The following is a 54,964-nucleotide window of genomic DNA, read 5'->3' on the forward strand; positions in this document are numbered from 1 at the left end:
GCGGTGCGGCGGCGCGCAGCGCCGCCGCCTTGATCCCTATAAGCGCAATCCAGCAAGTCGTCCGCCACGCGTAGGGATCCCTGGATAGCCGGGCAACCCACCACACAGATTCAGGCGATTACGTCGGAATTTATACTAGACACAATATCATCACCTAGATATCTGACAGCTATCCCCGCTTCGGCGAATGGTTCGTAATCGAAGCTGCTCACCGGACAATTGAGAGTTAGTTGCCTTAAACTAGGGATGCGGGCGAGAGGACGATAGTCTTTTATTTGTGGACACGAAAGGACAACTTCTTTCAGGCAGCCGAATCCTGAAATGTCGCCGACGTCAGTCAGCTTCTGCGATGTCACATCGAGAAACTCTAGTTTATCCAATTCCCCGAGAGGGGCCAGTGTCTTCAGCCAATTATCTTGCCAGATGTAAAGACGGGCAATTCGTTCCATGGCGGGGACCAGTTCAGTGAGCTGCGCTGTAACTGGCGCTCGCACGAGGTGTAGGCTTCTCAACAGAGGGAGAGTGTGGATAGCCTGCATCAGATCAGGTCGATGCAAATCTCCCAATCGTAGGACTTCAAGGTTGCTAAGGTCAGCGAGAGGCCGGAGACTCGCAACATTCTCCAACTCGTAGAGCCACAACTCCTGCAACTTACTGAGCCTGCTCACAAAGTCAATATTTTGGAACCTCCCTCCGCTGCCAATCGCGAGCGCTCTCAGCCTGGACAGGCGGCTTATTGCTTCGACGGAGCCGGAAGACAGATTTATATCAGTCCAGAGAGTTATTTCCCGCAGCGTTCCAGCGAGACGATTAAGCGCGGTTAGATCGGAGAACCTACCTTCCATCCACAACTCGCTAATTCGCTTAAAATTACCTAAGTCGGCTGCCACATCGACTACATCATGAAGCTGCAATCGTCTGATGGTGACTTTCTCCTGCGCTTTCCTGCTCATAGCTTGCAGTGCGCGGAGTTCTGCACGGCCGTCGATGAAGAGGCGAGCTTGGGAAAGGGGAGCATTCTCTAGAACTCTCTCGCCGTACTCTTGCGAGTCAAAGTACTTAGATTGACCCACAAGATGCTCGCCAACCACTCGTCTGTTATCTCGCGAGTAGAGGGACAGCTTTTGTAGTGCCTCAGGACCCCCGATTAGTGCCGCCGTTGCGATTGTGGCACGTGCCGCTTCTGGAGAGAGGCCTGCGATGCTGTTTGGAAGATACCTGAGCATTGCCACGCCCGCCGAGACAAGCGATTGTACTTCGTCCATTTTTCGAGGCGGGAGAAGGGCATGGACATATCTGTCTACAGTCGAACGCAGCTCCTGATCAATAGGGCCAGCCGTCTCCAGGCACGATGCCGCCAAGAGCCTCAAGCGACGAGCATGCCGGTTCTCTCGATCAGCCCGATCTAAGATACCTTTCAGTAGGGCGGTTCGAGTCGGCAGATTACCATGGCCCACTGCCATCACAACGGTCTCTCGCCAGGTATCGAGATGCGCTTTCCCAAGCAGGAGACCTACATCACCTTGTTCTGCGGCCTCACGTGCGGTCAAATATTCCTGAAAAGTTCTATGAACGAAACTAATCCTACCAGGTACGACTTCACGTATAACGCTACTCCGGTTGAGCAGGTAGTTTAGGACTCCTTCGCTATTTTTATCTGTAATCGACAGCATGGCAAGACGCTCAGAGATTTGCCTTACCGCTTGACGGTAATCCAACTCTGTCCGCCCATTCAGCGACGAACGCCACGCCAGATACTGGAGCATTTCAAGCTTAGTACGGATATCGAGGAACGGAACTGTGTCAACCTGTACTCCCCGTTCCACATCGCGGCGCTCTAACAGCATTTCAAGTGCCGCCCTATAGATCCCCATCCTATCCGGAGGCAGGGCGCTGTGACGATCCAGATTTAGGGCACACAGCATCGCACATAGAAGTGGATTAGTTGCAAGAGCCTGAAGATGCGGGGCAGAGTCTAAGGAAGATATCAATTTGCGTTCATGAATCGCGAGGCCGGCCCCATCACAAGGCGAGTTTCCGGAAGCTAGGATTGCTTCATGCCAGTGCGCAATAAGAGCTCGTACCTCAGACGGCCCCATTCGGTCTAGGACCGCTGATCCGAATCCGAGATATGCAAGCCACTGATGCTTTGCTGCCGATGGCCGCGCAGTTACGACTACTTTGATGTTCGGAAATTGGGTCAGCAGCCCCTTCAACCAATTACGTACGCTTGCTCGCTCTCCTGCTGGAATTTCATCTACTCCATCGACCAGAAGCAACGCTTTGCTTGCGGAAAGAACGCGATGGGCCCAGCCGGGCGGCATGAGCTCAACCATCGGTCCCGCAACCTCATGGATGAACATTTCTGGACGCGGCAGCGGCTTACCGACAAAACTGCGGAGTTTAATGATGAATGGAACTGAACCATTCCACTCTTGCAATGCTGTGCCGAACGATGACCTTGCAGCGTTTATAGAGAGCCAAGAAATGAGTGTAGTCTTGCCAGAACCCGCTTCTCCTCGAATTAGCGTGCGTCGACTCTCGCGTAATGCATGCTCTATTCTCAAAGAGGAGGATTCAGTATCTACCTCCCCTGATTGAAGCTCGCCTCGAGTCCAACCAACAGATGTCTCGTAGTCCGATGCCGGATCTGACGTAACACGTAGGGGAATATAGGCAACGCTGAGGCTCGTGTTGAGGCGGTAGCGATGAACATCGACACCGAACAGTTCCAGGTCGTCAAGCATCGTACTTATGTGCGTTAGATATCGACTGGTAAATTCGGCATCATGGGAGGTACCAGCTGGGGCATCCAAAGTTGGCGCAGGTATCCGTTCGAGGACAAGGTCCACCTGACGACTTAGCGAGGTTGACCGCGAAAGCAATTCAGCGATAGCTCTAGCACTGAAAGGTGCAATGTGAATGAGGAGCTGCACATAGAGAATACAGCACTCATCCAATAATCTCTGGAAAAGTGCATTGGCCGGTTCTCCGAGATTCTGCACTGCAGTCTTGAGCGCTTGTTTCTTTAAGCGACGTGCCAGGTAGTCCGGGTTCACATCGTCAGCAAACAGTGCCGCATCGGATAGGTCGGCAGACTCGAATGCGCGGATAACTTCGAACAGCGCCGCGTCTTTATCACTGCCCGACAACCCGGGCCATTCTCGTTCCAACAGCGGCTTTATTCTCTGAGCCACCAGGTCTACAGCCGCCTCAACCTCCCGCTTGAGTGCCCGCTTTTTGAAGTCGTCCGTAATACGCACATTGATGAGCTCGGCCAATGGGAGCGACTGTGACCGCTTTTTATCGCGATCGGCAAGAATCATACGCACTATGGGCAGGATCACGGCCCTGGCAACGGCGAGCGTGCTAGACATCTCAGCCATGTTAGGGCAAGACTGCGATCAAATCAGGATGCATAACTGTCGGACATCCTTATATAAGGATGTGTCCCCGCCGAAATTATCGCTAGCGCCTTGGGCTGCTGGTGGTGCCCGCTTCGGGCTGCACTGCATGGTGGTAGAAACAGCCATGTGATTGATCGGCGAGATCGACTGCGTGAGCTGGGTGAACTGCTGCGACGGCTGCGCAGGGATGCGGGGCTGACCGGCAAGGAGTTGGCGCAGCGCGCTGGGGTGGCGCAGCCGACGATTTCGCGGATGGAGACGGGGCGGCTGTTGCCGACTCCGGAGACGGTTGAGCGGGTGTCAGCTGCTCTCCAGCTAGCTGACGACACTCGCTCAGAGTTGGACGCGCTGCTCTTGCGTCTGCGTGATGAGGTGTCCCGACTGAAGGGCGGGCTTGCCGGCCGGGAGGCGGCGAACGCAGCCCGTGTGCGATCGTCGAAGTGGATGGCAGTCTTCTCGTCCGCGGTGATCCCAGCCCTGTTGCAAACGGCCGAGTATGCGCGGCTAGCGTTGGCGATCGGCCGGGATGTGGATGAGGACGATGCGGCCAAGGCCGCCGCCGTACGGGTCGATGCGCAAGCGGTGCTGTTCGAGGAGGGCCGGCGGTTCGCCTTCGTGCTGACTGAGGGCGCCGTCCGTACCTGGCCGGGGTCGCCGTCGTTGATGCTGGCTCAGCTCGATCGGTTGGCCCAGGTGTCCACGTTGCCACATGTTCGGCTCGGCGTCGTGCCGTGGAAGACAGAGGCACCAGCCCTCCCGCTGCATGGGTTCACCATCTTCGACGGATCCGTGAGTGTGGTGGAGAGCCTGACCGGTGACCTCACGCTGACGGAGGCGGCCGAGATCGGTGCTCATGAAGAGGCGTTCGAGGCGTTCGCGGGCGCGGCCGTGTACGGGGATGAGCTGCGGGCGCTGCTGGGCGAGATCGCAGCGGACTTCCGGGAGCTGGCGAAGCAGCTCGATGACTGACGCATTTATGCGTCGTATTCCTTGAGAACCTTCTAGCGTTGGTCATACGCTCCAGCCAAAGGCATGTCTAGCCCCCTATACGACGGAGCGTGTCCCATGCCCCCATGGCGCCTGTCCCGGCACTTCCTCGGCCGTCCCGCCTCGGTCACCGAAGCTCGGCGCTTCATCACCGCAACCCTCGGCGCCTGGCCGGTCGTCGAATCGGTCGAGCTGATCGTGAGCGAACTGGCGACCAACGCCGTCCGGCATACCGCCTCGGCCCGGTTCGGCGGCAAGTTCATCGTCAACATCCAGGCCGAACCCGATCAGGTCTGGGTCGGCGTCGCCGACGAGGGCGGCCCCGGCGTCCCCCGGCTGGTGCGGCCCAGCGACGACGAGGGCGGCCGCGGCCTGTTTCTGGTCGCCTCCCTGGCCGACAACTGGGGCGTGTACGGCGGCCAGGCCGGCCGTACCGCCTGGGCACTACTTAAGGTCGACCCCATCGCCGCCGCCGCACAGGCCACGTCCCGGTCATGAGCTGCGTAAGCCCGCACGTCCCCGATCGCCGGCAGCCCGGGGGCACGAAACTGGACTGGTTCGAGCCCTCGGACGGAGCGCGAGTGCGCGTGCTCGCCTGGACCTGCGACTGCCTGGCCATGGTCTACGAGTTGTGCCAGGCGGGTGGGCAGGGGTTCATCCGGCGCACCCTCCAAAACGAGGACGCTCCCGAGATCCGCGAGACCCACCGCTGGCCCCTCGCTGAGGCGCGCGATGTCTGGGCGGCGCTGCTCACGGGGATGGTGCGGTGAGCCCGCGCGGTGTCCCCAACCGGCGCTCAGCGATCCGGGCTGTGGACCCAACCACCGGCAAACCCGCCAAAACCGTACTGTCAAGAGGGATAGACGGCATTTCGTCTAGGGGCCTAGACTCGTGTGCGCACCATCGAGGAGGAACCGTGCCACCGAGCGACCTGGACAAAATCGCCGCCATCGACGATCCCTACCTGCTGCTCCGGGTCGCCACCGAACGGCTTAACACCGCCCAGCAAGAAGTCACCGAACTGGCCCGCCTGCGCCGCCGCGTCATCCAAGAACTCCACGCCCAAGGCATGTCGTACGCCCAGATCGCCGAGAAAGCCGGCCTGTCCCGCGGGCGTATCCACCAGATCCGCCACACCGGCCCCGCCCCCGAAGGCGCCTTCCTCGGCGTCGGAACCGTCACCGTCGTGACCCCTCTGCGGCACGATGTCGCGACGGGCCGCTCCATGGTCGCCCTGGACGACATGCGCGCCGGCAAGCGCCTGGAAGACCTCGCCCGCACCTTCGGCCTGACCGTCGCCACCGACAACGTCACCGTGGGCGGGCAGATCGACCTCAACCGCCCAGGGCTGCTCGTCATCTGCGGCCCCCGCATGTCCGACGCCATGCGGGCCGCCTACGACGCCGACCCGGTCATCCGCTGGGACCGCGACGACACCGGCTGGAAGCTCGTCGACACTCGCACCGGCCGCGAATACCGCTCCGGCTCCCAGCTCGACCCCGCCCAGCCGACCGACTCGGCCTTCCTCGGCCGCCTGCCCCGCCCGGACGGCAACGGGTCGTTCCTGGCCATCGCCGGTATCCACCCCAACGGCTCCCTCGGCGTCATCCACCTACTCGCCAGCGAGATCGCCACACTGTGGGGGCAGGTCGGCGACCGCCGCTTCTCCTGCGTGGTCGGCGTCGAATACGACCCCCAAACCGGGGAACCAGTGCGGGCGGAACTGGCCAGCCCGCTCTACCGGCACGAGGACACCTGATGCGCGTCGCCTTCGCCAGCCAACCCGCCTACCCCGACCGGCCCAACGAAGACTTCATCGGCGCCACCGCCGACGCCGTCGTCCTCCTCGACGGCGCCAGCATCCCACCAGGTGTCACCTCGACCTGCTCGCACAGCGTGCGGTGGTACTCCCACACCCTCGGCTCCACCCTGCTCGCCGAGATAACCCAAAGCGCCGGCCCCCTGCCCGAACTCCTCGCCCAGGGCATCAAGCACGTCACCTCACTGCACGACTTCACCTGCGACCTGACCCACGGCGGCTCCCCCTCCGCAACCGTCATCATGCTCCGCCAAACCGCCGACCACCTCGACTGGCTCGTCCTCGGCGACTCCACCCTCATCCTCGACACCGGCACCACCGAGCCGGAAGTGATCTGCGACGACCGGCTAGAACAGGTCGCCGCACCCCACCGCGCACGGCTCGACAGCCTGCGCGGCGGCACACCCGAGCACGCTGAAGCCCGCCGCGAGTACGTCGAAACCCTCGGCACCTACCGCAACCGCGACGGTGGCTTCTGGGTCGCCTCCACCGACCCCCTCGCCGCCGACCAAGCCCTCACCGGCACCATCCACACCGACCAGGTACGCGCCGCAGCCCTGCTAACCGACGGGACTGCCGACGCCGTCAGCCGCTATGGCCTAATGACCTGGCGACAGCTCCTCGACACCCTGGCGCAGGACGGATCAGCCGAACTGATTCGCCGAGTCCGCGAGGCTGAGCAGTCAGACCCGCACGGGGAGCGCTGGCCGCGTAGCAAGCCCCACGACGACGCAACGGCGGCCTACTGTCACATCACTTGACCTACTCCACCCACCACCAGCCGTTGCCAAGGTCGCGGACCGGATAGCCGACATCGCCTGCCGCGGTCTCTACCACCCTCTGACTGCCGTTTGGCAGGTAAGCGATCCCCGCCCCGGTCTCCCCTCGCCACTGATCAATGAATACGGGCAGGTAGAGCGCGTTACCTTGCCGCTCGACCTTGCCGTTCACCGACAGGTGCTCCATCCATGAGGGCACCGTCATCGGTCGGCCGCTTTCATAGGCGTTGGCCAGTGCGGCGAAGGTGTCGCGATGGAGCCAGAACATCCCATCCACATAGAGGGCATTCCAGTGCGTCATGCGGACACCGGCCCACACGGTCAGCATGACAACGGTCGTCACGACACATCGGCTGTACGCCCTGCCCGCCAGATAGGCAAACGCAGTCTTCGTTGACCAGACGATCGCCCATCCCCAGGCCATCAAGATCACGATCCAACTGAGCCGCAGGCTCATCCGGGAAAGCGGAATCCACAGGACTTCGAGGCCGACAAGGGCAAGCCAACCGGAGCAAGCAAACATGAGAAGCCGGGGAAGGCGTCTCCGCGATCCCGTCCGGACACAAGCTGCCACAGAGACAGTCTGATCAGCAGGCTACGCGGCAGCCATCGGTGCGCGAGATATCTGCATGCCCTTCACATTCGCCGCACAATCCCTCCCCTCCCGTAGCAGCCAACCCGACACTCGTTTACCCCCCTAGACAGTTCCCGTGACGGACCGGCCGCCATTGTCTAGGGGGTGGACAAGGAGGTGGTGGACGATGGCACTGCAAGGACCCATCCCGATCAGCTTCGAGCTGCTGTTCCCGCACGGGTGCTACGTCGTGGGCGAGGTGACCGCGGCGAAGGACTTCGACGCCAAGCGGGACACCCAGGCCAAGGACAAGGTGACCGGTCTGCCGGTGTGGCAGGTCCCGGTGATGGACGCCGATCCCTCGCTCAAGGCCGCGCAGAAGACGGTGACCGTGAAGATCCTGTCGGAGGTTCAGCCGGTCGTCCCGCCGTCGCTGCCGGGCGTGCCGCTGGCTCCGGCCGAGTTCGAGGGGCTGGAGGTCAAGCCGTACGTGCATCAGGCGACGGGGCGGCTGGCCTACTCGATCTCGGCTCGGGTGATGCGGGCTCCCCGCACGGGGGCTGCCGGCAAGTCCACCAACGCGGCTGCGAAGGACGCGGCGTGATGGGGCGGCGGACGGTGCGGCCCTCGGCCGTGATCAGCCTCAACACCGGGTGCGGTGCCTCGGCCAAGACCATGCCGTACCCGGCCCGGACCCCGGTGCTGGCGCTGGACTTCGGCTCGACCTCGGTGCTGGCGCTGGACTTCGGCTCGACCTCGGTGCTGGTTAGCACCTCGGACAGTGACCAGGTCAGCCCGGCTGATGTCGAGTTCGCCCGGCAGCTCGCCCGTGAGGCGGCCTCGTTCGCCCGGTCGGTCGAGCGGCGGTTTCACGGCCTGGCCAACGGGCGCGGGGTGGCGTGATGGCACACGGTCCCTACACCTACGTGTCGATGTCGATCGACCCCGGCCAGCGTTCCCGCATCGGCATCTCGTTCTACGCCTCGATCACTCGGGCGCGGGCTCGGGTGCTGGAGTCCGGGCGGCCGTACCTGGTGCTGGAGTCCGACGAGGCGGACGTGACGGTCTCGTCCACCGGGGCCGGGCCGGTCACCGCCGAAGACCTGGACATCGCGCGGGAGATCTTCAACGCCGCCGCGCGGTACCTGGCCGACTGCGAGCGCCTGCACGCCGAACACATCCAGGCCACCGACACGGCGGCCTGACACGCAAGCGGGGCCGCTGGAAGCGGCAACTTCCGGCGGCCCCTCGGTCTCTCCCTGACTGCGCATCACAAGAGAGGAGTTCAGCTTATGCTCAAGCGCCTTCCCGGTGGCGAGGTGCGTAACCTCGTGTCCACCACTCCAGACACGGCGGTCGTGTTCAAACCGGCCGTCGTCCAGACTCCGGCGATCCTTACGATCCTGGTCTTCCTCGGCCGCTTGGTCGCCGGTCTCGTCCGTACCCTCGTCATTCACCCCATCGCCGTGGCGGTGCTCGCCGTGCCCGGGGTGATCTGGGTCCGGTACGGCTGGCCCGTCGCGGTGGCCGCCGTCACCATCCCCGTCTCACTGTTGTTCGGCTGGGTGCTGGCCGACCGGGCGTCGTTCGCCCGCTGGATCGGCTGGCGGCTGCTGGCCTTCTGGCGCCGGTTCTGGATCTACCGGCGGCACTGGCAACCGGTGATGATCGTGTCCGGGCTCGGCCGTCACCTCCAGGGCCGCGACTACCTGCCCCGCCTGCTCCGGGTCGAGTGCGACGGCTGGGCCGACCGCGTCACGGTGCGCATGCTGTCCGGGCAGGCCGTCAAGGACTGGGCCGACCGCACCGACCACCTCGCCCACGGCTTCGGCTCCCCCTCCTGCCGCGTCGCCATCGCGAAGGCCGGGCTGCTCGTGCTGACCTTCCCCCGGCGCGACCCGCTCGCCGAACCCCTGCCCGCCGTCCCGATTCCCGAGGCAGCGGAGGTTGGGCCGGTGGAGGTCGGACAGTGCGAGGACGGCACTCCGTACCGGCTCAAGGTCCACGGCACGCACGTCCTGATCGCCGGTGCGACCGGGGCCGGTAAGGGCTCGTGGCTGTGGTCGACCATCCGCGGCCTGCTCCCCGCGATGCGGGCGGGCCTGGTCCAGGTCTGGGCGCTCGATCCCAAGCGGATGGAGCTGTCGTTCGGCCGTTCTCTGTTCGGTGCCCGGTACGCGGCCGACCCGAAGGAGTGCGCCGACCTGCTCGACGAGGCCGTGTGCGTGATGCAGGAGCGGGCCGACCGGTTCGCCGGCCTCCAGCGCTCGCACACGCCGACCGTCGATGACCCGTTCGTCCTGGTGCTCGTCGATGAGGTCGCCTTCCTGACCGCTTACCAGTCCGACAAGCAACTCCGTCAGCGCATCACGGCGGCCCTCGCCACGCTCACCACCCAGGGCCGGGCGGTCGGCGTCGGCGTCATGGCCGCGCTCCAGGACCCCCGCAAGGAGGTCATGAACATCCGCAACCTGTTCCCCGACAAGATCGCCCTCCGGCTCGACGAGTCCGAACAGGTGGACATGGTCCTCGGCGACGGCGCACGTGACCGGGGCGCACTCGCCGACCACATCTCACCCGTCCCGGAGCTGGGCGCGGGCGTCGGCTACGTCCGGCTGGAGACCTCCGCCGAGCCTGTCCGGGTTCGGGCCGCCTACGTCTCCGACGCCGACATTCGCCAGATGGTCGCCGAGTACGGCGGTCGAAGCGAGGCCGCATGAACGGTCTGGCGCACTTCCTCGACGGGCTGCGCTGCTCGGTCTGCGGAGCGCTCAACGTCCTATGGCTCGACCCCATCCGCGGCCTGGTGGAGTGCCACGAATGCGGCCAGACCGCCCTCACCATTGCCGAGACCGCAGAGGAGGACAGTTGATCGACCTCACCGACACCCACCAGAGCGGGGAAGACCAGCCGACCTCCCCCGCTCGGCTCAACGACCGGTCCACACCCCGCGCCGTCCGCATGGCTCAACCGCTCGCGCGGGACGTAGTCGAGGAGATCGCCAAGCAGTACGGCGTGTGCATCCGCCCGGTACCGCTCAGGCGGCAGGACATCCTCACCGGCCAGGTCGAGGTCATCGACGTTCCCTGCGGGGCCACGTTGGAGAGCAAGTGCCCGCCGTGCGCCAAGCGCAACCGGCAGCTCCGGCGGGCACAGTGCCGGGAGGGCTGGCACCTCGACCACGAACCGGTGAACCTGCCCGACAACGCGGACGAGTATCAGCGGCACCTCGTGGAGCTGCGGGCCGATGCCCAGGCATGGCGAGATGAGGTGGAAAAGGCCGGCGGCGACACCACCGACCTCGATGCGGCCATTGAGGACCTGGACGAGGAGATCAACCGGGCAGGCATGCGCGGCAACGTCCTCGGCCGAACCTCCGGCAAGCGCTCGCGCTCGACCAAGCGGCGGCAGGACGCCCCGGACCTGCCCAAGCGGCAGATGACCAAAACCACGCTCGGGCGGACCTTCACCGGCTCGGACGGCAAGACCTACCGGCCCTCGATGTTCGTCACCCTCACCCTGCCCTCCTACGGGCGGGTGCTGGAGGGCGCGCCCCTCGACCCGGACCGTTACGACTACGGCCGTGCGGCCCGCGACGCGCTGCACTTCTCCAAGCTCGTCGACCGCTTCGTGCAGAACCTCCGCCGCGTGGCGGGCTATGACGTGCAGTACTTCGCCACGGTCGAGCCTCAGAAGCGGCTTGCGCCGCACCTGCACATGGCGATCCGCGGCACCCTGCCCCGTGCCGAGCTGCGGCAGATCATCGCCGCCACCTACCACCAAGTGTGGTGGCCGCCCATCGATGACGTGCGGTTCGAGGGGGACCACCTGCCGGTCTGGGAGGACGGGGCCGGCTACCTCGACCCCACAACCGGGGAAGTGCTGCCGACCTGGGAACAGGCCCTCGACGTTCTCGACCAGGACGACGAGGCCGAACCCCTGCACGTCCTGCGCTTCGGCGACCAGCTCGACATACAGAGCGTCCTCGCCGGAACCCCCGACGCCGACCAGCTCATCCAGTACCTGTCCAAGTACCTGACCAAGAGCCTCGGCGACGCCCTCGGCACTGACGACCCACGCCGCAAGGCACACGCCGAACGACTCCTCAACGCCCTGCGGTTCGAGCCGTGCTCGCCGACCTGCCCGAACTGGCTCCGCTACGGCGTCCAGCCCAAGGGCGCCAAGCCCGGCATGGCTCCCGGCCGGTGCAAGGGCAAGGCCCACAAGCCCGACCACCTCGGCTACGCGGGCCGCCGCGTCCTCGTCTCAAGGAAGTGGTCCAACAAGACCCTCACCGAGCACAAGCAGGACCGCCGCACCTGGGTCCTGGAAGCCCTCGGCGTCGAAGACGAGCCGGTCGACCCCCACCGCTACATCTGGCGCCCGGTCAAGCCCGGTGACCCCGACCTGGCCCCTATCGGCGTGCGGCTCCTGCGCTCGGTCCACGAACGGCAGCGCTGGCGCAACCACCTCGATCGGCTCCAAGCCGAGGCGGACGGACAAGATTTTTCGGCAACTGAAGGGAGGGCAGCGTGATGGACAGACTCTTCTACCGGCCCAAGGACGCGGCGGTCGTCCTCGGCATGAGCCGTACGGCGGTCTTCCGGCTGATCAAGAGCGGTGAGCTTCGCTCGGTCAAGTACGACGGATACCGCCTCGTCCCGGCTGACGCCCTTCAGGAGTTCGCCCGCCGTCTGAACGAGGCGGCGTGATGGCCGACCGCAAGCCGAACGGGCGATCGTCCATCTACCTTGGTCAGGATGGCTACTGGCACGGCTGGGTGACCCTGGGCATCAAGCCGGACGGGTCCCCCGACCGACGTCACCGGATGGGGAAGACGGAGGCGGAGGTCACGCGCAAGGTCCGCGAGCTGGAAGGCAAGCGCGAGACCGGGCAGGTCGCCAAGCCGGGCAAGGTCCCGACCGTCGCCGAGTGGATGACCGAATACCTCGACGTGATCTGTGACCGACTCGTGGCGTCGGGCAAGATGGCGCCTCGGACCCTCGACGACTACCGGTCCAAGACCCGGCACTGGATCATTCCGCTCCTCGGCCGTCACCGCCTCGACCGGCTTGCCCCTGAGCACCTGGACAAGGCGTACGCGACGATGCTGGAACAGGGCCGCTCGTCGAGCACGGTCCTCAAGGTGCACCGCATCCTGTCCCGTGCCCTGAAGATCGCCGTACGCCGGAACAAGGTCACAAGGAACGTCGCCACCCTCGTTGACGCACCCGTGGCGGCTGATCCCGACCTTGAGCCGCTGACGCGGAACGAGGCGCGCAAGATCCTGGAGGCGGCCAAGTCGCGCCGGAACGCGGCCCGTTGGTCGGTGGCCCTCGCCCTCGGCATCCGCCAAGGCGAAGCGCTCGGCCTCCGCTGGTCCTTCGTCGATCTCCAGACAGGTGTGATCAAAGCCTGGTATCAGGCACAGCGGTCACCGTGGAAGCACGGCTGCGACGACCCCCACAGGTGCGGCAAGGAGTGGCACCGGTGGCCGTGCAAGCCGCGGTGCAGGGTCCACAAGCACGACCCCGGCTGTCCACAGGACTGCACAAAGCGCGGCCACGTCTGCCCGACCCGCACATGCGCGAAGGACTGCACCGGGCACGCCGACAGGTGCCCGGAGCGTACGGGCGGCGGCATCGTCTTTCGGCAACGCAAGGGCCGCAGCCGACTCACGCTGCAGTGCCCGCCCGAACTGCTTCCGATCCTGCGGGAGCATAAGAAGCTCCAGGACGCCGAACGGGCGGAGGTCGGTGAGCTCTGGGAGGATCACGACCTTCTCTTCCCAACCCGCCGAGGCCGGCCGATGGAGCGCAGCGAGGACTACAAGATGTGGAAGGCCCTCCTGCGCCAGGCCGGGGTCAGGGAAGCCCGGCTCCATGACGCGCGACACACGGCGGGGACACTCCTCGTCGAGCAGGGCGTCCACATCCGGGTCGTGCAAGAGATCCTCGGCCACGCGCGAGTGACGACCACGGAGCGTTACACCCACATCGCCAGTCCCCAGGTGAAGGACGCCAGCGAGCGCATGGGGGGCGGCCCTGTGGGGCGAGGACTGAAAGCGCCCGCAACCCGAAGGCTGAGAGCAACTGCAACTAGAACTGCAACTAGAGGCCCTGTGGAGATCAAAAAGCCCCTCTCGCCGAAGACCGGCGAGAGGGGCTTTGAACTGCGGAGGCTCGGGGATTTGAACCCCGGATGGGCTTAAGACCCAAACCGCATTAGCAGTGCGGCGCCATAGACCTGACTAGGCGAAGCCTCCTGGTAGCGCGTTGCTCAGCACAGCGTACCGGCGATCGCCCAAGGCGGCAAAGCGGATTGCCCGTGCCGTGTTGGATCAGTCCTGCGAACTTATGAGGCGGGACGTTTGGACCGATGCACAGCCCTTATCCACAGGGTGTGGACAAGGGCTGTGCACAGGGTGTGGATATCGCGCCTCAGCCCGACACAGGCTACGCCTGGCGGATGGCCTCGCCCTCGATCTCGATCTTGACCTTCTTGCCGACGAGTACGCCACCGGTCTCCAGGGCCTGGTTCCAGGTCAGGCCGTACTCCTCGCGGTCGATCTCGGTCTCCGCGCCGAAGCCGAAGATCTCCTGACCCCACGGGTTGTTGGCGGCGCCGTTGAACTCGACCTTGAGCTCGACCTCCTTGGTCACGTCACGGATCGTGAGGTCGCCGACGAGCGTGAACTCGTTGCCCGACAGGCCGCTGACCCGCTTGCTGCGGAAGGTGACCTCGGGGAACTTGTCGGCGGCGAGGAAGTCGTCGCTCCGCAGGTGGCCGTCGCGGTCGGCCGCACCGGTCTCGATCGTGCCCGCCTTGATGACGACGTCGACGCTCGACTCCAGCGGGTTCTCGGCGATGACGATCTTGCCCTCGTAGTCGGCGAAGTGACCGCGGACCTTGCTGACCATCATGTGCTTGACGACGAAGCCGACGCGCGTGTGGGCCTTGTCCAGCGCGAACTCGCCGGCCGTCGGGACCTTCAGGCCCTCCCACTCACGGATGCTCATGGCTGCTCCCCTGATTGTTGCTGTGCGGATGTCTCACTCAGCAAATGTCTACCGGAAAAATATTCCTCGCGTCAACTATCGTGCCGTAGACTTGGACCATGGACCCATTCGACGACCCCCGGCTCACGGCGATGGGCCTGTTCGCGGAGGTATTCGCCGGGCTGTCGAGCAAGACCAGCCCGACACTGGCCGCCGCAGGACTTTCCGAAGTCGACTTCGAGACCTTGATCCGGCTGGCCCGATCGCCGGAGCGGCGGCTGCGGATGAGCGACCTCGCGGCGCAGACGTCGCTGTCCACCAGCGGAATCACCCGCGTGGTCGACCGCCTGGAACGTGACGGGCTCGTCGAACGGCATGCCTGCGCCAGCGACCGCCGCGCCTCCTACGCCGTGCTGAGCACCGCCGGAGCGGAGCGGCTGCGCATGGTGCTCCCCCAGCACGTCGAGGACATCGAGACCTGGTTCACCGGGCTGCTGACCGACAACCAGCTCGCCGGCTTCCTGGAGGCGCTGCGGGTGATCCGCGACGTCGTACGGCCCTGCGCGACGGCCGGCGTACGGGAGACGAGCAGGGCCCCGCGGGCCAAGACCGGCTGAGCCCGCCGGAATCGGGATTCGGGGGAACTGACCGGACGGACTGGCGTAAACGATCGATTTCTGGTGGACTCCGTAATTCAGGAAACGGCTCCACGACAGCCGACGCAGTCCCCCGTACCCGAGCCCATGGAGCGCCCGTGCGTTTCCCCTCACACGCACTCGCCGTCCTCGCCGCCGCGGCCCTCGCGGTTCCCGTCGCCGCTTCCACCCCCGCCTTCGCCGCGGCACCGGCATCTCCGAGCCCTAGCCCGAGTCCGAGTCCGAGTCCGAGTCCGACGCAATCGCAGACGCCCGCCGCGACCGGCACGAGCGTCCCGCAGCCGGTGGTCACCGTCACGAAGACGGTCACCCCCCCGGCGGCGATGCCCACGACGACGAAGACCACGAAGACCACGACGACACGGCCGAAGACCGTGCCGAAGGACGCCGTCCAGGTGACGGTGAAGAAGATCGTGGACGGTGACACCGCGGATGTCGTCACCACGAGCGGCCGGACCGTACGGATCGGCCTGCTGGAGGCGGAGGCCCCCGCCAAGGGCGTCTGCTGGTCCCCGGAGGCGACCGCCCGGCTGAAGGCCCTGCTGCCGCCCGGCAAGCCGGCGTACGTCCGGGCCGCCGAGCAGGTGCCCGAGCAGGAGCGCATCCTGATCTACGTGTGGTCGGCCAAGGGCGTCTACGTCAACGGCGACATGGTCAGGAACGGCCTGGCCCAGACGGTGAACTCCTTCCCCGAGCACAGCTACACCGAGTGGCAGTACTGGGAGCAGGTGCGCGCGCAGGTCGACAAGCTCGGGCTGTGGTCGGGCTGCTGGGCCGCCGACACCTACGACAAGCGCGGCGGCGTCCAGGCCCCGCCGGGAGCCGGCGCGGCGACTCCGGCGCCGATCGAGCCCGTGGACGCGTCCCCGGCGCCGCCCGGCACGACGTACTCCCTGGAGCCCATTCCGCCGGGCAGCACCGCCGGATCGGTCGCCGCGGTGCGGCCCTCCCCGAGCCCCGCGTCCAACTCGACGCCGAGTCCCACGCCCAGCGCCTCGCCGAGCCCAGGCGCCTCGGACGGGTCGCTCGACCCCAGGTACGGCACCTGCGAGGAGGCGAACGACGCCGGGTTCGGCCCATACCGACGCGGTGTCGATCCCGAGTACGACTGGTACATCGACCGCGACAGCGACGGCCTGGTCTGCGAGAGGTGACGCGGCGCGTCAGTTCACGCTCTTGCTCGCGTCGGGCACGACCATGTCACCGCGCAGTTTGGCCATGCCCCGCGAGACCGAGCTCTTGACCGTGCCCACGCTGATCCCGAGAGTCCTGGCGATCTCGGGCTCGGTCATGTCCTCGTAGTAGCGCAGCACGATCGCCGTACGCTGCCGCGCGGGGAGGCGGTCGAGCGCCTGCTCCAGCTCGTCGTACCGGTGCCGCGCGTCCTGCTGCACCGGTACGTCGGGCAGTTCGTCGGAGGGGTATTCCTCCAGCTTGCGCCGCCGCCACCAGGAGATGTTGATGTTCACCATCGCCCGTCGCACGTAGCCGTCGAGCGACGAGCGGTCGCGGATGCGGTCCCACGCGAGGTACGTACGGGCGAGGGCGGTCTGCAGGAGGTCCTCGGCGTCGCTGGGGTTCCCGGTCAACTGGTTCGCCACACGGAGCAGGGCCGCCCCGCGACACTGGACGTACGTGCGGAACTCCTCATGGTTCACGATCAGGGATCACCAACCCGGCCAGAGAGGCATCTCGTGCCAGAATCGCAGCCGCGCTCCCGGATCCGGCTGAACCGAAATCCAGGTTTCGCACCCGCGTGGGCAAAGACCGGGCAAGCCGGTGGCGGCCCGCTCGCGCGTGCTACACGTCCCGTCGGGCAGTGGTTTGCCCGAAACGGGTGGCAACGCCTTGCACCGGGAGGAGGAATATTGATCCCGGACGCCACCATCGCCCGGAAAACGACCTCTCCATCCCCGCCCGGCGTGTGAGGCTGGAGGACGTGGAAGGGGCGATGCCGAATCGGGCCGGAGAGCGACGGCGGAAGCTGGCGGCGGCGGTGCTCGGCCGTGACCCCGGGCCCGCGCCGCGGTCACCGGAGGAGACGACGCCGTTCGACGTGGTCAGCGGCGACCTGCTCGACGTGAGCCCGCACCTGATCATCCTGGAGACCCCCGGCGGCGAGCAGCGGCGCCTGGTCATCGCGCCGTGGGCGACCGCCTGGCGCGGGGGCACGGTGGCGCCCGCCGACCTGCCCGCCGGGTCGAGGGTCGTCGTCCGGGCGCTGCGCGGCGGCACGGTGGCCGAGCGCATCTGGGCCGACATCACCCGGATCACCGGCGTCATCCGGGAGGTCCACGGCCGCCGGGATCTCACGATCGAGCTCGACTGCGGTCCCCATCGCCGGGAACGCTCCATCGTCGTTCCGTACCGCTCCTCCGGGCGCATCCGGGTACGGCACCCCAAGCTGGAGCCGGGTTACCTGTTCGACGCCATCGGGCTGTCCGACCAGGGCGCGACGTTCGCGCACCTCCCGGCGACCTCGCAGCCGCCGTACCGGGCCACGGCCGCGCCCCCGTCTCCGCCGGCGTACGGAGGAGGCCAGGCGGGCATCTCGGGCACGGCGGTGTGGGCGGATCTTCCGGACTTCGCGGAGGAGGGCGTCGCGAAGGGTGTCGCCTACCCCATGCTCGAACGCGAGGACAGCGGCTGCGACGACGCCGGCGTCTCCTGCGCCGGCCTGCCGTACCTCGCGATGGGCTCGCTGCTGCGCGTACGCAACGTGTGCGACGGCCGGACGGACGCGCTGCCCATCGTCGCGTGCGGGTGCCTCACGGGGCGGTTCTGCGACCGGTGCCTGGAATGCGGCACATCCCCGCGCGGCCGGGTCGTGGAACTCGCCGCGTCCTCCTATGTCGCGCTCGGGGGAGACTTGACCAAGGGCTGCTTCAACGCCCGCGTCGGATTGGGGTGACCGGTGCTTTCGACCATCGCGGCTGCCGCGCTGCCGATCCTCGTGGTGACACTGGCGCTGGGCGCAGTCACCAAACTGGCCACGGCCGGGCGCGAGGCGTCGCCCGGCGTGCTGGCCCGGCTCGGCCCGGCGGTGCTCATGCCCGAGCGCCTCGCCAGGCCCGCCCTGTACGTCTGTGCCCTGGTCGAAGTCGCGCTCGCGACCGGCCTGCTGGCCGTGGATCACCCGGCCGCCCGGTGGCTGCCGGTCGCGTTCTTCGCCGTGGCGACGTACGTCCTGTGGGACCTGCGCAGGCGACGGCCGGACGCGGGGTGCGGCTGCTTCGGTGAGGTGAGCGCCGCCCCGGTCGGGCTGCGGTCGACGGGCCGGGCGGCGGCGCTGACCGCCATGGCGGCCCTCGTCGCGGTCCAGAACACCACGGGGCTGCCCGCCCTCACCGGAGAGACGGCCGCCTGGGCCGGCGGAGGCGTCGTCCTGCTGCTCGCCCTCTCACCCGAGATCAACGAGATCGTCTCGCGCCTGCGTCACCGTGTGCCGTGCGAGCAGCGGCCGATGCCGCCCGGGCGTGCCCTGTCACGCCTGCGGGCCAGCGAGACGTGGCGGGCCCACGCCGGGTCGCTGCGGACGGACGAGCCGTCCGACATGTGGCGTGAATTGTGCTGGCGCTTCTTCGTCTTTCCGGTCCAGGGCGACGCGGAGGTCGTCTTCGCCGTGCGTCTCAGCGGCCGCCGCCCCGACGTACGCGCCGCCGTGGTCGGCGCCGACGGCCACCTGACCTCGGCCGATGAGCGTGGCGATGCCTCTCTGCGGGAATCTACGCCTGTATCGGCCTGACGCTATACATACGTAGATTCCCGCATCGAGGTCTTTTACTTCAGCTCTCTACGGCTCTCTAGCTTCCCCTCTAGAAAGCCGTAGAGAGGTCGATGGGCGCGCCGCTCAGAGCGGCTGCGCACGAAGGAACCTCCCGAAATGCGGAACGGTGAACCCGATCACGCCGCGCTCCGCGCTGTAGATCAGGCCCTTCTTGATCAGGCTGTCGCGGGCCGGGGACAGGCTCGACGGCTTGCGCCCCAGCGTCTCGGCGACCTCGGCGGTCGGCACCGGGTCGTCGCCGAGCTGGGCCATGGCGTGCATGTAGTCCCGCTCGGCGGGCGTGGCCCGCTCGTATCGGCTGCCGAAGAAGCCCACCGCCAGCTCCTCCTCGGCCTCCGGGGCGGACACCTTGATGTCCTCGGCCGTGATCGGGCTGCGCGGAGCGAGGTCCCAGGCGACCTTCCCGTACGCCTGGACGAAGTAGGGGTAGCCGTCGGCCGCCTCGTACAACGCGTCGAGCGCGTCGGGCGTGAACTCGACGTCCTCACGGGCGGCCGGGGCGATGAGCGCCAGGTCGGCGGCGTCCCGGTCCAGCCGGTCGATGCGCGCGTACCGGAACAGCCGCTCGGAGTAGCTCTTGCTCGCCGACAACACGCTCGGCAGGTGGGGCAGGCCGGCGCCGACGACGATCAGCGGGCCGCCGTTCTGCGACAGCTCGTGACAGGCCGCGCACAGGGCCGAGACGTCCGGCGCCTGCACGTCCTGCATCTCGTCGATGAAGAGCGCGATGCCGACGCCGAGGTCCGTCGCGACGCCCGCGGCGTCGACGAACAGCTCGGTCAGGTCGATCTCCAGGTCACCCGAGTCGGCCCGGCCGCGCGCGGCGGGCACGTCGATGCCGGGCGACCAGTGCGAGGTGCCCTTCGCGGCGGCGGGATCGCGCATCGCGAACGCCTTGAGCACGCCGAGGAACTCCTCGATGCGCTCGGGAGCGCGGTGCCGGGGGGCGAGCTCCCTGATGGCCATGTGCAGCGCGGCCGCCACCGGGCGGCGGATCGACTGGTCGGGCCTGGCCTCGATCTTGCCGGTGCCCCACAGCCGCTGCATGGCCATGGACTTGAACGTGTTGAGCAGGACGGTCTTGCCCACGCCGCGCAGGCCGGTGAGGACCATGCTGCGCTCGGGGCGGCCCCGGGCCACCCGCTCCAGCACGATCTCGAACTGCTGCAGTTCGCGGTCGCGGCCAGCGAGTTCCGGGGGGCGCTGGCCGGCGCCGGGGGCGTAGGGATTGCGCACGGGGTCCACGCTCTCGGACTTTATGACGGGATATAGCGGCCGTCGTAGATTTCCGTAGAGAGCGCTACGGCGTGTCGCCCGGCGCGGCCGCGGCACGCACCGCGCGGCGGCGGGCGGAGCCTGGGCCGGGACGACCGGGACGACAACGGGCGGAGCCGGGGAGGGCACGACCGGATCGTCGGTCACGGGAACGGCGGCAGCCGGAACCGGGGCGGCGGACACCGTGGGCACAGCCATCACACACCCCTTACCTGGCAGGACTCGACCGAACCCGTGTTCGATCCGATGGGCATGACTGTAGCGCGTCATCGAACACCTGCGCGAGCTTTCCGCGAAAGCTCCGTCAAACGCCGTCGTTCGGCGACACCCTGCTGGGGTTTCTGTGGTCCGGCCGGTCTAGCTTCACCAGTCCCGTTCGGCGAGCCTCACCCACATGTCGGGCTCCCCGTTGATCGCTCTGGCGTCAGGCAGCCGCAGACCCGCGCCCGCGCAGCAGTACGCCAGGGCCTCGCCGTCGTAGAGATACTCCATGAGGATTTCAGCGGTCGGTTGCTCTGGATCCGGACTGCCGCCGCCGGGGTGGGTGTCCCACTCCACGATCTCGCCGTCCCTGGCGACGCTTCCCTGGTTTCCGCTCTTGGGATTGGCGAACATGGCGTAGCAGACGGTCCCCGCCGACAGGCGCTCCGTGACGCCGGGCGTGGACGGTCCATATCCCCACGGCTGGCTGACGACGCAGCCGCCGGGCACATCCGTGATCCCGACGATGTCGAGGCTCTCGTCCATGTAGGACCAGGGGTCCTCCGCGATCTCCTCGACCTCGGCCGCGTCGGCCGGGACCGCTTCCAGGCGGCGCACCGCTTCCGCCGCGCTGATCCCGGCGACACATGCCAGCCCCATGCCGTCGTACTCGAATTCCCCCAGGGCGGCGATCATCCGCCGAGCTTCGGCCACGGCGGCGGCCTCGGCATCGGACAGGCCGGGCCTGCCGGCGAGGTCGCCGAACAGGCCGGGGGTCGGCGTTGCCAGGCTCAGCCGTCCGGGCGACCAGCCGTTCATCATCGGCCGCCACGGATCGGCACCGGCCTCGGCCAGGATCCGGGCGTTGTCCGGACGGTTGGCGAAGACGGCCGTCCACAGTGCCGTACGACCCTCGTGCTCGGCGTCCACGTCGTCGACGCGCGCGGCCAGCTCCGCCACCACATCGGGAGAGCCGCATTCGGCCGCCCTGTGCAACGGCGGCCCGTAGTAGACGTCGCCCGAATTGGGATCGGCGCCCGCGTCGAGCCGGGCGCGGATCAGCCGCAGACTCTTCCAGGCGTCCCAGCCGATGCCGGACCAGTCTGCTTGGGCGACAGCCATGATGCTCCCTCGGTGAGTAGGTACGCCGATCATGGCGTGGCCCACCGACAATTTCGCCTGGCTACGCGCTCCGGCCCGTCAACGAGGCACTGGCTGTGCGCTCCGAACCGTCAACGAGGCACGTGCGGGAACACGAGGGCCGCCGCGGCGGCCAGGGCGATCAAGCCCAGGTAGGCGAGGACGAGCCGGGTGTCCCTGAGATAGCACTTGCTCCTGGTGAGCCCGGCGCGGCGGGCCCGCCAGTATCCGGCGAACCCCAGGGCCGCGAAGCCGAGCACGGCCCAGGCTCCGAACAGCCAGGCGAGCAGGGCCACCGTCGCGTAGACGCACAGCTTCAGCGGATCGTACGGCTTGGCCTGCCCGCCCTCGGACGCCTGGGCCGCGAGGGCCTGCTCGTACGCGACCCCCGTCGGGCCTGTCTCCCCGTCGCCGGGCTCCCCGCGCGGGAGGCTCACGTGAACTCCAGCAGCGGGAGCCGTACGCCGGGGTCGGCCACGGCGACGGCGGACAGGCGCTGACTCGCGAGCGCCGGCCACGCCTGGACCGCGCAGAACGGCGCGCACTGGTCCTGGTCGGAGCGGGTGCCGACGTGGACGCAGCACTGGACCAGCCGCTCCTCCAGCATCGTGGACATGTCCATGAAGGGCTTGATCGTTATGCGCACGACCCGTTCGCCCAGCAGCCGGCGCAGCCGCTTCCTGCGGCCGGGCAGGGCCGATGACGCGAGCGTCAGCAGGGTGGTCAGCCCGAGGTCGCAGTTCTCGCAGATGTCGCGCCAGACCTTGCCGATCTCGGGGTGCGACAGCGACGACTGCTCCGACAGCAGGCCGAGCAGCGACTCCTGCACGGCCATGCGGAGCTGGCGGGGGATCTCCGCGTCGGCGATGCGGTTGGAGACGAGCCCGAGGTTCGCCTTGAGGCGGTCGTGCCCGATCAACGCCGTCAGCGAGCGCCACTGGTCGGCGTCATCCTTGATCATGTAGCCGACCGAGCAGCAGTGCGGATGCGAGCAGGGCAGGGCGGTCAGGTCACGCCAGGTGACGAGGCCGTCCGTCTGGGGGCCGAGGCGCTTGAGCACACCGGTGTGGGTGAGCCGCTCCATCGGGTCGATCACCCCGGACCGCCCCGACCCGAACTGCGGCTGGATCGACACGCCGCCGACGTACGGCGTCTCGAGGGCGAGGCGCACCACGTCGCCGATCTCGCCGTCGTTCACTCCGAGGGCGGCCGTCATGACGAGCGTGGTGAAGATCTCTCGCTCCGACAGGCGCCGCAGCGCCTCCGCCTTCTGCCGCCGCAGGTCACCGCCCCGGTGATGCCGGGACGCCTCGGCCGACACGCCGTCGTACTGCAGGTAGACCTCGACGCGCTCGCGGTGCTCGGTGAGCAGGTCGAGCAGGGCGTCGTCCCGGGCCACCAGGAGGCCGTTGGTGTTGATCAGGATGCGGGTGACGGGCCGGGCCGTCAGCTCGGCTAGCAGCTCGGGCAGGTCGGGGTGGAGGGTCGGCTCGCCGCCGCTGAGCATGAGCACGTCGAGACGGCCGTTCTCCCGGGCCAGCCGCTGGTCCACGTTGGCGAGCACCTCCCGGACCGGCACGATTCCCCGCAGGTCGGGCGAGGAGTCGGTGAAGCAGGTCGGGCAGCGGAGGTTGCACGCCTCCGCCACGTCCTCCAGGAGGATGCAGGTGTGCTGGGTCTGCATCTCCGGCAGTCCCCGCAGGTACGCCTCCGGGACCGGGTCGAAGTTCCCGGCGACGTCGGGCAGATGCGCTTTGGTGGGAGCGGTCCACTCCTCCAGGTAGGCGAGGATCTCCGGGTCCTCGTCGTAGAGGGTCCTGACCATGCCGTGGCTCCGGCAGCCGCGCTCCAGGTAGACCCGCCCGTCGCGGGCCGCGAGCCAGCCGGACAAGCGGGGCACCTCCGCCAGCGGGCGGTCCGGCCGCTCGTCGTGGCAGCGGGGGCAGAACGCGTTGACGTAGCGGAGGATGCGGTCACCCCGCAGGGGCATTCCCGTGCTCACAGGGCACCGTCCGTGTACAACGAGGGGTTGACGCCGGTGCAGAAGCCGGCGGTGAAAATCGTCATGAGCGCCCAGCCGATCATCAGGCCCAGCCCGAGCCCCCGCGACCAGGGCCTGCGCAGGAACAGCAGCAACGCTCCGCCGCCGAACGCGATCGCGGCGAGGATCAGGGATCCGCCGATGAGCGCGATGTTCTTGTTGTCGCTCGCGACTCCGTCCGCCGCCGCGAGGGTCGCGAGGAAGAGCACGAAGTTGATGACCACGTAGGCCACGATCCCCACGAACGTCATCGCGACGACCACGGCGGTCGAGTTCTGCGACGCAGGCGGTCCGTACGGCCCACCCGGGCCGTAGGGCGGCGGCGCACCCCACGGCGGCGGGCCACCCGGACCATGCGGCGGCGGGATGCCCGGCCCCTGAGGCGGTGGCGGCCCAGGGGGGCCGTATGAGGGCGGCGGACCACCCGGGCCGTACGACGGCGGTGGGCCGGTCGGCCCCTGGGGCGGTGGCGGGTTGGCCGGACCGTGCGGCGTGCCGGAAGGCGGCGGTACCGGCGGACGCCCGGAGGGATCGCCCTGCCGCGGATCACCCTGCGGCGGATCGCCGTGCGGCGGATCGTCCGGCGGCCTGGAAGGATCGCCGTGCCGCGGGTCGTCCGGCCGCTCGGGGGGCTCGGGGGGTGTGCTCATCTCTCCTCCTCGCCCGCAGGCGACAGCCGGGCGCCCAGTGACAGAGGTCGCCGCTCGCCCCGGCGGGGGAGCAGCCGATCGTAGTAGCCCTTGCGATATCCGATCCCGAGGCGGACGGCGAGGAGCGCGAGGCCCGGGACGAGGAACCACTGCGGGCGGGTCAGGTCGAGCCAGACCGTCTCGTTCGCCCTGGTGAACTCGACGAGGAACCGGAAGGCGGCGTACGCGCCCAGATACAGGGTGAACAGCTCTCCCGGCCGGTCGACCCGGCTCCGGGCCCACAGCAACGCACCGAAGGCGGCGAGCTGGAAGACGGTCTCGTACAGGTACGACGGGTGCATGGCCTGCCCGGTCACGCAACCGGGGCACTCCGGCACGGTGGCGGGTGCGTGGACACCCCAGGGAAGGCTCGTGGGACGGCCGGGGGCCTCCGTGAGGAAGCAGCCGACGCGGCCGACGGCCATGCCGAGCGCGACCGCGGGCGCGAACAGGTCGCCGGTGCGCTCCCGATAGCCGATCAGCCGTTTCGCGACCAGCACCCCGACATATGCGCCGGTCAGGCCACCGAGGATGCTCCGGGCGCCGAACATCCACGCCTCGACGAGGCCGGGGTTGAGCGCGAAGTCGAGATGCTCGGCCCACCCGGACAGCCGCATGCCTATCGCCCCGCCGACCAGCGCACCGGTGACGGCGACGAGGGACTCCTCCCGCAGGGCTCCCCGGCGCCGTGCTTCCAGGACGAACACCACGCTCGCGAGGATCACGCCGAGGCCCACGAAAAACGCGTGGGTCGGCACGGTCACCCCGCCGAAACGCAGTTCCTCAAGCACGACGCCACCCTAGCGGCGGCGCACGACGATTCCGATCGTCAATTCGTACGGCTTGCGCCCCTTCCATATGTGGATTCCGGTTCTATGCGGCGAGCGTTGACCGCCGAACTTCATCCACAGGAATCCCCTTGTCCACAGGAGTGTCGCGCGACCGCCGTCGCATGTCTCGTCCACGGGTAGCCTGCGCCTATGACCTCCTTGTGGAATCGCAGGTCAGTGGTAGTGATGGCGGCTCTCGTCGGGATGACCGGCTGCGGCGGGGCCGGCGACGCGGGCGCGTCCGCCACCGCCCGGACCCGGGTGTCCGCGACCGCCCCGGCTGCCCCGGCATCGGACTCGCCCATGCCCACCGCCTCCTCGGCCGCGCCGGTCACGTCCGCGCCCGTCACGCCCTCGGCCGCGCCGGTCTCGCCCACGCCCGAAACCGGGCCCACACCGAGCCCGAGCGGGCCGCCTCCCTTCTCCGCGAAGATCGAGACGGTGACCCGCGACGAGGTCCGGCACTCGTGGCGTCCGGGCTGCCCGGTCCCGCTGAGCGGGCTACGCAAGATCACGATGACCTACTGGGGCTTCGACGACAAGGCGCACACCGGCACGCTGGTGGTCAACAAGAAGGTGGCCGAAGACGTGGCCTCCGTCTTCGCGAAGCTCTACGAGCTTCGCTACCCCATCCGCCGGATGGAGCCCGTCGACGTCTACAAGGGCAGCGACTACGAATCCATCGAGGCCGACAACACCTCGGCCTTCAACTGCCGCAACGCCACCGGATCCGGCAGCTGGTCCAACCACGCGTACGGCCTCGCCGTGGACCTCAACCCCCGGGAGAACCCGTACGTCTACGCGAACGGCTCCAACGCCCACCGCAACGCGGACGCGTTCGTGGACCGGCCGCTCAAGAAGCCGGGCGTGATCAACAGCGGAGACCGCGTGGTGCGCGCCTTCGAGCGGATCGGCTGGGGCTGGGGCGGCTCGTGGTCGGGCGCCAAGGACTACCAGCACTTCTCCGTCAACGGCCGCTGAGACCGGTGCCGCGCAAGCCGCCCTGCGGGCCCCGCCCATCGCGTACGGCGCGGTGGGCGGGGCCCGCCGGTGACCCTGTGAGAGGCCGGCAGGGCTGAGCCGTAGTCCGCCGGGGAGCCCATGCCGGTGACGAGACGACCGGTTACGGCGTGACCGGCCTGCCGCCGAAGGTCACGACAAGATGGCCGTCCGAGGCGAAGGACCAGCCCATGGCGCCGGCGTAGGAGGAGCACCGGGACCCGTTCGAGCCGGACCAGAACTGGTTGGAGCTGTCGGCGTTACCGACGGTCTTGTCGTTGGACCCGCTGCCGCTGCGGCACGAGGTGTTGTTGCGGAACACCGAGGTGCCGGCGTCGAAGGAGAAGTTGCGCTCGACGTTGTCGATGCCGACGTTGTTCGAGATCGACATCGTGCCCGGATTGCTGTTGTAGGTGAACCCGTGGTGGCCGTTGCGGTAGGCGATGCTGCGCCGGACGATGTGGTTGACGGATATCTTGTCGCCGCCGAGCTTGTAGCCGTTACGGTCGCCGGCGCCGGCCTGACTGCCGTCGGTGAGGGTGCCGTTGTTGTAGGACAGGGAGTCCTCGATGGTCACCGGCCCGATGGCTCCGGTGTCCGTCTTGGTGTAGAGGTCCCAGCCGTCGTCGATGTTGTTGTGGGACACGTTGTAGCGGAAGACGTTGCCGGTGCCGGTGGTGAGCTTAGCGGCGAAGCCGTCGGCGTCCTCGCCGTCGGAGTCGGCGTTGTCGTGCGACTCCGCGCTGAGGATGAGGTTGTTGGACGGCCACTGGTCGCGGGGGGTGTCGGAGGCGATCCGCCCGAGCTGCAGCCCGGTGTCGCGATTGAACCGGGTCACCGTGCGTTCGATGACGTTGTTGCTGCCGCCGACGTAGATCCCGTTGTCGCCGGCCCGCTCGACGACGATGCCGTACACATGCCAGTACGAGCCGTTCACGACGAGTCCGCGGTTCGACGAGGACTCGCTCTGGGCCGAGAAGTTCAGCACCGGAGTCTCACCGGGGTAGGCGGACAGGGTCTTGCGGGCGTTCGACGTGCCGTTGTTGCCCGGTGCGATGGTGATCGTCTGCGCGAAGGCGTACCGCCCGCCGCGCAGGTAGATCGTCCCGCCGGGGGCGACGCGTGTGAGCGCCGACGTGAGGGTCGTCGGGTCGGACTGCGTCCCCGCCGCACCATCCCTGCCGTTCGGCGACACGTACACCGCACCACTCGACGGCGTCGTCGAGGGTGAGGGCGAGGGCGAGGGTGACCGCGTGGGGGTGGGTGAGGAAGGCGAGCGTGTCGGGGTGGGCGACGGGGTCGGCGACGAGGTGGTGGCAGAGCCGGTGCAGGTGACGCCGTTGAGCGTGAACGAGGCCGGCTTGGGGTTGGACCCCGACCACGAGCCGTTGAACCCGATGGACACGGACGCCCCGGCACCGATCGCGGCGTTGTAGTCCACGTTCGTGGCCGTGACGTTCTGCCCGCTCTGGCTGAAGGTGGCCGACCAGCCCGTGCCCACCTTCTGACCGCTGTCGGGGAAGGCGAATCCGAGCGTCCAGCCGTTGATCGCGTCGCCCAGGTTCTGGATCGTGACGGCGGCGGTGAACCCACCCGGCCAGTCGTTGGTCGTGTAGGTCACGGCGCACCCGGTGGCGGCCTGCGCCGTTCCGGCGGTGGCCACGCCGGCCAGAGCGACGACTCCGGCGAGGGCGCTGATCACCCCGGCACCCGTTGTGGTTCTGCTTCTCAAGACCGAACTCCTTGCAGGTCGCGCAGGGCCCCTGACCGAGGAATGACTCCCCGACCCCACAAGGGTTTTCGTGCACCTGAACTGGATTCACCCACAGGAACACCGCGCATCAAGCTACGACCCCGCCGATCGCCGGTCAACGCCGGGCCGCGGCGGCTTTCCGCCCAGGGCGCCCTCACTTGCGCAGGAATCGCTGGGAGACAGGAACGGGACTCCGGGACCGGCTGAAACGTTCAGGCGGGAATTCCGAGACGGCAATCGCCGGCGAACCCGGCGTTCATCGGGCCGCCGCCGAAAAGGTTGCCGCCCAGCCCGGACCTGCCGTCGCCAGACCGCACACCCCCTGACGGCGGCGCCCCTGCCGGTACCGACGCACCGGCAGGAAAGCGAGCCGAACCCGGCGAGAACGTGATCGGGGTTACAGCTACCACCACCCGCACCGGCGACGGCGCGAGAAGGAGAACAAGCTGATCACCTGCCCGCGCTCACGGGGCGCAGGAGGTGAGCTCCGGACGCGGGGGCGTGCCGGTCCGGGCGCCCAGGAAGAGGCTCGCGCAATCGGCCATGAAGCGCGGGTTCTCCTCGGGGACGAAGTGCCCGCTGTCGGGTGCCACCACCGTGCGCACGTCGTCGGCGACCTGGCGGAGCGAGTCCGCGACTCCCGGCCCGAAGGAGTACTGACCGCCGATCCCCAGCACCGGCATGGGCAGCCGCTTCGCCACGTTGGCCTTGTTGTTCTCCGCGTCCGCGGCGAACGCCCGGTAGTACTCGTACCCCGCGGTCCGCCTGGCCGGATCCGCGTAGGCCCGGTAGTACGACTCGCGATCCACCGCGTCCTTGCGGTAGCTGAAGTCGAACATCATCCCGAGGTAGGTGCTGACGTCGTCGTTGTCCATGATCCGCTCGGGGATCGGCGCGGGGGACATGTTGAACCGGAAGTGCCAGCTCACCCCGTAGAGCTCCTCGAGACCGAAGCCGGACAGCGGCGACTCGATCATGGCGAGCCGGGTCACCTCGCCGGGGAAGTCACGGGCCCAGGGGTAGGCGATCAGGACGCCGAGGTCGTGACCGACGATCGCCACCCGGTCGAATCCCAGCTGGCGCACGGCCTGGCGCACCCGTCGCGCGGTGGTGACCTTGTCGTAGCCGCCGGCCGGCACGGCCGAGTCGCCCAGCCCCGGCAGGTCCACGGCGATCACGGTGTGATCGCGGGCGAGCTCGGGCATCAGCGGGCGCCACATCAACCACGTCTGCGGCCAGCCGTGCAGGAGCACGACGGCCGGTCCGGACCCGCCGATGACGTAGTGAACGTCGCCGCCCTCCACGACGACCTTGCCGTGCCTGAACCCGGGGGCGAAACGCGCCGGGCCCTCCGCGGGCTCCTTGGCCGTCGCACTCGCGCCCGCACCGGCGGTCATGCCGAACACGGCGACCAGGGCGACGAACGCGCCGACGGTGGCCCGCCACAGTCTCCTGGTACGCGACCCCGCTCCCGGCGCCCGCCCGGCTGTTTCCTCCAGTGGCATATGTGTTTCCCTTTCCCGAGCACACGATCGCGGGGCGGCCGGCCTGTGTGGCCCACTGTTCGCGGAATCGGCCGCTCACCGACGAGCACGGCCATGACGAGAGCCGCGGGCACGCGGCTCTGCCGGCGTCAGATGATCGATTGCAGCCTGCACGACCTGAAGTCGCGCGGGCTTCTCCCGTCGTGCTCTCTGAGGGACAGGCCGTCGTGCTTTCTTGCGGAAAAGGAAGGAGCGGCCATCCCCGCACCGCGCACTCGATCGGCGGGGTCAGGCCCGGTTTCGTTCGCGCCCGGCAGCGATCCGTCGAATCCCCCGGGCGATCAGCCAGGTCTCCGCGGCGAACATCGGCAACGCGAGCAGCGGTCCGAGCAGGACCGCTTTATCCAGCGTGGATGACCCGCCACAGTCGAGTACGCCGCCTTGCTCGTAGAGGCCGCACTGGACGCCCCGGATCAGCCACATCGCCACGAGCCAATCCGCGATCCCGAGTGACATCAGTGCCACGGCGGCCGGCGGCACGAGATATACGGCGATGTTCTCTCTCGACGTGGTCGCCCGGACCGGAACGCGTTCACGATGCCGGCCCACCGGTTCCCGGATCACGACATCAGTCAATCAGGCACTTGTGCGGCGCCCGTGGAGAGATCGTGAAGAATTCCACCACCCGGCACCCGAGAGGAGCCGAGCAGGACGGCCGGTGGGCCGACACCGAAACGACAGAGGGAGGACAACGCCCGCTCCTCCGGCCGCAGGAAGCGGGCGTCTCTCCAGATATGACATCTCCTGATTCTCCGGATAAAGGGGAATCACGAGTGAGGGCTCACACGCTAACGGGCTTCGGACTCGACCTTCGGAAGGATCGCTTACCGGTTAATAACGATCGGCCTACGACCCCGTCACGTACGACCGGTCCGCAGCGGCGACCATCAGAGCAACGGGGCGGCGGACCGCACTCAACCCGCTGCGGCAAGATGGGTGCATGGCGGCGAAGGACGGCGACGGCTGGGCCCTGTGCGCGCTGGGACACCAGCACTGGGGGCTGTACGGCGCCGCCGGCCTGCTCACCGTGCACCACACCCTCGACGGCATGCCGTACGTGCTGATGCAGAAGCGGGCCTGGTGGAGTCATCACGGCGGGACGTGGGGGCTGCCGGGCGGCGCGTGCGACAGCCATGAGGACGCCATCACCGGCGCGCTGCGCGAGGCGCAGGAGGAGGCGGCGCTGGACGCCGAACTCGTCCGGGTGCGCGGGCTCTACGTCGACGACCACGGCGGCTGGTCGTTCCAGACGGTGATCGCCGAGGCCGGGGGGCTGCTCGACGCCGCGCCCGCCAACGGCGAGAGCGCCGACATGCGCTGGGTGGCGGCCGACGAGGTCGCGTCGAAGGAGCTTCATCCGGGCTTCGCCGACTCGTGGCCGAGGATCCGGCCCGCGCTGAGCCCGGTGGTCGTCGTCCTCGACGTGGCCAACATCGTCGGCGCGCGCGCCGAGCACGGCTGGTGGAACGACCGCGCCGGCGCCGCGAACCGCCTGCTCAACGAGCTGATCCCGCTCTGCGGGCAGGGCCTCGGCGAGATGCCGGAGGGCGTTCCCGCGCTGTCCCGGTGGTTCCCGCGCATGGTCGCGGTGCTCGAAGGGGCGGCGGCCGGCGCCGCCGACCCGGGGCCGGTGACCGGTGACCTGACGGTCGTGGTCGCCGGCGGCAGCGGGGACGACGCGATCGTGGACGCCGTGCGCGGCATGCGGCCATGGGAGACCGCCCTCGTCGTCACCGCCGACCGAGGGCTGCGCGAGCGGGTGACGGCCCTCGGCGCCCTGGTGGCCGGCCCGCGCTGGCTACTCAAGCAGCTCTAGGGTCCTTTATACCTTTCGTCCCATTCTGGGCAGAAAGAACCTTGTGAGCCTGCGCTACCGCCGACTGGCCGCCACCTGGACCGTGACCGTTCCGATCCTCGCCGTGGCGGTGCTCGCGCTGGCGTGGGGACGGAGCATCCCACCCGTCGTCGTGGTGATCGCCGCGCTCTTCCTCGCGAGTTCGGTGCTCGCGGCCGTGCACCACGCCGAAGTCATCGCCCATCGCGTGGGTGAGCCGTTCGGCTCGCTCGTGCTCGCCGTGGCGGTCACGGTGATCGAGGTGGCGCTGATCCTCAGCCTCACCGTGTCGGGCGGGCCGGCCGCGGCGTCGCTCGCCCGCGACACGGTGTTCGCCGCCGTGATGATCACCTGCAACGGGATCGCCGGCCTGTCGCTCCTGGTCGCGGCGCTGCGGCGGCGGGTGGCGGTGTTCAACGCGGAGGGCACGGGAGGCGCGCTCGCCACCGTCGCCACCCTGGCGACGCTGAGCCTCGTCCTGCCGACGTTCACCACCAGCAAGACCGGACCCGCCTTCTCCCCGGCCCAGCTCGCGTTCGCCGCGTTCGCCTCGCTCGCGTTGTACGGCCTGTTCGTGCTCACCCAGGCCGTACGGCACCGCGAGTACTTCCTGCCGGTCGAGCCCGGCGGCGATGCCGCGGACGGGCACGCCGGCCCGACGACCACGCGGGCGGCCACGGCCAGCCTGGCGTTGCTGCTGACCGCGCTCGTCGCGGTGGTCGGCCTGGCGAAGGTCGAGTCGCCCGCCATCGAGACGGCCGTACGCGCCGCCAGCCTGCCACAGGCGGTGGTGGGCGTCGTGATCGCGCTGCTGGTGCTGCTGCCGGAGACGCTCGCCGCCGTACGCGCGGCCCGGCGCGCGCGGGTCCAGGTCAGCCTGAATCTCGCCTTCGGCTCGGCGATGGCCAGCATCGGGCTCACCATCCCGACCATCGCCGCGGCGTCGCTGTGGGTGAAAGGCCCGCTGCTGCTCGGACTCGACGCGACGCACATCGTGCTGCTCGGGCTGACGATCGTCGTGGCGACGCTGACCGTGGTGCCCGGCCGGGCCACCGTCCTGCAGGGGGGCGTGCACCTCACGCTGCTCGCCGCCTTCCTGCTCCTCGCCGTGAGCCCGTGAGCCCGTGAGCCCGTGAGCCCGTACGCACCCGAGCCCCGAAAAGCCCGATGCGCGGAGATCGTCCGGCGCGTAGGGTGCGAAACGTGAAATGGCGACATTGACGCTCACCTGAACGGGCCCTCGCGGCCCGCCTGTACGCGTACGCGTTCCTGGAGGACTTCGTCGTCCTCTATCCGGTGTACGCCCTGCTGTTCGCCGAGAACGGGCTCTCCCCCGCCCAGATCTCCTCGCTGTTCGTGATCTGGTCCGTCACCGGCTTCGTGCTGGAGATCCCGTCCGGTGTGTGGGCCGACCTCGTCTCGCGGAGAGCGCTGCTCGCCGTCGCGCCCCTCCTGACGGGCACGGGGTACGCCCTGTGGACGCTCGCCCCCTCCTACTGGTCGTTCGCGCTGGGCTTCGTGCTGTGGGGCGCCGGCGGCTCCCTGCGTTCGGGCACGCTCCAGGCCCTGGTGTACGAGGAACTCGGCCGGTCGGGTGCGACCGGCCGCTTCCCGTCGCTAGCCGGACGGGCGGCCGCCCTCGGCACGACGGCGGTGATGGCCGCGACCGCGCTGGCGGGGCCCGTGCTCGCCGTGGGCGGCATGCGCGCGGCGGGCCTGGCCAGCGTGCTCGTGACGCTGCTCGGAGCCGCCGTGGGGCTGTCGTTCCCCGAGTCGCGCGGCGACCGCGACCGGTCGGGCGGCGCCGGTGGATACTTGGCCGTCCTGCGCGACGGCCTGGCCCAGGTGCGCGCGGGTCCCGCGGTCCGCCGCGCGATCGTGGTCCTGTCGGCGACGTCGGTCGCGGGGGCCATGGACGAGTACGTCCCCCTGCTCACGGAGGCGACGGGGGTGCCCACCGGGCGGGTTCCCCTGCTCGTCCTGCTGGTGAGCGCGGGCGGCATGGTCGGCGGGTGGTTCGCCGGGCGGGGGCGGGGCGTCCTCGCGCCGGCCCTGGTGACCGCCGCCGTCTGCATGGCGGCCGGCGCCGTCGGAGCGTCCGCGGGCCGACCGGAGGCGCTCACGCTGGTGGCCGTGGCCTTCGGCCTGTTCCAGTGGGCGACGGCGGCACTGGAGGCGAGGCTGCAGGAGGGGATCTCGGACGGCGCGCGGGCCACGGTCACGTCGATGGCCGGGGTCGGCACCGAGATCGTCGCCCTGACGGTCTACGGCGGTTACGCGGCCGGGTCGGCGTGGACCGGCCCCGGACCGCTGTTCGCCGTCGCGGCGGCGCCGTACCTGGTGATCGCCCTCGCCGTACGCCGGAGACGGCCGTGACCGGCGTGAGAGGCCGGAGCCCCTCACGCCGGTCAGACGGTCGTCAGCCGCGGGTCCACTTCTGGTTGGCCCCGCCGGTGCAGTCCCACAGTTGGAGGCGTGCGCCATTGGCCGGGTTCACGTCCGCGATGTCCACGCATCGGTTCGCGGGGATGTTGACGAGGTCGCCGGCCGGGCTGAGCGTGAAGCGCTGGGCGCCGGTGCCGTTGCACGTGTAGAGCTGGATCGGCGTGCCGTTGGCGGTGCCGGCCGCCGCGGCGTCCATGCACTTGCCCATCGCGCGGACCGTGCCGTCGCCGTTGATCGTCCACTGCTGGGCGGCGGTGCCGTTGCAGTCGTACATCTGCAGCCGGGCGCCGTCCACGGGGTTGGCGCCCGGGATGTCGACGCAGCGGCCGTTCAGGCTGGACTTCAGCGCGCTCCCGGTCCCGCCTCCCCCGTCGCTGGTCCACGCGGAGACGCGGACCCAGTCGACCAGCATGGTCTGCGGGAACGACGTGGTGGAGTCGGGGTTGCCCGGCCAGTTGCCGCCGACCGCGACGTTCAGGATCATGAAGAACGGGTGGTCGAACACCCACTGGTTGCCGCGGATGTCGGCCGGCGTGACGCGGAAGTACTCCGAGCCGTCGAGGTACCAGACGATGAGGTTCGGCGACCAGTCGACCCGGTAGGTGTGGAAGGCGTCGCCGAGCGGCGCGCCGATCGTCCGGTTACCGCCCACGCCGCCGCCGCCGGAGTAACCGGGGCCGTGCACGGTGCCGTAGACGGTGTTGGGCGCCTTGCCGACGTTCTCCATGATGTCGATCTCGCCGGTGTTCGGCCAGTTGCCGCCGCCGAGCATCCAGAAGGCCGGCCAGATGCCCTGTCCCTTGGGAATCTTGATGCTCGCCTCGAAGCGGCCGTACGCCTGGCTGAACTTGTCGGCGGTCAGGATGCGGCCCGAGGTGTACTGACAGGTGCCGTAGTGGCACTGGTAGTTGGACGGGTTCTCCCGCCGGGCGGTGATGGCCAGGTGTCCCTGCCCGTCGTGGTACACGTTGCGGGTGGAGTTCGTGTAGTACTGCAACTCGTTGTTGCCCCAGCCGCTGCCGCCCACGTCGAACTTCCACTTGGCGCCGTCGATCGGCGTTCCCGCCGCGGCGTTGAACTCGTCCGACCAGGTGACGGGGCCGATGGCGGCCTCGGCGCGGTCGGCGCCCGCGCCGGCCACCAGACCGCCGGTCAGGCTGACGACCATGGCCGCGGCCATGATGAGGAGCCGGGGTTTGCGCATGGAGATCTCCGGTTGGTGGGGGGATGCCAGCAGGATCTCCGGCCCGCGCCGCCCGCAGGCCTGGGGGCGCCGCGTGCCGGTGTCCAGCGCTTCACGCAAGCTTTGAAGCTTGAATTAAGATGCAACACCCTTGCCACATGGGGTGTCAATAGGACGGTTTCTTTTTGACTACCTGGTGTCAGCCCAATCCGGGGACGTGCCGGCGCGGCCGTACGCCGGACTGCCGTACGGGGAGGCGGTAGGTCTCGCCGCGCATGAGGTAGTGGACCAGGTGCGACAGCCCGGCGTCCCGGACGTGCTGCTGGAAGTCCCTCAGTGGGGAGGCGAACGCCGCGTAGTCGTCGTAGTGGACGGGCAGGGCCGACTCCGGCTGCATCAGCCTGAGCCACTCCACCCCCTGCGCGCCGTCCATGGTCACCGTGAGGCCGAGGATCCGCGTGCCGCCGAGGTGGACGATGCCGACGTCGATGTCCGGGAAGCGGCGCGGGATCTCCGACAGGCAGTCGTCCATGATCGTGTCGCCGCTGATGTGCAGGCGCAGGTCCACCTCGCCGGCGTGGGCGAAGTCGAGCACGCTCCCCATCACCGGCGGCATCAGCGAGTTCGCCGGGCCCGGCGCGTGTCGCGCGGGCGTGGCCGTCACCGTGAGCGTGCCGTCCCCGTGGCGCTCGTGGTGGTACTCCCACGACTCCAGTCCGACGGCGTGGTAGAACCCCTGGCGGCGGAGCCGGGCCGCCGCATGGCGGGTGGTGACGATCGGCAGGTCCTTGTCGAGGCCGTTCCTGGCGATCCTGTCCCAGTGGTCGCCGTGCATGTGCGACAGCACGACCAGGTCCAGCGGCGGAAGCTCCGTGACCTTCATCGCGGGCTCGGTGCGGCGGCGGGTGCTCAGCCCCCAGCCGAGATGGGCCCGCTGCCCCTGGTGCAGGAAGTTCGGATCCGTCAGCAGGGTGAACCCGTGAGAACGGATGATCATGGTGGCGTTTCCCACGAAGAACACGGTCGCGTCCGCTGGATCGGGCATGACGCCTCCCCTCTCCCAGACCTTCAGGCTACGTAAACCACCACAAATCACCCGAAAGCGGGGGGTGGTTACCCACGGACGAGCGAGAACCCGAGCTGGGAGTACAGCTCCAGCAGATCGAAATAGTCCCGGTGGGCGATGACGAGCCCGTCCTTCGCGTGGCACGCCCCACAGCCGCGGACCGTGATCCGCCGGCCGCTCGCACTCGCGACACCGCCGTCGGGCAACGGGAAGGGCCCGGTGTGCGTGCCCGTCATCGTCCACTCGCTGAAACCCGGATCGGCGCACTCCACCCTGTTCCAGACCGTCATGGCCATGTCGGTGAAGCCCTTGAACAGGTTCTCCCAGTATCGGACGATCTGCTCGCGCCCCACGTTGTCTCCGAGCGGGGTGGACAGGACGGCGTCGTCGTCGTAGCACGCCGACAGCCGATCCAGGTCATGACCGTTCACCGCGTTCAGCACGCGGTCCGCGAGCTGCCGGCCGTCAGGCATGCGGATCACCCCCCAGGGCGTACACCCACGGTAGCGCCGCCACGGCAAAGGACGTCCGCAGGAGACGCAACACCGCAGGATGCAACGCGCGCAACGGCTGGGTGCTCAACCTCGCGGCGATCCCGAAGGAGTGAGCGCGCGGGACTCCGGCGCGCCCGGGCTCCGTCCGGCGTCCGCCCGGTCACGCGGGCCGTACGGCGCGGGCCAGGGTGACCGCGCCCGCCGCGCCGGCGGCCGTGGCCAGCGCGAGCCACCAGGCGGTCGTCCCCATCGCCTCCGGCACCGGCGGGTCGGCCAGGGAGAGGAACACCGTGCCGAACACGGCCACGCCGCTGAGCTGGCCCAGCTGCATGGCCGTGGTGAGCAGGCCGCTCGCGTCGGCGGCGCGGGCCGGCGGCACGTGGACCAGGGCGTGGGTGAGCAGGCTGATGGAGACGCCCAGGCCCGCGCCGTACACCAGCAACGCGGCCCACATCACGGGGCCGCCGGTCGCCGAGACGGCCAGGCCCGACGTGCCGAGAACGCCGAGCGCCAGCCCGGCCGGCGGCAGCAGATGGTGGATCCGCCCCGGCAGCCTGCGCCAGTAGAAGCTGCCCAGACCGAACGCCACCGCCATGGGCAGGAACGTGAGCCCGGCCCGCAGCGGGCTCTCCCCGAGGCCGCTCTGCAGGTGCACGGCGAAGGTGAACAGGAACCCGCCGTAGGCGACCATCAGCGCGATCAGCGTCGTCAGGCCCGAGGGCATGCCGGTCGCGCGCAGCACGTCCAGGTTCAGCAGCGGGTCGCCGCCCCGGGCCGCCGTACGGCGCTGGGACACGACGAACACGGCGGCGAGCGCGATTCCCGCGACGATCGACGCGTACGTCCACCACGGCCAGCCGGCCTCCCGGCCCAGCACGAGCGGCAGCACGACCAGGAGCATGGCGGGCAGCACGAGCGCGAGACCCCGCAGGTCGAGGCGGCGCCACCCGCGCGGCCGGCCCGCCGGCGCGTCCGACCGCGCGTCCGACCGCGCATCCGGCGGGGCGTCCGAAGGCACCAGCCGGGGCACCGCGACCGTCAGCAGGACGCCCACGGGGACGTTCACGAGGAACACCGGCCGCCATCCGGCGCCGGCCAGGTCGGCGCTCACCAGCACCCCGCCCAGCGCCAGCCCGGCGACCGAGCCGGCCGACAGCACCGCGGCGTACGCGCTGAGCGCCGTGGCCCTGGCCCTGCCGTCGAACCGGGTCTGGATCACGCTGATTATCTGCGGGACCATGACCGCCGCCGCGGCGCCCTGGACGAACCTGAAGGCGATCAGCGTCCCGATGCCCGGCGCGAGCCCGCACAGCAGCGAGCCCGCGGTGAAGCCGGCGACCCCGATCACGTACATGCGGCGCCTGCCGTACAGCTCGCCGAGCCGGGCACCGGTGATCAGCAGGGCCGCGTACGCGACGATGTAACCGCCGACGACCAGTTGCAGGGCGGCTCCGGACGCCCCCAGGTCGGCGCCGATCCGGGGGATCGCCACGTTGACGATGTAGAGGTCGAGCAGCCCCATGAACTGGCCGGTGAGCAGCACCGCCAGCATCGGCCAGGGCCGTACGGCACGCACCGGGGCAGGGTGGACGGTATGGCTGGTTGTCACTGTCTGTCCTTCCGCAGTGGGGGTTCGCCGGTACCTACCGCCGCCGGGCGGAGAACTCATCGATGAGTTCCGCCGGGCGCGGCGGTAGATACCGGTGACGGCGACGCGACGCGGGAGAGCACATGTGGAGTGACGAGGAGTTCGAGCGGATCACCGGGCCGCACCGGCGTGAGCTGATGACGCACTGCTACCGGATGCTGGGCTCGGTGCACGACGCGGAGGACCTGCTGCAGGAGGTCATGCTGCGGGCGTGGCGGGCGTCGGGCGACTACGACGGGCGGCGGGCCTCCCCGCGCACCTGGCTCTACCGCATCGCGACCAACGCCTGCCTCACGGCACTGGAACAGCGCGGCCGCCGGGCCCTGCCCTCGGGCCTCACCGGTCCCGGCGACGACCCGGAGGCCGGGCCGCAGCGGCGGCTGCCGGAGGTGACCTGGCTGGAGCCCATCCCCGACGCGCTGGTGGACCCCGCCGCGATCGTCGCGTCCCGGGGTGGGATCCGGCTGGCGTTCGTCGCCGCCCTGCAGCACCTGCCGCCGCGGCAGCGGGCGGTGCTCATCCTGCGCGAGGTGCTGGCGTGGCGGGCGAGCGAGGTCGCCGACCTGCTGGAGACCTCGGTCCCCGCCGTCAACAGCGCGCTGCAACGTGCCCGCGCCCAGCTCGGCAAGGTGGCCCCGGCGGAGGACGACCTCCTCGAACCGGACGACCCCGCCTGCCGCGAGCTGCTCGACGCGTACGTCGCGGCGTTCGAGAAGGCCGACGTCGACGCCCTGGAGCGGCTGCTGCGTGCGGACGCCGTGCTGGAGATGCCGCCGTTCCTGTCGTGGTTCTCCGGCCGGGAGGCCTTCGGCCGCTTCATCCGCTGGGTCTGCGCCCGGCGCGGCCCCTGGCGGATGGTGCCGGCGCGGGCCAACGGTCAGGCCGCACTCGCCGCCTACGCCGACGGCGGCGACGGCGTCCTGCGGGCCCACTCACTCCAGGTCCTCACGATCGGCGAGGACGGCATCGCGCGGAACGTCGTGTTCGGGAGTCCCGGCCTGTTCACCGTCTTCGGGCTCCCGGCCAGGCTCTAACCGAGGAAGGCCAGCACCTCGCGGATGAAGGCGTCGGGGGCGTTCTCGTGCACCAGGTGCCCGGCCGGGATCGTGACGTGCGCGGCGCCGGGGACGCGGCGGGCCATCTCGGCGACCCGATCCTGGGGGATGTGGCTGTCCGGCCCGCCGCCGATCACGAGCGTGCGCGCGGTGATCCGGCCCAGCCGCTCCAGCCACGCCGGGTCGGGCCGGTCGATCTCGGGCCTGATCGCCGTGACCATCGCCCAGTCGAACGGCAGGGGCCCCTCCGGGCGTACGAGCGGGGGCGGCTCACGCGGCACGGGGATCGGGACGTCCTCCAGGATCAGCGTCCGCACCCGGTCCGGCCGCTCGGCGGCGAGCAGGTAGGCCACGAGGCCGCCCATCGAGTGCCCGATCACGTCCACCGTCCCCAGCGACAGCGCGTCGAGGAAGGCGAGGACGTCGTCGCGCATGAGTTCAAGCCCGTAGGTCCCCGGCCGTTCGCTGGCGCCGTGGCCGCGCAGGTCGAGGGCGTACACGTGCCGGTGGGCGGCCAGAGCCGGCGCGACGCCCGCCCAGTCGGCCATGCCCTCGCCCAGCCCGTGCAGCAGGACCAGCGGCACGCCGCCCTCCGGCCCGTACGTCCGGTACGCGATGCGAACGCCGTTCGCCTGAACCGACGCATGATCCGTCACATCGTCACGATAGCCACCGAAAACCCCTATGGGAGCATCAGGCACTCCAAGTAGCATGACGCCGAAAACGGGATCACCGTTGATCACGGATACGGCCGATCCCGCATGCCGGGTGGCCGGAGGGCTGCTCGTACGCGGGAGGTCGGGTGTCCGCACTGCGGCGCGAATTCTGGGCGCCGGTCGCGCTCTCCTATGTCACCTTCATCCTGGTCGGTCTCAGCTCCGGCGTCGGCGGGGTGCTGCTGCCGGCGCAGATGGACGACTACGGCCTCGACAAGGCCACGATCGGCACCCAGTTCTTCGCCTTCTCCGCCGGGTTCATGCTGTCCGGCTCGACCGCGGGCCCGCTGATCCATCGCCTCGGGATCCGGGCCTCGCTCATCCTCGGCGGCGGCACGTTCGCGCTGGCCGGTCTCTTCACGGCCGTGCGCCCGCCGTTCCTGGCCTTCCTGGTGGCCCAGATCGTGGCCGGGTACGGCACGGGCATCTTCGAATCGGTGCTGAACGCCTACCTCACCGACCTGCCCGGGGCGACGACGCTGCTCAACCGCCTGCACGCGTTCTTCGGCGTCGGCGCGCTGCTCGGGCCGCTGCTGGCCACCGGGATCCTGACCTTCCTGCCCTGGACGGCCGTGTGGCTGGTCCTGGCCCTGGTCTGCCTGCCGCTGCTGATCGGCTTCTATCTGACCCTGCCCGCCCGGGAGGCCCCGCCGCCGGCGGCGCCCGCGGGGGAACACGCCGTGCCCGCGACCGGCGGGCTGCTGGCCACCGCCTCGCGGCAGCCCGCCGTCGTGCTGGGCGCGGTGTTCCTCGCCGTGTACGTCGGCCTCGAGATCAGCGTGGGCAACTGGGGGTTCAGCTTCCTGGTCGACGAGCACGGGCAGAGCGACCTGCTGGCCGGCTACACCGTCTCCGGTTACTGGCTCGGGCTCACCCTGGGCCGCTTCCTGATCAGCCCGATCGCCACCAGGCTCGGCCTGACCGCGACCGGGATGACCTTCGTCTGCCTGGCCGGGGTCACCATCAGCACGGCGATGGCCTGGCTCGTGCCGGGCGCCGTAATGGCCAGCATCAGCTTCGTGCTGCTCGGCTTCTGGCTCGGGCCGGTCTTCCCCACCACGATGGCCGTGGCGCCGCGGCTCACCGTGGCCCGGCTGGTGCCCACCGCCATCGGGCTGATCAACGGGGTGTCGGTGGTCGGCGGCGCGGTGTTCCCCTGGCTCGCCGGGGCGATCGCCCAGGGGGTCGGCGCCTGGACGCTGCCGCCCTTCGCCCTGGTGCTGGCCGTGCTGCAGCTGGTCATCTGGTGGCTGGTGTCCACCCGCCTGACCCCGGCCCCCGCGCCGGCGGTCAGCGGCGTCCCCTCGCGGGATCAAGGGGCGATATAGGGTCGTCGGGGTGACGGTAAACGACACCCGGGGGAATCGAATGGACCGAGAGCTCACCCTGATGGCGGTGCACGCCCACCCCGACGACGAGGTGATCGGCACCGGCGGCATCCTCGCGAGATACACCGCCGAGGGCGTCCGTACGGTGCTGGTGACCTGCACCAACGGGGAGCAGGGGGACGGCCCCGGCGGGGTGAAGCCGGGCGAGCCCGGCCACGACGACGCCGCCGTCGCCGAGCGACGGCTGGCCGAGCTGAGCGAGTCGGTCGCCCACCTCGGCATCTCGCACTTGGAGCTGCTCGGCTACCGCGACTCCGGCATGGACGGCTGGGAGGGCAACGGTCACTCCGACGCGTTCGCCAACGTCCCGGTCGAGACGGCCGCCGCCCGGCTCGCCGAGCTGATGGAGCGCTACCGCCCGCAGGTGATCGTCACCTACGACGAGAACGGCAACTACGGGCACCCCGACCACATCCAGGCCCACCGCATCGCGGTCGCGGCGGCCGAGATGACCGGCATTCCCGACAAGCTCTACTACACCGCCGTGCCGCGCGAGGGCATCCGGCAGATGTTCGAGTTCATGCGGGCCAACGGCATGACGCCGGACGACTTCGAGCTTCCCGACGACTTCGGCACGCCCGACGAGCTCATCACCAGCGTCGTAGACGTCTCGCCGTACGTGGAGAACAAGCTGAAGGCCCTGCAGGCGCACGCGAGCCAGGGCGAGAACATCCCCTTCCTGAGGATGCCGCCGGAGACCACGCACCAGGTCTTCTCGCGCGAGTACTTCATCCGGAAGACCTGCCGGGTGGACGCGCCGGCCCACGAGGACGACCTGTTCGCCGGCCTGCGCGACTGAGCGGCTCAGCCCGGGACGCCCTCGCGCATGAGTGCGACGTAGCCCTCCTCCAGCGACGGCTGGACCGGGACCGCCGCCGGGTCCGGCCTGGCCTGACTGACCACGCGGTAGCGCGTGCCGTCGGGCCCGCCGACCGCCGACACGACCACGCCGGTGGCCGGGGGCGTCCCGCGGGTGACGACCTCCCACGTCGCGCCCTGGGCACGGTCGACGATGCCGGTCACCGGGCCGGTGAACACCACCCGGCCCGCCGCCATGACGGCGGCCTCCTGGCAGGTCTGCGCCACGTCCTCCACGATGTGGGTGCTCAGCAGCACGGTCCGGTGCCCCGCGATCTGGGCGAGGAGCGTACGGAAGCGGATGCGCTCCTCGGGGTCGAGCCCGGCCGTCGGCTCGTCCACGACGACCAGCGCGGGGTCGCCGAGCAGGGCCTGGGCGATGCCGACGCGCCGCCGCATGCCGCCGGAGAAGCCCTTGAGCCGTCGCCCCGCGACGTCGGCCAGCCCCACCATGTCGAGCAGCTCGCCGATCTGGCGGCGCCGGGCCGTGTCGTCGTCCAGGCCCTTGAGCAGCCCGATGTAGTCCAGGAACTCCTGGGTCGTGAGGTCGGGATAAAGGCCGAGGTCCTGCGGCAGGTAGCCCAGCCGCCGCTGCACGGCCAGCCGTCCCGCCCGCGTGGTGAGGTCGTGGCCGCCGACCAGCACCCGCCCGCCGGTCGGGGACAGCACCCCGGCCAGGATGCGCATCAGGGTGGTCTTGCCCGCGCCGTTCGTGCCCAGCAGGCCGAACATCCCTCCGGGGACCTCGAGATCGACGCCGCGCAGCGCCTCGACCCGTCCGAACCGCCTGCGCAGCCCGCTGATCATGATGTCCATGGTCTTCCTTCTCTTTCAGGACGACGTACGGCGGGTCATCAGGGGGCCCGCGAACGCGAGGGGCAGGGAGGCGAGCACGATCAGCAGGACGACGCTGAGCAGCGCCGCGCCGCCGCCCGGCTCGGGACGCAGGAACGAGAGCCAGCCGGAGTCGCCCGCGTAGAGGGCCTTTCCGCCGATGAGCCAGCTCGCCGGATAGTCGCCGATCGGCGTCAGCAGCGTGCCCGTCAAGGACGGCAGGTAGTTGGGGCCGAGCATGTTCCCCCAGAACCAGTAGCCCGCGAACAGCACCCGGAACAGCGGCGCCGAGATGACCAGCGGGCAGACGAGCGCGAAGGCCGCCACGAAGGCCAGGCCCGGCAGCAGCACCACGGCGAACGCCACGACCGCCCAGCCGAAGAGCGCGAGATCGCCCCGGTGGACGAACTCTCCGGCGGCGGCGACGAGGAGCACCAGCAGGCCGGGGACCGATGTCGCGGCGACGGACCCGGCGTACTTCCCGGCGACCAGCGCGCCCGTGCGGGCGGGCAGGCTGGCGAGCAGCGACGCGGCGCCGATCCGCTGGTCGCGGACCAGCCGGTCGGCCAGCACCATGCCGAACCCGATCGGCAGCAGCATGGAGAACAGCAGCGCCCATGAGGCCATGACCTCGGCGGCGCCCGTGCCGGCCGGCAGGTGACGCGGCCCCCGGTCGCCCTGCGCGACGGCGATCAGCACGGCCAGGCCGGCCGTGCTCACCCACAGGGACCGCTTGCGGATCTGCATGCGGAACTCGTACCGGCACACGGCGGACAAGCGCGACCTCATACCTCTTCCTCCGTCAGGAGCCGCTCCGGCCGGCGCAGCAGCAGGAGCGCGGTCGTGATGAACAGGACGCCGCAGGCCGCGAGCACGGCGCGGTTCGTTCCCCAGCCGTCGGCGACCCCCGCCCGGCTGGTCATGAACAGGAAGAACGGGCGCGACCAGGCGCCGGTGGCCAGCGCAGCGGCGAAGAGCTGCTGGCACAGCCACACCACGGCGACCGTCGTGGTGGCGAGCACGACGCTGCGGCCCAGGACGGCGACGATCAGGGCCAGGCCGGTGAGCCCGAGCAGCGGCGACGCCCAGACCAGGACCGACGCGAGGGGCGACTGCGGCCCGGTCCAGGCGCCGGTGAGCCGCAGCACGGTCGAGAAGAGCACCGACAGCACCGCGCCGATTCCCGCGACGACGCCGAGCCTGCGGCCGAGCGTGCCCGGATAGGCGGCCGGGAGCGCGAGCTGCAGTTCACGGCAGCGGTCCACGCTGACCACCGTGACCGCCGCCATCGCCGCGGCCAGGGGGACGAGCGCCTCGACACCCGACAGGAGCACTCCGTGCACGGACGGCGGGGGCGCGCCGAAACCGGCGCTCGCCACCGCGAGGGCGACGGTCACCAGCAGCGACGCCGGAGCGGCCAGACAGGCCGGCCATCCCGCGCGCCGGGCCTCGTACCGCCACAAGGACGTTGATTTCACGTGAGTGGGTACCGCGCGGGCCGGGACGGTTCACCAAAATCTTGTTCCGCTCAGAAACTCGTCCGCCGCTGAGGCAGGCGCGGCGACAGCAGCACCGCCACCGCGACGAGCGCGGCCGCGCCCATGAGGACACCGGCGCCGGGGGTGCACAACCCCTCGACCGCGGCCGCCACCGCCCGGTCGAGCGCGCCCGTCATGGCGAGCAGCCGGAGCAGCCACAGCGCCGTGGCCGCCCCCACGCCGACCGACGGCCGCCACAGCACCGACAGCGTGAAACTGAGCGCGGACAGCGGCACCAGCGGGCCGAACCACGCCGCCGCGAGACCGAGGAGTCCGGCGACCGGCTCCAGCGGCGCGAGCGCGAGCGTGACGAGCAGGCTCCCCGCGCCGATCACACCGAGCACCAGCGTGAGCCGGGCGAGCAGCACCACCCTGGGCGACGTGGGCGTCGCGGCGACCAGCTCGCCGACCGGCTCCCGGTCCGATCCGCACGCCCCCGCCACGGCGAGCGCCGCGGCGAGCGGGATCACGGCGGCGAGCACCTGCGGCGCCAGCCCCGCCGACGAGACCCGGGCGGCGACCACGCCGCCGACCACGAGCGCGGCCACGGACACCACCCAGACCGGCCACCTGACCAGGGTCCACTGACGGGTCAGCAGGCCGAGGGCCCGACGCCACGGCCGCCGCCCCACCTCGCCCGCGTACCTGGGCACCGTGTATTCGGGCACCGTGTATTCGGGCATGGGGTGCGGCCGGGCCGTCGCCGAAGGCCCGGCCGCACCGACGCGCTCCCGGATCGCGGCGAAGATCGACGGCGCGGGTGCGGCCACCGCGGCGGCCCGCCCGGCGACGGCCGAGCGAACCTTCCCCCACGACTCGGCCTCGGCGGCGCACTCGGCGCACGCCCGCACATGGGCCTCCACGGCCGCCGGGTCCGCGAGGACGCCGGCGGCGTAGTCGGGCAGCAGCTCGGTGGGATGGTTCATCGGCCGGCCTCCTCGACCTCGACGGGCAGGGCGCGGGCCAGCGCGGCCCGGGCGTTGAACAGGCGGCTCTTCACCGTCCCGGGCGGGACGCCCAGCACCTCGGCGATCTCCGCGTGGGACATCTCCGCGGCGAACGCGAGGTCGAGGACCTCGCGGTGCAGCGGGGCCAGTGTCCGCAGCGCCGCGGCGACCGCGGCCGTGTCCGCCCGCGCCAGCGCCACCGCCTGCGGCCCCGGCTCCGGCGACGGCACGCCGAGCGCGTCGTCGAGGGGCCGCGACGCCGGCAGGTGGCCGCGCATCCGCTTGAGCGCCTGGCGGCGGCAGATGCCGAACAGCCAGGTGCGCACCTGCGACCGCTCCTCGAACGCGCCCGCGCCGCGCCACACCGCGATGAACGTCTCCTGGAGCGCCTCCTCGGCCGGCCCGCGCTCGCCGAGGAGCCCTTCCGCGTATGCCAGCAGCGCCCGGGCGTGGCGGGCGTACAACTGCTCGAAGGCGTGCTCGTCACCCCTGGTGACCTGCCGCAACAGCTCCAGATCCGTCGAGTCCATCGTGATGGGTACTGTTCCGGACGCTTAGGTTCACGGCCAAATCGGGTGACTTGGGTCACAGAGACAAGGCGGGGACCGGCGAGAGGCGGCACAGGGAGAACTCGCACCGCCTGCGGTGACTGAAGTGTCCCTGGATCGGCGGCGGCACCGCCCTTACTCTTACGGCGAGAACAGAGGGGAGTATCCCTTCGCGACGGCCTCGTCATCGCGGCGTGAGAGCCCGGGGCCGCCGGTCCGGCCACAGGATGGGCGGGAGAGACCTCTGGTCAGCTTCGCGCTGCCCGGGAGGCCGTTCGTACCGAGTTCTTCGAAACCGTGGGCATGGGGGCGTCGATCGTGCCCGTCGCCGTCGCCGTGGTCGTCGTGGCCGCCGGTCTGACCGCTATCTGGGCGCCGTCGGCCAGGCGTCAGACCCGCGCGGTGCAGGTACTGAAGATCGTCCTGCGGATCCCCTCCCCCACGCGACGGTCTCAGGTGGAGACCCCGCCGAAGACCACGGACCTGGGCGAGTTGCCGCCGTTTCCCGGGCGGGAGAAGTGACGCGTCACGATTGCGACGGGCGAACCGGAGCCGACAGCGTACGCGTGAGCCAGCCGCTGACGAGCTCTCGCACCTGCGCGTCGATCGGCTCGCGCGCCTCACGCTTGTACGCGCGCAGCGACGGCGTCCCCGGCTGCCTGCGCAGGATGTGGCTGAGATCGGGGATCAGGTGGGTCTCGATCGGTCCCGGCACCAGCTCCGCCATGCGGGCGAGATCCCCGGGGTCGACCTGGAGGTCCTTGTCCCCCGTGACGGCCAGCACCGGCGCCTTGATCAGGGCGAGGTCGGCCGCCGGATCGTAGTCCAGGAATTCGCGGGTCCAGCGGGCGTTCACCCGGACTCCGCCGATCCGTGCGACGTCGGTCGTCGTACGGCGGATGCGCTCGTGGTTCTTGGTCACCTTGGTGACCAGGTCGGTGCCGGTGAGGCGCAGCACCGCGCGGACGAACGCCGGCATGGTCGGCGCGAGGCGCGCGGCCTGCCAGCGCAGCGTCTCGGCACCGATCTTGGCGGCGCCGGACAGCAGCACGACCGCCGCCACCGCGGTGTCGTGGGCGGCGAGGTTCGTCGCGATCAGCGCGCCCTCGCTGTGCCCCGCCAGCGCCACGCGGCCCGGGTCGATCTCCGGACGATCGCGGAGCGCGGCCAGCGCGGCCGCGGCGTCGTCCATGTTGTCGCGGAACCCGGCCGCCAGGAAGCCGCCGGTGCTGGCCCCCACCCCGCGCTTGTCGTAGCGGAGTGACGCGATCCCGGCGGCGGCCAGCGCCTCCGCCAGCTGACGGGTCACCCCGAGGGGAAGCCGCCGATGGTCGGAGTCACGGTTCACCGGTCCCGAGCCGGGGACAAGCAGCGCCGCCGGGAAGGGGCCGTCGCCGGCGGGAAGGGTCAGCGTGGCGGCGAGCCGCTCGCCGGCCGAGGTGAAGGTGAGGTCGATGTCGCGCATCGCGCCGGCCCGTCTCAGGCGCCGGTGAGGGCGGCGACCACGGCGCGGGGGTCGTCCACGCCCAGCAGCAGCGAGGCGTAGCCGTGCCCGTCGAGGTGGATCCGCACCGCCGGCTGACCGTTGCGCACGTCGACGAACTCCCTGCCCGCGCGGCTGTGCCAGGTGCCGAGCTTGCGGTGCCCGGGCAGGCCGAGGCCGGTGCGCACGCCCCGGGTCGCGCCGAGCGCATCGTCCACGATCTCGGTCGACCGCACCGCCGTCCGCGGGACACGCAGGTCGGCGCGCAGAGCGGCGGCCTTCTCGACGGCGGAGAGGCGGACTTCGATGGCGTCGGGGGTGATGGTCACGGTGCTCATGGCGTTCCTCGCAGTCGTACTGTGGTGAGGATGATTGTTCTCGATTGTGAGAATGATGTCAAATGTGAGAACGTGGGATCATGACGACGGCCGAGCTGCTGCTGCACCCCATCCGGCTGCGCATCGTCCAGGCGCTCCTGGGCGAGCGGACGCTGACGACGGCCGACCTTCGCGCGGAGCTCCCCGACGTGCCGCCGGCGACCCTCTACAGGCAGGTCGCGGCGCTGGTCGAGGGCGAGGTCCTGGAGGTCGCGGCCGAGCGCAAGGTGCGGGGCACCTTCGAACGGACCTACCGGCTGCGTACGGCCAACGCGAACGTCGGCGCCGAGGAGGCGGCCGGGCTGGGCGCTGAGGAGCATCGCCAGGCGTTCATGACGTTCGTCGCGCTCCTCCTGGCCGACTTCGACCGCTACCTCACCCGGGACGACATCGACCTCGGTCGCGACGGCGTGGGATTCCGGCAGGCGGCCATGTACCTCAGCGACGAGGAGTTCCAGGACTTCCTGCTGGACCTGCGACAGGTGCTCCTGGCCAGGCTCGCCAACCAGCCCGCACCGGGCCGCACCCGGCGCCTCCTGTCCACCATCGTGATGCCGGGCTGAGACAGCGGCCCCAAGTGCCCGTCAAGCACTCCACACGACACGATGGAGACCACGTCAAGACGGTCTCTCTAGCGTCGTCGGCGCAAGGACACGCCTGACGAACGAGGAGAGACACCACATGCGCAAGCTCACGCGAACGGGCGCGGTCGCGGCGATCGCCGCCGCCGCCGCACTCACGGTCCCCGTCGCCCCGGCCTTCGCCGAGGAGACCGTGGTCATGACGAACTCGACCTCCGTCCAGCCGGGGATGACGGTCTACGTGTCGAGGACCTGTCCGTCGACGAAGCCGTATCCGGTGACGACCCGGACCTCGTCCGTCGCCAAGGACACCTGGGACGGGGGTGAGCTGGACTACAAGGGCATCACCGTGAACGGACGCGAGGTGAAGGTGACGTTCTCCAACTCGCAGTCGAAGACGGACAAGTACGCCTCCGCCATCCTGGTGAAGATCGAGGTGCTCTGCTCCAACGTGCGGCACGAGCCCATGACCGGCTTCGAGTTCATGCAGAGCACGAGGATCCCGCCGGGCGGCGACGCCCTGCTCGTGGTGGCCTGCCCGCCCAGCCACCCGCACCTCAGCGGTGCCGACGGGCGGCGCCCCGCCAACGTCAGCATCACGTCGGTCCAGTCCGACGAACATTCGCAGGCGGTCTGGTTCCAGAACGACGACGCCATGCACGAGGGCTGGGCCGAACTCTGGGCCACATGCTCCGCCTAGCCGGCCGGGCCCCGCGTCCCAGGACCCGGCGTCTCAGGTTTCGGCGTTTCAGGACCCGGCGTGCAGGAGGCGCCGCCCCAGGGCTTCGGCGGCCTCGCGCAGTTCGCGTGATCCGACGATGCGGAAAGGCGCCCGGATCGCGGTGAGCTGCCGGACGTACCAGTCCGGCTCGTCCGTGCTGCCGACCAGGCGCGTGGTGGTCGCGTCGATCGGCTCGCGCCGGCCCAGGCTGCGCGGGATCCATTCGGCCACGGCCTCGGCGGGTGCGTCGACGACGACCTCCACCTGGTGCCGCCAGCCTGCCGACAGGTGGTCTTCCAGCATCTCCGCCGGATCGAGATCGGCCGGAGGGACGGCCGGGACGTCGAGAACCTCGACGTCCGTCACCTTGTCCACCCGCAGCACCCGGCGGGCGTTCTTCGTGTGCGACCAGCACAGGAGATACCACCGGCCGCGTCGCACGACGACGGCCCACGGATCGACCTCCATGATCCGCTCTTCCCCGGGACGGATGCGATATCCGAGCCGCAGCCGGTGCTGCCCGGCGCAGGCCTGGGCGAGGGCGGCGGTGGTCTCCGGGCCGGGCGTCCTGACCCCGGGCTCGGGGTGTCTCGCACTCAGGCTCCGCACCGCGGCGGCCGGCTCCGCGACCGCCTCGGGCAGCACCCGCAGGATCTTGCCGAGCGCGACACCCACGGGGTCGGCCGGATCCGCCGCGTCGTCGTGGTGGCCGTCCAGCACGGCCATCACCAGCCCGAGCGCCTCGGCCGGCGTGAACATCAGGGGAGGCAGCCGGAGCCCCCGGCCGACGCGGTATCCCCCGTACGGGCCTCGTTCGGACTCGATCGGGATGCCGGCCTCGCGCAGGATGCCGACGTAGCGCCGGGCCGCCCGCTCGGAGACACCCAGCCGGCCGGTCAGCCGTTCCGCGGTGATGCCGGGACTGTTCTGGATCAGTTCGAGGAGCAGGAGGGCCCGGGCGGTGGGGCTCTCGTCTCGTGTCATTCGGCAACCCGTCGGATTCCGGAAGGGGATCGTCCGGAAATGACCGTAGCCTGTCCGCCATGACCGAGAACATCCTTCGTGAGCCGCCGGTCGCGGGCGACGAGATCGACACGCTCATCGGGTCGCTGGACCGCCAGCGCCGGCTGTTCGCGTGGAAGTGCGGCGGGCTCGACGCGGCGGGCCTGCGGGCGACCGCCGCCGCGTCGTCCATGACCCTGGGAGGGCTGCTCAAGCACCTGGCCCTGGTGGAGGACGACATGTTCTCCCAGAAGCTGTTCGGGCGGCCGCCGTCGCCGCCGTGGGACACGGTGGACTTCGACGCCGACCCCGACTGGGAGTGGCGTACGGCCGCCGACGACGCGCCCGAGCGGTTGACGACGTTGTGGCAGGACGCGGTGGCCCGCTCCCGGGCCGGCGTACGGCAGGCACTGGCCGAGGGCGGCCTCGGACGGCTCGCGGCGTACACCAACTCACGCGGCGAGTCGCCCAGCCTGCGCCGCCTGCTGATCGACATGATCGAGGAGTACGCCCGCCACCTCGGGCACGCCGACCTCATCCGCGAGTCCGTCGACGGCCTGGTCGGAGAGGACCAGCCGGCGGAATGAGGCAGGACAGCACGGAACCGATCCCCGTCGACCGGCTCGTCGTCGTTCCCGCGAACGAGGCGTCGTGGGACGACCTGCAGGCGATCCTCGGCACGATCGACTGCCACTGCCAGCGCTACAAGATCTTCACCTATCAGTGGGGCTCGGTCTCCGCCGCGGAACGCGCCGCGCGCCTGCGCGAGCAGACCGCCTGCGGAACGCCCGCGGCCCGCTCGACCAGCGGTCTCGTCGCCTACCTCGGCGACGAGCCGGTGGGATGGTGCGCGGTCGAGCCCCGGACGGCCTATCCCCAGCTGACCCGCACCCGCGTGCCGTGGACCGGGCGGCAGGAGGACGAGACCGATGACAGCGTCTGGGCCGTGACCTGCTTCGTCACCCGCAGGGGCTTCCGCCGGCGCGGGGTGACGTACGCGCTCGCGCGCGCCACGATCGACTTCGCCCGCAGGCGGGGAGCCCGGGCCCTGGAGGCGTACCCCATGATCACCCGGCCGGGCGCCGAGATCACCTGGGGCGAGCTCCACGTCGGCAGCCGTGACGTCTTCCTGGACGCGGGGTTCACCGAGGTGAGCAGGCCGACGCTCAGGCGGGCCGTCGTGCGGATCGACTTCTGATCAGCGGATCGGTTCGCGCGGTCAGTCGGAGATCGCGATGCGCAGACGACGGAAGCCGCGCCCCTTGCTCTCGATCTTGGCGACCTTGATCCTGCCGATCCGCTTGGTCGAGGCGACGTGCGTGCCTCCGTCGGCCTGGGTGTCCAGGCCCACGATGTCGATGATCCGCACCTCGGGGATGCCCTCCGGCACGAGGTTCGTCGCGGTGCGGATGATGTCCGGGATCGCGAAGGCCTCCGCTCGCGGCAGCACCCGTACGTCGATCCGGCGGTCGGCGGCGATCTCGGCGTTGCAGGCGTCCTCGACCGCCTCTTTGAAGCCGGGCGGCACCTCGGGGAGGTTGAAGTCCATCCGCGCCGTCATCGGCTCCATGTTCCCGCCCGTGACCAGCGCCCCGTAGTCGCGGAACACGACGCCGCACAGCACGTGCAGCCCGGAGTGCGTGCGCATCAGAGCCGTGCGCCGCTCGTCGGCCACCGCCGCCCGTACGACCGTGCCGGCGGGCGGGATCGGGTCGTCCGGCGCCGGGACGAGGTAGAGGTCGTCGCCCTTGCGTATGCCCTCGATGCGGGTCTCGACGCCCTGCCACAGCAGCACGCCCTGGTCCGGCGGCTGTCCGCCGCCGCCCGGGTAGAAGGCCGAGCGGTCCAATACGATTCCGTCCGGCGTGGCCTCCAGCACGACCGCCTCGAAGGACCGCAGGTCCTGGTCGGTCAACTCCAGCCGCCGCGTCCGGCCGTGCAGATCGAACGTCACCTCACCAAGTCTAGATTCCGTAGGGCACCGGGGCCGACGCGGAAGCATGCCCGAACCACCAGGCGAAGACGATCCGTCGGCCATGAATTCGACTTATGCGTAACCGACTTCTGAAAGACTTTTGCGGGATCTTTCGGTTTCCACAGGTTCGCTCGCGCTGGAATGAGGACGAATGAGCGTTGTTCTCGCGCTGCTCGGGGTGCTCGCATCGATCGCCGGCATCGTGCAGACCATCGTCGTCATCATCGAACGGGCCGAACGCAGGCGACGAGAACCCGCGAGCGCCGGATCCGCCGGTCATCCCACCAGGGTCACGGAGGAGCCGGCGCCTCAACGTCCCCTCGCGACATCCCCTGCCGACCCTCCCTGGAATCCCGAGATCGTGGGCGCCGCATGGCGTTCCGCACTCGCCTATCTCCTGGGGTTCGCCGGCGGTCTGATCTTCCGCCGCAATCGCCGGCCGGACGTACGTTTCCACGCCATGCAATCGATCCTGATCGACCTCGTGGCCGTCATTTACTTCCCAATAAGTCTGATTGCAGCCGGTATTTACGCTTCGATACGGTATCCGGGACCCAACGCTCACATTCCCTCGGCCGATGTCGTCATGTGGACCTGGGCGGCGACGTCGGTGTTCGGCCCGCCCGCCCTGCATCTCCTGCTGGCCGTCCTGACACTGATCGGACGCAGGCCACGCATACCCCTGCTGTGGAAGGTCGCCGCGACCGTCACCGCCGCATGACGACGCGCCTGGTGGGCCAGCGTGCTCACGCGGGACAGGGGCGGGGACACCTGGCACGCCGCCTGTCAGAGGGCCCTGGACTCCCTGCCCCGAGGATGAGGTGTCGGCGCTCGGTCACCCGGCCGTTGCGCCGCGGTGCGCCGGCCGGTGGACGGTGAGCTCGCCGTACGGGCGCAGGATCGTGGCCAGGTCGCCCGGCTCGCCGCGCAGGGTGGCGTCGAGGAAGGCGGCGGTGGCCGCCGTGGTGACGGAAAGCCCCCCGGTGCGGCCCAGGGAACCGACGACGGACGGCACCGGCGGCATGTAGAGCGGCGCGTCGGCGAAGGTGAGATGTGCCGTGCCGGGCACGGTGATCCGGTAGCTCTCGGAGGTGCTGAGCGAGAGGACCCGCGTGAGCCGGGGGATGTACGCCGGGTTGTCGGCCGGATCGACGGGATGGGTGAGTGCGAGCACCGGCTGGTGATAGGGCCGGGGCGCGGGGTCGTGCGGGTAGCCGTCCAGGTTGATCACCGCCGCGAAACGGGAGTCCTGATGAGCGGCCTGCAGGGCCGCGCCTCCGCCGATGGAGTGCCCGGTCGCCGCGGCCCGTGCGGTGTCGAGCCGCCCGGTCAGCGGGCCGCGGATCTCGCCCCGGTCGACGCGGCCGAGCTGGGTGAGGACGAAACTGAGATCGGCGGCCCTGACCGCCGTCCAGCCGATCGCGAGCCTTCTGTCCTCCTCGTCGTCGCCGCTGGCCGCGACCCGCGTGCGGATCGTCCGCCCGTCGCGGAGCACGACCACGGCCGAGTCGTACGGATGGTCGAGGGCCGCGACGACGTAACCCCGGCCGGCCAGCTCCTCCGCCCAGGCCGTGTTCTGGGTGCGCACGCCGCCCAGCCCGGGAGAGAACAGCACGACCGGGAACCGTCCGGCCGCCACGGGCGCGTCGTGGACGGCGGCGGTGCGGGCCCGCTGCGCGTCGTCGAGCAGGAAGGCGGGCACGCCGACATAATCGGCCAAGCCATGGGCGACCGTACGCGCCTCCTGCTCCGTGCGGCCGAGATAGCGAGCGCGGGGACCGGTCGTGCCCCTGGGCGCGGGGTACCACAGCTGGACCACGACGGTGCGGTGGTCGCCGGGCTCGGCGGTCGCGGGCTCCGGGCGTGAGGCGTCGGTCCACTGCGTCACCGCGGTGCCCACCGCGTACGGACCGGACGGCTCGGGGAACACGGGCACCGGCACCGCCCAGGCGGCGGCCGCGCTCGCACCGGCCAGTCCGAGGCAGGCCACGACCACCGGCACGGCGAGCCACCGTCTCCTCCGCCGCACCGGACGTCCGGTGAGCAGCGGAGCCGCGAACGCGAGCGCGACCAGGGCACCGGCGAGTGCGGGCACCGTCTGCCAGCGCGGCCCGAGCACGGCCAGCGCGATCCCGGACGAAACGGCGACCGCCGCCGCGGCGAGCGCGACCGGCCGCCGGGCGCCGGGCGCCCACCACCGCGCCGACAGCATGCCGACGACACCCAGCAGAAGCAGGATCTCCAGGGGAGACATGCCGATCCCCCCGATGGTCTCGATCACGCGACCATCGTCGATCACGTACGCGATCCCGCGCGTCCCCCTGGAGTCTCCGCTTCTGTGCGACCGCGGTCGCATCGTCGTGACGCCGTTGCTGCCGGAGTCTGATCACCTCACCCGGCGTCGGCCCCGGGTGGCGCGCGCGGCGGCGCCTCGGCTGAAAGGCTCCGTCACTCGGCCGGGCCGCCCTCGACCGTGACCGCGTGGGTAGCCTGCACGGCCGGAAGCGTCCCCGGCTAAGCCGCCGGTCCGCAGAACACCTTGACGGCGATGCCCATGACCTCCGCGGTGGACGGGTTGCGGGTCGAGGGGTTGATCGACAACGTCATCGATCTGCCCGAGTCGGAGCGGAACGCGAACGTCAGGTATCCGATCAGCTCTCCGCTGTGTCCCCACACGATGCCGCACGGCAGCGCGTAGGCCTGCAACCCGAGCCCGTAGCCGAATCCGGCCCCCGTCTCCACCGTCGTCCGCATCGCCCGCAGGGACGCCGCGCTGATCAGTTTGCCGCCCA

General features: G+C 69.9%; 59 protein-coding genes and 1 tRNA gene (1 of these 60 only partly in view). 30 read left to right on the plus strand and 30 right to left on the minus strand.

The window, feature by feature from the left end; all coding sequences use genetic code 11:
* Positions 1-110: 110 nt before the first annotated feature.
* Positions 111-3,377 carry an NACHT domain-containing protein gene (locus tag ACWEQG_RS14960; protein ID WP_452284930.1) on the minus strand — a complete coding sequence of 1,089 codons (3,267 nt, stop codon included), beginning with the start codon at positions 3,375-3,377 and terminating at the stop codon, positions 111-113.
* Between the two features lie 156 nt (positions 3,378-3,533).
* Here ACWEQG_RS14960 and ACWEQG_RS14965 point away from each other — a divergent pair, with 156 nt between their 5' ends.
* The 5 genes from ACWEQG_RS14965 to ACWEQG_RS14985 all read left to right on the plus strand — a co-directional run bounded on the left by ACWEQG_RS14965 (position 3,534) and on the right by ACWEQG_RS14985 (position 6,974).
* Positions 3,534-4,376, plus strand: coding sequence for a helix-turn-helix domain-containing protein (locus ACWEQG_RS14965; protein ID WP_452284933.1), 843 nt, complete (start codon positions 3,534-3,536; stop codon positions 4,374-4,376).
* Positions 4,377-4,472: 96 nt separating this feature from the next.
* Positions 4,473-4,892 carry an ATP-binding protein gene (locus tag ACWEQG_RS14970; RefSeq protein WP_452284935.1) on the plus strand — a complete coding sequence of 140 codons (420 nt, stop codon included), beginning with the start codon at positions 4,473-4,475 and terminating at the stop codon, positions 4,890-4,892.
* Entirely contained in the window at positions 4,889-5,164 is a 276-nt protein-coding gene (locus ACWEQG_RS14975) for a hypothetical protein (protein WP_452284938.1), read from the plus strand. Before ACWEQG_RS14970 ends, ACWEQG_RS14975 begins: the two co-directional genes overlap by 4 nt.
* Before the next feature lie 146 nt (positions 5,165-5,310).
* Positions 5,311-6,153 carry a sigma factor-like helix-turn-helix DNA-binding protein gene (locus ACWEQG_RS14980; RefSeq protein ID WP_452284940.1) on the plus strand — a complete coding sequence of 281 codons (843 nt, stop codon included), beginning with the start codon at positions 5,311-5,313 and terminating at the stop codon, positions 6,151-6,153.
* Positions 6,153-6,974, plus strand: a complete 822-nt coding sequence (locus ACWEQG_RS14985) for an integrase (protein ID WP_452284942.1) — start codon at positions 6,153-6,155, stop codon at positions 6,972-6,974. Before ACWEQG_RS14980 ends, ACWEQG_RS14985 begins: the two co-directional genes overlap by 1 nt.
* A gap of 1 nt (position 6,975) precedes the next feature.
* Here the strand turns inward: ACWEQG_RS14985 and ACWEQG_RS14990 are convergent, their stop codons facing one another.
* Positions 6,976-7,449: a hypothetical protein gene (locus ACWEQG_RS14990; protein ID WP_452284944.1), complete on the minus strand. Its 474-nt coding sequence runs from the start codon at positions 7,447-7,449 to the stop codon at positions 6,976-6,978.
* A gap of 304 nt (positions 7,450-7,753) precedes the next feature.
* Here ACWEQG_RS14990 and ACWEQG_RS14995 point away from each other — a divergent pair, with 304 nt between their 5' ends.
* The 8 genes from ACWEQG_RS14995 (at position 7,754) to ACWEQG_RS15030 (ending at position 13,777) form a co-directional block, all read left to right on the plus strand.
* Entirely contained in the window at positions 7,754-8,170 is a 417-nt protein-coding gene (locus ACWEQG_RS14995; RefSeq protein ID WP_452284946.1) for a plasmid replication, integration and excision activator, read from the plus strand.
* The gene (locus ACWEQG_RS15000; protein WP_452284948.1) at positions 8,170-8,469 is read left to right on the plus strand and encodes a hypothetical protein; all 300 of its coding nucleotides are present in this window, start codon (positions 8,170-8,172) and stop codon (positions 8,467-8,469) included. The genes ACWEQG_RS14995 and ACWEQG_RS15000 overlap by 1 nt, the downstream gene beginning before the upstream one ends.
* Complete coding sequence (locus tag ACWEQG_RS15005) at positions 8,469-8,771, plus strand: hypothetical protein (RefSeq protein WP_452284950.1); 303 nt, start codon at positions 8,469-8,471, stop codon at positions 8,769-8,771. The genes ACWEQG_RS15000 and ACWEQG_RS15005 overlap by 1 nt, the downstream gene beginning before the upstream one ends.
* Before the next feature lie 87 nt (positions 8,772-8,858).
* Complete coding sequence (locus ACWEQG_RS15010) at positions 8,859-10,286, plus strand: FtsK/SpoIIIE domain-containing protein (protein WP_452284952.1); 1,428 nt, start codon at positions 8,859-8,861, stop codon at positions 10,284-10,286.
* Complete coding sequence (locus ACWEQG_RS15015; RefSeq protein ID WP_452284954.1) at positions 10,283-10,438, plus strand: hypothetical protein; 156 nt, start codon at positions 10,283-10,285, stop codon at positions 10,436-10,438. The genes ACWEQG_RS15010 and ACWEQG_RS15015 overlap by 4 nt, the downstream gene beginning before the upstream one ends.
* Before the next feature lie 89 nt (positions 10,439-10,527).
* Positions 10,528-12,102: a replication initiator gene (locus ACWEQG_RS15020; protein ID WP_452285117.1), complete on the plus strand. Its 1,575-nt coding sequence runs from the start codon at positions 10,528-10,530 to the stop codon at positions 12,100-12,102.
* The gene (locus ACWEQG_RS15025) at positions 12,102-12,278 is read left to right on the plus strand and encodes a helix-turn-helix domain-containing protein (protein ID WP_405396592.1); all 177 of its coding nucleotides are present in this window, start codon (positions 12,102-12,104) and stop codon (positions 12,276-12,278) included. Before ACWEQG_RS15020 ends, ACWEQG_RS15025 begins: the two co-directional genes overlap by 1 nt.
* On the plus strand, positions 12,278-13,777 hold the full coding sequence (locus tag ACWEQG_RS15030; RefSeq protein WP_452284956.1) for a tyrosine-type recombinase/integrase: 1,500 nt from the start codon (positions 12,278-12,280) through the stop codon (positions 13,775-13,777). Before ACWEQG_RS15025 ends, ACWEQG_RS15030 begins: the two co-directional genes overlap by 1 nt.
* Here ACWEQG_RS15030 and ACWEQG_RS15035 read toward each other — a convergent pair.
* Together ACWEQG_RS15035 and ACWEQG_RS15040 are read right to left on the minus strand one after the other, a co-directional pair.
* Positions 13,742-13,831 (minus strand) — tRNA-Ser (locus tag ACWEQG_RS15035). The genes ACWEQG_RS15030 and ACWEQG_RS15035 overlap by 36 nt on opposite strands.
* A gap of 190 nt (positions 13,832-14,021) precedes the next feature.
* Complete coding sequence (locus tag ACWEQG_RS15040) at positions 14,022-14,585, minus strand: YceI family protein (protein ID WP_169984049.1); 564 nt, start codon at positions 14,583-14,585, stop codon at positions 14,022-14,024.
* A 98-nt stretch (positions 14,586-14,683) separates the two neighbouring features.
* On the opposite strand from ACWEQG_RS15040, the gene ACWEQG_RS15045 reads away from it, so the two are divergent.
* Together ACWEQG_RS15045 and ACWEQG_RS15050 are read left to right on the plus strand one after the other, a co-directional pair.
* Positions 14,684-15,181 carry a MarR family winged helix-turn-helix transcriptional regulator gene (locus ACWEQG_RS15045; RefSeq protein ID WP_452284958.1) on the plus strand — a complete coding sequence of 166 codons (498 nt, stop codon included), beginning with the start codon at positions 14,684-14,686 and terminating at the stop codon, positions 15,179-15,181.
* Positions 15,182-15,504: 323 nt separating this feature from the next.
* Positions 15,505-16,374: a thermonuclease family protein gene (locus ACWEQG_RS15050; protein ID WP_452284960.1), complete on the plus strand. Its 870-nt coding sequence runs from the start codon at positions 15,505-15,507 to the stop codon at positions 16,372-16,374.
* A 9-nt stretch (positions 16,375-16,383) separates the two neighbouring features.
* Here ACWEQG_RS15050 and ACWEQG_RS15055 read toward each other — a convergent pair whose 3' ends face one another.
* Positions 16,384-16,884 carry a SigE family RNA polymerase sigma factor gene (locus ACWEQG_RS15055; RefSeq protein ID WP_452285119.1) on the minus strand — a complete coding sequence of 167 codons (501 nt, stop codon included), beginning with the start codon at positions 16,882-16,884 and terminating at the stop codon, positions 16,384-16,386.
* Between the two features lie 287 nt (positions 16,885-17,171).
* Between ACWEQG_RS15055 and ACWEQG_RS15060 the strand changes: the two genes are divergently transcribed.
* Entirely contained in the window at positions 17,172-18,131 is a 960-nt protein-coding gene (locus ACWEQG_RS15060) for a hypothetical protein (RefSeq protein ID WP_452284962.1), read from the plus strand.
* 3 nt (positions 18,132-18,134) lie between these two features.
* Positions 18,135-18,965, plus strand: coding sequence for a MauE/DoxX family redox-associated membrane protein (locus ACWEQG_RS15065; protein WP_452284964.1), 831 nt, complete (start codon positions 18,135-18,137; stop codon positions 18,963-18,965).
* Positions 18,966-19,070: 105 nt separating this feature from the next.
* Here the strand turns inward: ACWEQG_RS15065 and ACWEQG_RS15070 are convergent, their stop codons facing one another.
* From ACWEQG_RS15070 to ACWEQG_RS15095, 6 genes are all read right to left on the minus strand, one after another.
* Complete coding sequence (locus ACWEQG_RS15070; protein ID WP_142567879.1) at positions 19,071-20,252, minus strand: ATP-binding protein; 1,182 nt, start codon at positions 20,250-20,252, stop codon at positions 19,071-19,073.
* A 393-nt stretch (positions 20,253-20,645) separates the two neighbouring features.
* Positions 20,646-21,605 carry an ankyrin repeat domain-containing protein gene (locus tag ACWEQG_RS15075; RefSeq protein WP_452284966.1) on the minus strand — a complete coding sequence of 320 codons (960 nt, stop codon included), beginning with the start codon at positions 21,603-21,605 and terminating at the stop codon, positions 20,646-20,648.
* Between the two features lie 110 nt (positions 21,606-21,715).
* Positions 21,716-22,060, minus strand: a complete 345-nt coding sequence (locus tag ACWEQG_RS15080) for a hypothetical protein (RefSeq protein WP_452284968.1) — start codon at positions 22,058-22,060, stop codon at positions 21,716-21,718.
* The gene (locus tag ACWEQG_RS15085; RefSeq protein ID WP_452284970.1) at positions 22,057-23,625 is read right to left on the minus strand and encodes a radical SAM protein; all 1,569 of its coding nucleotides are present in this window, start codon (positions 23,623-23,625) and stop codon (positions 22,057-22,059) included. Before ACWEQG_RS15085 ends, ACWEQG_RS15080 begins: the two co-directional genes overlap by 4 nt.
* Positions 23,622-23,915: a hypothetical protein gene (locus ACWEQG_RS15090; protein ID WP_363464207.1), complete on the minus strand. Its 294-nt coding sequence runs from the start codon at positions 23,913-23,915 to the stop codon at positions 23,622-23,624. Before ACWEQG_RS15090 ends, ACWEQG_RS15085 begins: the two co-directional genes overlap by 4 nt.
* Before the next feature lie 395 nt (positions 23,916-24,310).
* A complete protein-coding gene (locus tag ACWEQG_RS15095) occupies positions 24,311-25,144 on the minus strand; it encodes a prolipoprotein diacylglyceryl transferase (protein ID WP_452284972.1) in 834 nt (277 codons plus the stop codon).
* Between the two features lie 225 nt (positions 25,145-25,369).
* Between ACWEQG_RS15095 and ACWEQG_RS15100 the strand changes: the two genes are divergently transcribed.
* Entirely contained in the window at positions 25,370-26,164 is a 795-nt protein-coding gene (locus tag ACWEQG_RS15100; protein WP_452284974.1) for a M15 family metallopeptidase, read from the plus strand.
* A gap of 142 nt (positions 26,165-26,306) precedes the next feature.
* Here the strand turns inward: ACWEQG_RS15100 and ACWEQG_RS15105 are convergent, their stop codons facing one another.
* From ACWEQG_RS15105 to ACWEQG_RS15115, 3 genes are all read right to left on the minus strand, one after another.
* The gene (locus ACWEQG_RS15105; protein WP_452284976.1) at positions 26,307-27,914 is read right to left on the minus strand and encodes a cellulose-binding domain-containing protein; all 1,608 of its coding nucleotides are present in this window, start codon (positions 27,912-27,914) and stop codon (positions 26,307-26,309) included.
* Positions 27,915-28,399: 485 nt separating this feature from the next.
* A complete protein-coding gene (locus tag ACWEQG_RS15110) occupies positions 28,400-29,440 on the minus strand; it encodes an alpha/beta fold hydrolase (protein ID WP_452284978.1) in 1,041 nt (346 codons plus the stop codon).
* A gap of 267 nt (positions 29,441-29,707) precedes the next feature.
* Positions 29,708-30,055 (minus strand): hypothetical protein, encoded by a 348-nt coding sequence (locus ACWEQG_RS15115; protein WP_452284980.1) that lies wholly within the window; start codon positions 30,053-30,055, stop codon positions 29,708-29,710.
* A 364-nt stretch (positions 30,056-30,419) separates the two neighbouring features.
* On the opposite strand from ACWEQG_RS15115, the gene ACWEQG_RS15120 reads away from it, so the two are divergent.
* From ACWEQG_RS15120 to ACWEQG_RS15130, 3 genes are all read left to right on the plus strand, one after another.
* Positions 30,420-31,295 carry an NUDIX hydrolase gene (locus ACWEQG_RS15120; protein WP_452284982.1) on the plus strand — a complete coding sequence of 292 codons (876 nt, stop codon included), beginning with the start codon at positions 30,420-30,422 and terminating at the stop codon, positions 31,293-31,295.
* A 43-nt stretch (positions 31,296-31,338) separates the two neighbouring features.
* Positions 31,339-32,433 (plus strand): calcium:proton antiporter, encoded by a 1,095-nt coding sequence (locus ACWEQG_RS15125; protein WP_452284984.1) that lies wholly within the window; start codon positions 31,339-31,341, stop codon positions 32,431-32,433.
* A gap of 149 nt (positions 32,434-32,582) precedes the next feature.
* Positions 32,583-33,689, plus strand: a complete 1,107-nt coding sequence (locus tag ACWEQG_RS15130; RefSeq protein ID WP_452285121.1) for an MFS transporter — start codon at positions 32,583-32,585, stop codon at positions 33,687-33,689.
* Between the two features lie 43 nt (positions 33,690-33,732).
* On the opposite strand, the gene ACWEQG_RS15135 is transcribed toward ACWEQG_RS15130, so the two are convergent.
* The 4 genes from ACWEQG_RS15135 to ACWEQG_RS15150 form a co-directional block, all read right to left on the minus strand.
* On the minus strand, positions 33,733-35,061 hold the full coding sequence (locus ACWEQG_RS15135) for a family 16 glycosylhydrolase (RefSeq protein WP_452284986.1): 1,329 nt from the start codon (positions 35,059-35,061) through the stop codon (positions 33,733-33,735).
* 79 nt (positions 35,062-35,140) lie between these two features.
* Positions 35,141-35,986: an MBL fold metallo-hydrolase gene (locus ACWEQG_RS15140; protein WP_452284988.1), complete on the minus strand. Its 846-nt coding sequence runs from the start codon at positions 35,984-35,986 to the stop codon at positions 35,141-35,143.
* Positions 35,987-36,054: 68 nt separating this feature from the next.
* Complete coding sequence (locus ACWEQG_RS15145) at positions 36,055-36,480, minus strand: nuclear transport factor 2 family protein (protein WP_452284990.1); 426 nt, start codon at positions 36,478-36,480, stop codon at positions 36,055-36,057.
* A 181-nt stretch (positions 36,481-36,661) separates the two neighbouring features.
* Positions 36,662-38,110, minus strand: coding sequence for an MFS transporter (locus tag ACWEQG_RS15150; RefSeq protein ID WP_452284992.1), 1,449 nt, complete (start codon positions 38,108-38,110; stop codon positions 36,662-36,664).
* A 122-nt stretch (positions 38,111-38,232) separates the two neighbouring features.
* Between ACWEQG_RS15150 and ACWEQG_RS15155 the strand changes: the two genes are divergently transcribed.
* Positions 38,233-39,183: a sigma-70 family RNA polymerase sigma factor gene (locus ACWEQG_RS15155; RefSeq protein WP_452284994.1), complete on the plus strand. Its 951-nt coding sequence runs from the start codon at positions 38,233-38,235 to the stop codon at positions 39,181-39,183.
* Here the strand turns inward: ACWEQG_RS15155 and ACWEQG_RS15160 are convergent.
* Positions 39,180-39,860, minus strand: a complete 681-nt coding sequence (locus ACWEQG_RS15160; RefSeq protein WP_452284996.1) for an alpha/beta fold hydrolase — start codon at positions 39,858-39,860, stop codon at positions 39,180-39,182. The two genes, ACWEQG_RS15155 and ACWEQG_RS15160, sit on opposite strands and share 4 nt — an antisense overlap.
* A 146-nt stretch (positions 39,861-40,006) precedes the next feature.
* Here ACWEQG_RS15160 and ACWEQG_RS15165 point away from each other — a divergent pair, with 146 nt between their 5' ends.
* Positions 40,007-41,248, plus strand: coding sequence for an MFS transporter (locus tag ACWEQG_RS15165; protein WP_452284999.1), 1,242 nt, complete (start codon positions 40,007-40,009; stop codon positions 41,246-41,248).
* A gap of 40 nt (positions 41,249-41,288) precedes the next feature.
* A complete protein-coding gene (locus ACWEQG_RS15170; protein ID WP_452285001.1) occupies positions 41,289-42,107 on the plus strand; it encodes a PIG-L family deacetylase in 819 nt (272 codons plus the stop codon).
* Between the two features lie 5 nt (positions 42,108-42,112).
* Here the strand turns inward: ACWEQG_RS15170 and ACWEQG_RS15175 are convergent, their stop codons facing one another.
* From ACWEQG_RS15175 to ACWEQG_RS15195, 5 genes are read right to left on the minus strand one after another with little or no spacing between them, the layout of a single operon-like run.
* Entirely contained in the window at positions 42,113-42,982 is an 870-nt protein-coding gene (locus tag ACWEQG_RS15175; protein ID WP_452285003.1) for an ATP-binding cassette domain-containing protein, read from the minus strand.
* 15 nt (positions 42,983-42,997) lie between these two features.
* Complete coding sequence (locus ACWEQG_RS15180; protein ID WP_452285005.1) at positions 42,998-43,789, minus strand: ABC transporter permease; 792 nt, start codon at positions 43,787-43,789, stop codon at positions 42,998-43,000.
* The gene (locus tag ACWEQG_RS15185; protein ID WP_452285007.1) at positions 43,786-44,478 is read right to left on the minus strand and encodes a hypothetical protein; all 693 of its coding nucleotides are present in this window, start codon (positions 44,476-44,478) and stop codon (positions 43,786-43,788) included. The genes ACWEQG_RS15180 and ACWEQG_RS15185 overlap by 4 nt, the downstream gene beginning before the upstream one ends.
* A gap of 50 nt (positions 44,479-44,528) precedes the next feature.
* Positions 44,529-45,464 (minus strand): hypothetical protein, encoded by a 936-nt coding sequence (locus ACWEQG_RS15190; RefSeq protein ID WP_452285009.1) that lies wholly within the window; start codon positions 45,462-45,464, stop codon positions 44,529-44,531.
* Complete coding sequence (locus ACWEQG_RS15195) at positions 45,461-46,015, minus strand: RNA polymerase sigma factor (protein ID WP_452285012.1); 555 nt, start codon at positions 46,013-46,015, stop codon at positions 45,461-45,463. The genes ACWEQG_RS15190 and ACWEQG_RS15195 overlap by 4 nt, the downstream gene beginning before the upstream one ends.
* A 321-nt stretch (positions 46,016-46,336) precedes the next feature.
* Between ACWEQG_RS15195 and ACWEQG_RS15200 the strand changes: the two genes are divergently transcribed.
* Entirely contained in the window at positions 46,337-46,555 is a 219-nt protein-coding gene (locus ACWEQG_RS15200) for a hypothetical protein (RefSeq protein WP_452285014.1), read from the plus strand.
* A 4-nt stretch (positions 46,556-46,559) separates the two neighbouring features.
* Here the strand turns inward: ACWEQG_RS15200 and ACWEQG_RS15205 are convergent, their stop codons facing one another.
* Both ACWEQG_RS15205 and ACWEQG_RS15210 read right to left on the minus strand, forming a co-directional pair.
* A complete protein-coding gene (locus tag ACWEQG_RS15205; protein WP_452285016.1) occupies positions 46,560-47,498 on the minus strand; it encodes an alpha/beta hydrolase family protein in 939 nt (312 codons plus the stop codon).
* A gap of 14 nt (positions 47,499-47,512) precedes the next feature.
* Positions 47,513-47,854: a hypothetical protein gene (locus tag ACWEQG_RS15210; protein WP_452285018.1), complete on the minus strand. Its 342-nt coding sequence runs from the start codon at positions 47,852-47,854 to the stop codon at positions 47,513-47,515.
* Between the two features lie 80 nt (positions 47,855-47,934).
* Here ACWEQG_RS15210 and ACWEQG_RS15215 point away from each other — a divergent pair, with 80 nt between their 5' ends.
* Both ACWEQG_RS15215 and ACWEQG_RS15220 read left to right on the plus strand, forming a co-directional pair.
* On the plus strand, positions 47,935-48,456 hold the full coding sequence (locus tag ACWEQG_RS15215; protein ID WP_452285020.1) for a helix-turn-helix domain-containing protein: 522 nt from the start codon (positions 47,935-47,937) through the stop codon (positions 48,454-48,456).
* A gap of 118 nt (positions 48,457-48,574) precedes the next feature.
* Entirely contained in the window at positions 48,575-49,174 is a 600-nt protein-coding gene (locus tag ACWEQG_RS15220) for a hypothetical protein (protein WP_452285022.1), read from the plus strand.
* Between the two features lie 48 nt (positions 49,175-49,222).
* Here ACWEQG_RS15220 and ACWEQG_RS15225 read toward each other — a convergent pair whose 3' ends face one another.
* A complete protein-coding gene (locus ACWEQG_RS15225) occupies positions 49,223-50,179 on the minus strand; it encodes a helix-turn-helix transcriptional regulator (RefSeq protein ID WP_452285024.1) in 957 nt (318 codons plus the stop codon).
* 59 nt (positions 50,180-50,238) lie between these two features.
* Between ACWEQG_RS15225 and ACWEQG_RS15230 the strand changes: the two genes are divergently transcribed.
* Both ACWEQG_RS15230 and ACWEQG_RS15235 read left to right on the plus strand, forming a co-directional pair.
* On the plus strand, positions 50,239-50,784 hold the full coding sequence (locus ACWEQG_RS15230; protein ID WP_452285026.1) for a DinB family protein: 546 nt from the start codon (positions 50,239-50,241) through the stop codon (positions 50,782-50,784).
* Complete coding sequence (locus ACWEQG_RS15235) at positions 50,781-51,395, plus strand: N-acetyltransferase family protein (protein ID WP_452285027.1); 615 nt, start codon at positions 50,781-50,783, stop codon at positions 51,393-51,395. Before ACWEQG_RS15230 ends, ACWEQG_RS15235 begins: the two co-directional genes overlap by 4 nt.
* 21 nt (positions 51,396-51,416) lie before the next feature.
* On the opposite strand, the gene ACWEQG_RS15240 is transcribed toward ACWEQG_RS15235, so the two are convergent.
* Positions 51,417-52,151 carry an alanyl-tRNA editing protein gene (locus tag ACWEQG_RS15240; protein ID WP_452285029.1) on the minus strand — a complete coding sequence of 245 codons (735 nt, stop codon included), beginning with the start codon at positions 52,149-52,151 and terminating at the stop codon, positions 51,417-51,419.
* A 172-nt stretch (positions 52,152-52,323) separates the two neighbouring features.
* Between ACWEQG_RS15240 and ACWEQG_RS15245 the strand changes: the two genes are divergently transcribed.
* Positions 52,324-52,893: a hypothetical protein gene (locus tag ACWEQG_RS15245; protein WP_452285031.1), complete on the plus strand. Its 570-nt coding sequence runs from the start codon at positions 52,324-52,326 to the stop codon at positions 52,891-52,893.
* A gap of 114 nt (positions 52,894-53,007) precedes the next feature.
* Here ACWEQG_RS15245 and ACWEQG_RS15250 read toward each other — a convergent pair whose 3' ends face one another.
* Both ACWEQG_RS15250 and ACWEQG_RS15255 read right to left on the minus strand, forming a co-directional pair.
* Positions 53,008-54,453 carry an alpha/beta hydrolase family protein gene (locus ACWEQG_RS15250; RefSeq protein ID WP_452285033.1) on the minus strand — a complete coding sequence of 482 codons (1,446 nt, stop codon included), beginning with the start codon at positions 54,451-54,453 and terminating at the stop codon, positions 53,008-53,010.
* Between the two features lie 233 nt (positions 54,454-54,686).
* Positions 54,687-54,964, minus strand: partial view of a serine hydrolase domain-containing protein gene (locus tag ACWEQG_RS15255; RefSeq protein WP_452285035.1) — the 3' end only. 811 nt of this gene lie beyond the right edge of the window; only the last 278 of its 1,089 coding nucleotides appear in the window; its start codon lies beyond the right edge, outside the window — the gene reads right to left on this strand; the stop codon is at positions 54,687-54,689.

The sequence above is a fragment of the Microbispora sp. NPDC004025 genome (genome assembly GCF_053604425.1).

Coding starts and splice junctions, on each gene's coding strand:
- ACWEQG_RS15175 (WP_452285003.1), bottom strand. CDS start 42,982: ATGGACATCATGATCAGCGGGCTGCGCAGGCGGTTCGGACGGGTCGAG.
- ACWEQG_RS14970 (WP_452284935.1), top strand. CDS start 4,473: ATGCCCCCATGGCGCCTGTCCCGGCACTTCCTCGGCCGTCCCGCCTCG.
- ACWEQG_RS15245 (WP_452285031.1), top strand. CDS start 52,324: ATGAGCGTTGTTCTCGCGCTGCTCGGGGTGCTCGCATCGATCGCCGGC.
- ACWEQG_RS15195 (WP_452285012.1), bottom strand. CDS start 46,015: ATGGACTCGACGGATCTGGAGCTGTTGCGGCAGGTCACCAGGGGTGAC.
- ACWEQG_RS15075 (WP_452284966.1), bottom strand. CDS start 21,605: ATGGCTGTCGCCCAAGCAGACTGGTCCGGCATCGGCTGGGACGCCTGG.
- ACWEQG_RS15110 (WP_452284978.1), bottom strand. CDS start 29,440: ATGCCACTGGAGGAAACAGCCGGGCGGGCGCCGGGAGCGGGGTCGCGT.
- ACWEQG_RS14985 (WP_452284942.1), top strand. CDS start 6,153: ATGCGCGTCGCCTTCGCCAGCCAACCCGCCTACCCCGACCGGCCCAAC.
- ACWEQG_RS15155 (WP_452284994.1), top strand. CDS start 38,233: ATGTGGAGTGACGAGGAGTTCGAGCGGATCACCGGGCCGCACCGGCGT.
- ACWEQG_RS15180 (WP_452285005.1), bottom strand. CDS start 43,789: ATGAGGTCGCGCTTGTCCGCCGTGTGCCGGTACGAGTTCCGCATGCAG.
- ACWEQG_RS15225 (WP_452285024.1), bottom strand. CDS start 50,179: ATGACACGAGACGAGAGCCCCACCGCCCGGGCCCTCCTGCTCCTCGAA.
- ACWEQG_RS15025 (WP_405396592.1), top strand. CDS start 12,102: ATGGACAGACTCTTCTACCGGCCCAAGGACGCGGCGGTCGTCCTCGGC.
- ACWEQG_RS15200 (WP_452285014.1), top strand. CDS start 46,337: ATGGGGGCGTCGATCGTGCCCGTCGCCGTCGCCGTGGTCGTCGTGGCC.
- ACWEQG_RS15060 (WP_452284962.1), top strand. CDS start 17,172: ATGCCGAATCGGGCCGGAGAGCGACGGCGGAAGCTGGCGGCGGCGGTG.
- ACWEQG_RS15140 (WP_452284988.1), bottom strand. CDS start 35,986: ATGCCCGATCCAGCGGACGCGACCGTGTTCTTCGTGGGAAACGCCACC.
- ACWEQG_RS15040 (WP_169984049.1), bottom strand. CDS start 14,585: ATGAGCATCCGTGAGTGGGAGGGCCTGAAGGTCCCGACGGCCGGCGAG.
- ACWEQG_RS15210 (WP_452285018.1), bottom strand. CDS start 47,854: ATGAGCACCGTGACCATCACCCCCGACGCCATCGAAGTCCGCCTCTCC.
- ACWEQG_RS15220 (WP_452285022.1), top strand. CDS start 48,575: ATGCGCAAGCTCACGCGAACGGGCGCGGTCGCGGCGATCGCCGCCGCC.
- ACWEQG_RS15215 (WP_452285020.1), top strand. CDS start 47,935: ATGACGACGGCCGAGCTGCTGCTGCACCCCATCCGGCTGCGCATCGTC.
- ACWEQG_RS15145 (WP_452284990.1), bottom strand. CDS start 36,480: ATGCCTGACGGCCGGCAGCTCGCGGACCGCGTGCTGAACGCGGTGAAC.
- ACWEQG_RS15230 (WP_452285026.1), top strand. CDS start 50,239: ATGACCGAGAACATCCTTCGTGAGCCGCCGGTCGCGGGCGACGAGATC.
- ACWEQG_RS15005 (WP_452284950.1), top strand. CDS start 8,469: ATGGCACACGGTCCCTACACCTACGTGTCGATGTCGATCGACCCCGGC.
- ACWEQG_RS15205 (WP_452285016.1), bottom strand. CDS start 47,498: ATGCGCGACATCGACCTCACCTTCACCTCGGCCGGCGAGCGGCTCGCC.
- ACWEQG_RS15045 (WP_452284958.1), top strand. CDS start 14,684: ATGGACCCATTCGACGACCCCCGGCTCACGGCGATGGGCCTGTTCGCG.
- ACWEQG_RS14975 (WP_452284938.1), top strand. CDS start 4,889: ATGAGCTGCGTAAGCCCGCACGTCCCCGATCGCCGGCAGCCCGGGGGC.
- ACWEQG_RS14995 (WP_452284946.1), top strand. CDS start 7,754: ATGGCACTGCAAGGACCCATCCCGATCAGCTTCGAGCTGCTGTTCCCG.
- ACWEQG_RS15120 (WP_452284982.1), top strand. CDS start 30,420: ATGGCGGCGAAGGACGGCGACGGCTGGGCCCTGTGCGCGCTGGGACAC.
- ACWEQG_RS14960 (WP_452284930.1), bottom strand. CDS start 3,377: ATGTCTAGCACGCTCGCCGTTGCCAGGGCCGTGATCCTGCCCATAGTG.
- ACWEQG_RS15100 (WP_452284974.1), top strand. CDS start 25,370: ATGGCGGCTCTCGTCGGGATGACCGGCTGCGGCGGGGCCGGCGACGCG.
- ACWEQG_RS15000 (WP_452284948.1), top strand. CDS start 8,170: ATGGGGCGGCGGACGGTGCGGCCCTCGGCCGTGATCAGCCTCAACACC.
- ACWEQG_RS15170 (WP_452285001.1), top strand. CDS start 41,289: ATGGACCGAGAGCTCACCCTGATGGCGGTGCACGCCCACCCCGACGAC.
- ACWEQG_RS15010 (WP_452284952.1), top strand. CDS start 8,859: ATGCTCAAGCGCCTTCCCGGTGGCGAGGTGCGTAACCTCGTGTCCACC.
- ACWEQG_RS15235 (WP_452285027.1), top strand. CDS start 50,781: ATGAGGCAGGACAGCACGGAACCGATCCCCGTCGACCGGCTCGTCGTC.
- ACWEQG_RS15190 (WP_452285009.1), bottom strand. CDS start 45,464: ATGAACCATCCCACCGAGCTGCTGCCCGACTACGCCGCCGGCGTCCTC.
- ACWEQG_RS15030 (WP_452284956.1), top strand. CDS start 12,278: ATGGCCGACCGCAAGCCGAACGGGCGATCGTCCATCTACCTTGGTCAG.
- ACWEQG_RS15020 (WP_452285117.1), top strand. CDS start 10,528: ATGGCTCAACCGCTCGCGCGGGACGTAGTCGAGGAGATCGCCAAGCAG.
- ACWEQG_RS15090 (WP_363464207.1), bottom strand. CDS start 23,915: ATGACGTTCGTGGGGATCGTGGCCTACGTGGTCATCAACTTCGTGCTC.
- ACWEQG_RS14990 (WP_452284944.1), bottom strand. CDS start 7,449: ATGAGCCTGCGGCTCAGTTGGATCGTGATCTTGATGGCCTGGGGATGG.
- ACWEQG_RS15015 (WP_452284954.1), top strand. CDS start 10,283: ATGAACGGTCTGGCGCACTTCCTCGACGGGCTGCGCTGCTCGGTCTGC.